General features: G+C 67.9%; 55 protein-coding genes (2 of these 55 running past the window's edge). 29 read left to right on the top strand and 26 right to left on the bottom strand.

Annotation, left to right across the window (positions count from 1 at the left end; all coding sequences use genetic code 11):
- The 7 genes from NU688_RS29610 to NU688_RS29580 form a co-directional block, all read left to right on the top strand.
- Positions 1-115: the final stretch of an ABC transporter permease gene (locus NU688_RS29610; RefSeq protein ID WP_257864405.1), read on the top strand. 947 nt of this gene lie to the left of the window's left edge; the window shows 115 of its 1,062 coding nt (coding positions 948-1,062); the start codon falls outside the window, past its left edge; the stop codon is at positions 113-115.
- A 148-nt stretch (positions 116-263) separates the two neighbouring features.
- Positions 264-1,187: an ABC transporter permease gene (locus tag NU688_RS29605; RefSeq protein WP_013538746.1), complete on the top strand. Its 924-nt coding sequence runs from the start codon at positions 264-266 to the stop codon at positions 1,185-1,187.
- A 5-nt stretch (positions 1,188-1,192) separates the two neighbouring features.
- Positions 1,193-2,185 carry a formamidase gene (locus NU688_RS29600; protein ID WP_257864404.1) on the top strand — a complete coding sequence of 331 codons (993 nt, stop codon included), beginning with the start codon at positions 1,193-1,195 and terminating at the stop codon, positions 2,183-2,185.
- Between the two features lie 8 nt (positions 2,186-2,193).
- Positions 2,194-2,904, top strand: coding sequence for a cysteine hydrolase family protein (locus NU688_RS29595; RefSeq protein WP_257864403.1), 711 nt, complete (start codon positions 2,194-2,196; stop codon positions 2,902-2,904).
- A gap of 7 nt (positions 2,905-2,911) precedes the next feature.
- Complete coding sequence (locus tag NU688_RS29590) at positions 2,912-4,486, top strand: ABC transporter ATP-binding protein (RefSeq protein WP_257864402.1); 1,575 nt, start codon at positions 2,912-2,914, stop codon at positions 4,484-4,486.
- Between the two features lie 11 nt (positions 4,487-4,497).
- A complete protein-coding gene (locus NU688_RS29585; protein WP_257864401.1) occupies positions 4,498-5,169 on the top strand; it encodes a cysteine hydrolase family protein in 672 nt (223 codons plus the stop codon).
- On the top strand, positions 5,166-5,936 hold the full coding sequence (locus NU688_RS29580; protein ID WP_374684706.1) for a GntR family transcriptional regulator: 771 nt from the start codon (positions 5,166-5,168) through the stop codon (positions 5,934-5,936). Before NU688_RS29585 ends, NU688_RS29580 begins: the two co-directional genes overlap by 4 nt.
- A 33-nt stretch (positions 5,937-5,969) precedes the next feature.
- Here the strand turns inward: NU688_RS29580 and NU688_RS29575 are convergent, their stop codons facing one another.
- The 3 genes from NU688_RS29575 to NU688_RS29565 form a co-directional block, all read right to left on the bottom strand.
- Positions 5,970-7,820 carry a hypothetical protein gene (locus tag NU688_RS29575; protein ID WP_257864399.1) on the bottom strand — a complete coding sequence of 617 codons (1,851 nt, stop codon included), beginning with the start codon at positions 7,818-7,820 and terminating at the stop codon, positions 5,970-5,972.
- A 201-nt stretch (positions 7,821-8,021) separates the two neighbouring features.
- A complete protein-coding gene (locus tag NU688_RS29570; protein WP_257864398.1) occupies positions 8,022-8,984 on the bottom strand; it encodes a tripartite tricarboxylate transporter substrate binding protein in 963 nt (320 codons plus the stop codon).
- 40 nt (positions 8,985-9,024) lie between these two features.
- Complete coding sequence (locus NU688_RS29565) at positions 9,025-10,266, bottom strand: flavin-dependent oxidoreductase (protein ID WP_257864397.1); 1,242 nt, start codon at positions 10,264-10,266, stop codon at positions 9,025-9,027.
- Between the two features lie 97 nt (positions 10,267-10,363).
- Here NU688_RS29565 and NU688_RS29560 point away from each other — a divergent pair, with 97 nt between their 5' ends.
- The gene (locus NU688_RS29560) at positions 10,364-11,272 is read left to right on the top strand and encodes a LysR family transcriptional regulator (RefSeq protein WP_257864396.1); all 909 of its coding nucleotides are present in this window, start codon (positions 10,364-10,366) and stop codon (positions 11,270-11,272) included.
- Here NU688_RS29560 and NU688_RS29555 read toward each other — a convergent pair.
- The gene (locus tag NU688_RS29555) at positions 11,269-12,171 is read right to left on the bottom strand and encodes a LysR family transcriptional regulator (RefSeq protein WP_257864395.1); all 903 of its coding nucleotides are present in this window, start codon (positions 12,169-12,171) and stop codon (positions 11,269-11,271) included. The two genes, NU688_RS29560 and NU688_RS29555, sit on opposite strands and share 4 nt — an antisense overlap.
- Before the next feature lie 128 nt (positions 12,172-12,299).
- Here NU688_RS29555 and NU688_RS29550 point away from each other — a divergent pair, with 128 nt between their 5' ends.
- The 10 genes from NU688_RS29550 to NU688_RS29505 are packed head-to-tail and all read left to right on the top strand — an operon-like array spanning position 12,300 to position 22,360.
- Complete coding sequence (locus NU688_RS29550; RefSeq protein ID WP_257864394.1) at positions 12,300-13,121, top strand: cysteine hydrolase family protein; 822 nt, start codon at positions 12,300-12,302, stop codon at positions 13,119-13,121.
- An 11-nt stretch (positions 13,122-13,132) separates the two neighbouring features.
- The gene (locus tag NU688_RS29545; RefSeq protein ID WP_257864393.1) at positions 13,133-14,197 is read left to right on the top strand and encodes an ABC transporter substrate-binding protein; all 1,065 of its coding nucleotides are present in this window, start codon (positions 13,133-13,135) and stop codon (positions 14,195-14,197) included.
- A 14-nt stretch (positions 14,198-14,211) separates the two neighbouring features.
- Positions 14,212-15,003, top strand: a complete 792-nt coding sequence (locus NU688_RS29540) for an SDR family NAD(P)-dependent oxidoreductase (protein ID WP_257864392.1) — start codon at positions 14,212-14,214, stop codon at positions 15,001-15,003.
- Positions 15,004-15,013: 10 nt separating this feature from the next.
- On the top strand, positions 15,014-16,486 hold the full coding sequence (gene allB / locus NU688_RS29535) for an allantoinase AllB (RefSeq protein ID WP_257864391.1): 1,473 nt from the start codon (positions 15,014-15,016) through the stop codon (positions 16,484-16,486).
- The gene (locus NU688_RS29530; RefSeq protein WP_308340342.1) at positions 16,483-17,640 is read left to right on the top strand and encodes a ring-opening amidohydrolase; all 1,158 of its coding nucleotides are present in this window, start codon (positions 16,483-16,485) and stop codon (positions 17,638-17,640) included. Before allB ends, NU688_RS29530 begins: the two co-directional genes overlap by 4 nt.
- An 8-nt stretch (positions 17,641-17,648) precedes the next feature.
- Complete coding sequence (locus NU688_RS29525) at positions 17,649-18,539, top strand: ABC transporter ATP-binding protein (RefSeq protein WP_257864390.1); 891 nt, start codon at positions 17,649-17,651, stop codon at positions 18,537-18,539.
- Positions 18,536-19,312 carry an ABC transporter permease gene (locus tag NU688_RS29520; RefSeq protein ID WP_257864389.1) on the top strand — a complete coding sequence of 259 codons (777 nt, stop codon included), beginning with the start codon at positions 18,536-18,538 and terminating at the stop codon, positions 19,310-19,312. The genes NU688_RS29525 and NU688_RS29520 overlap by 4 nt, the downstream gene beginning before the upstream one ends.
- Positions 19,309-19,725 (top strand): DUF3830 family protein, encoded by a 417-nt coding sequence (locus NU688_RS29515; RefSeq protein ID WP_257864388.1) that lies wholly within the window; start codon positions 19,309-19,311, stop codon positions 19,723-19,725. Before NU688_RS29520 ends, NU688_RS29515 begins: the two co-directional genes overlap by 4 nt.
- A 21-nt stretch (positions 19,726-19,746) precedes the next feature.
- Positions 19,747-20,802, top strand: a complete 1,056-nt coding sequence (locus tag NU688_RS29510; protein WP_257864387.1) for an ABC transporter substrate-binding protein — start codon at positions 19,747-19,749, stop codon at positions 20,800-20,802.
- A gap of 43 nt (positions 20,803-20,845) precedes the next feature.
- Positions 20,846-22,360, top strand: a complete 1,515-nt coding sequence (locus NU688_RS29505) for an amidohydrolase family protein (protein WP_257864386.1) — start codon at positions 20,846-20,848, stop codon at positions 22,358-22,360.
- Positions 22,361-22,378: 18 nt separating this feature from the next.
- Here NU688_RS29505 and NU688_RS29500 read toward each other — a convergent pair whose 3' ends face one another.
- Entirely contained in the window at positions 22,379-23,182 is an 804-nt protein-coding gene (locus tag NU688_RS29500) for an exodeoxyribonuclease III (RefSeq protein ID WP_257864385.1), read from the bottom strand.
- Positions 23,183-23,194: 12 nt separating this feature from the next.
- On the opposite strand from NU688_RS29500, the gene pyrE reads away from it, so the two are divergent.
- The gene (gene pyrE, locus NU688_RS29495; RefSeq protein ID WP_257864384.1) at positions 23,195-23,878 is read left to right on the top strand and encodes an orotate phosphoribosyltransferase; all 684 of its coding nucleotides are present in this window, start codon (positions 23,195-23,197) and stop codon (positions 23,876-23,878) included.
- A 13-nt stretch (positions 23,879-23,891) separates the two neighbouring features.
- Positions 23,892-24,587 (top strand): DUF4124 domain-containing protein, encoded by a 696-nt coding sequence (locus NU688_RS29490; RefSeq protein ID WP_257864383.1) that lies wholly within the window; start codon positions 23,892-23,894, stop codon positions 24,585-24,587.
- Between the two features lie 40 nt (positions 24,588-24,627).
- On the opposite strand, the gene gatB is transcribed toward NU688_RS29490, so the two are convergent.
- From gatB to gatC, 3 genes are read right to left on the bottom strand one after another with little or no spacing between them, the layout of a single operon-like run.
- Positions 24,628-26,118: an Asp-tRNA(Asn)/Glu-tRNA(Gln) amidotransferase subunit GatB gene (gene gatB / locus NU688_RS29485; RefSeq protein WP_257864382.1), complete on the bottom strand. Its 1,491-nt coding sequence runs from the start codon at positions 26,116-26,118 to the stop codon at positions 24,628-24,630.
- A gap of 1 nt (position 26,119) precedes the next feature.
- Positions 26,120-27,640 carry an Asp-tRNA(Asn)/Glu-tRNA(Gln) amidotransferase subunit GatA gene (gene gatA / locus NU688_RS29480; protein ID WP_257864381.1) on the bottom strand — a complete coding sequence of 507 codons (1,521 nt, stop codon included), beginning with the start codon at positions 27,638-27,640 and terminating at the stop codon, positions 26,120-26,122.
- Positions 27,640-27,939 carry an Asp-tRNA(Asn)/Glu-tRNA(Gln) amidotransferase subunit GatC gene (gene gatC, locus NU688_RS29475; protein ID WP_257864380.1) on the bottom strand — a complete coding sequence of 100 codons (300 nt, stop codon included), beginning with the start codon at positions 27,937-27,939 and terminating at the stop codon, positions 27,640-27,642. Before gatC ends, gatA begins: the two co-directional genes overlap by 1 nt.
- Positions 27,940-28,151: 212 nt before the next feature.
- Here gatC and NU688_RS29470 point away from each other — a divergent pair, with 212 nt between their 5' ends.
- The 4 genes from NU688_RS29470 (at position 28,152) to mrdA (ending at position 32,808) form a co-directional block, all read left to right on the top strand.
- The gene (locus NU688_RS29470) at positions 28,152-29,195 is read left to right on the top strand and encodes a rod shape-determining protein (RefSeq protein ID WP_013538761.1); all 1,044 of its coding nucleotides are present in this window, start codon (positions 28,152-28,154) and stop codon (positions 29,193-29,195) included.
- A gap of 86 nt (positions 29,196-29,281) precedes the next feature.
- Positions 29,282-30,253: a rod shape-determining protein MreC gene (mreC, locus tag NU688_RS29465; protein WP_257864379.1), complete on the top strand. Its 972-nt coding sequence runs from the start codon at positions 29,282-29,284 to the stop codon at positions 30,251-30,253.
- Positions 30,250-30,771, top strand: coding sequence for a rod shape-determining protein MreD (gene mreD / locus NU688_RS29460; protein ID WP_257864378.1), 522 nt, complete (start codon positions 30,250-30,252; stop codon positions 30,769-30,771). The genes mreC and mreD overlap by 4 nt, the downstream gene beginning before the upstream one ends.
- Before the next feature lie 66 nt (positions 30,772-30,837).
- Positions 30,838-32,808 carry a penicillin-binding protein 2 gene (gene mrdA / locus NU688_RS29455; protein ID WP_257864377.1) on the top strand — a complete coding sequence of 657 codons (1,971 nt, stop codon included), beginning with the start codon at positions 30,838-30,840 and terminating at the stop codon, positions 32,806-32,808.
- 122 nt (positions 32,809-32,930) lie between these two features.
- On the opposite strand, the gene fahA is transcribed toward mrdA, so the two are convergent.
- The 6 genes from fahA to NU688_RS29425 all read right to left on the bottom strand — a co-directional run bounded on the left by fahA (position 32,931) and on the right by NU688_RS29425 (position 39,497).
- Positions 32,931-34,202: a fumarylacetoacetase gene (gene fahA / locus NU688_RS29450; protein ID WP_257864376.1), complete on the bottom strand. Its 1,272-nt coding sequence runs from the start codon at positions 34,200-34,202 to the stop codon at positions 32,931-32,933.
- A 22-nt stretch (positions 34,203-34,224) separates the two neighbouring features.
- A complete protein-coding gene (locus tag NU688_RS29445; protein WP_257864375.1) occupies positions 34,225-35,202 on the bottom strand; it encodes a tripartite tricarboxylate transporter substrate binding protein in 978 nt (325 codons plus the stop codon).
- Complete coding sequence (gene hmgA, locus NU688_RS29440; protein WP_257864374.1) at positions 35,199-36,509, bottom strand: homogentisate 1,2-dioxygenase; 1,311 nt, start codon at positions 36,507-36,509, stop codon at positions 35,199-35,201. The genes NU688_RS29445 and hmgA overlap by 4 nt, the downstream gene beginning before the upstream one ends.
- A 51-nt stretch (positions 36,510-36,560) precedes the next feature.
- Positions 36,561-36,758 (bottom strand): DUF2783 domain-containing protein, encoded by a 198-nt coding sequence (locus NU688_RS29435; protein WP_257864373.1) that lies wholly within the window; start codon positions 36,756-36,758, stop codon positions 36,561-36,563.
- Positions 36,755-38,392 carry an FAD-dependent oxidoreductase gene (locus NU688_RS29430; protein ID WP_257864372.1) on the bottom strand — a complete coding sequence of 546 codons (1,638 nt, stop codon included), beginning with the start codon at positions 38,390-38,392 and terminating at the stop codon, positions 36,755-36,757. Before NU688_RS29430 ends, NU688_RS29435 begins: the two co-directional genes overlap by 4 nt.
- A 145-nt stretch (positions 38,393-38,537) precedes the next feature.
- Positions 38,538-39,497, bottom strand: a complete 960-nt coding sequence (locus NU688_RS29425; protein ID WP_257864371.1) for an MBL fold metallo-hydrolase — start codon at positions 39,495-39,497, stop codon at positions 38,538-38,540.
- A gap of 158 nt (positions 39,498-39,655) precedes the next feature.
- Between NU688_RS29425 and NU688_RS29420 the strand changes: the two genes are divergently transcribed.
- Positions 39,656-40,546, top strand: coding sequence for an IclR family transcriptional regulator (locus tag NU688_RS29420; RefSeq protein WP_257864370.1), 891 nt, complete (start codon positions 39,656-39,658; stop codon positions 40,544-40,546).
- Positions 40,543-41,295 carry a Sir2 family NAD-dependent protein deacetylase gene (locus NU688_RS29415; protein WP_257864369.1) on the top strand — a complete coding sequence of 251 codons (753 nt, stop codon included), beginning with the start codon at positions 40,543-40,545 and terminating at the stop codon, positions 41,293-41,295. The genes NU688_RS29420 and NU688_RS29415 overlap by 4 nt, the downstream gene beginning before the upstream one ends.
- A gap of 18 nt (positions 41,296-41,313) precedes the next feature.
- On the opposite strand, the gene NU688_RS29410 is transcribed toward NU688_RS29415, so the two are convergent.
- From NU688_RS29410 to NU688_RS29375, 8 genes are all read right to left on the bottom strand, one after another.
- Positions 41,314-41,808 carry a pentapeptide repeat-containing protein gene (locus tag NU688_RS29410; RefSeq protein ID WP_257864368.1) on the bottom strand — a complete coding sequence of 165 codons (495 nt, stop codon included), beginning with the start codon at positions 41,806-41,808 and terminating at the stop codon, positions 41,314-41,316.
- 151 nt (positions 41,809-41,959) lie between these two features.
- The gene (locus NU688_RS29405; protein ID WP_257864367.1) at positions 41,960-42,460 is read right to left on the bottom strand and encodes a GFA family protein; all 501 of its coding nucleotides are present in this window, start codon (positions 42,458-42,460) and stop codon (positions 41,960-41,962) included.
- A 20-nt stretch (positions 42,461-42,480) separates the two neighbouring features.
- Positions 42,481-42,702, bottom strand: a complete 222-nt coding sequence (locus NU688_RS29400) for a hypothetical protein (protein WP_257864366.1) — start codon at positions 42,700-42,702, stop codon at positions 42,481-42,483.
- Positions 42,703-42,749: 47 nt separating this feature from the next.
- On the bottom strand, positions 42,750-43,430 hold the full coding sequence (locus NU688_RS29395) for a PqiC family protein (RefSeq protein WP_257864365.1): 681 nt from the start codon (positions 43,428-43,430) through the stop codon (positions 42,750-42,752).
- Between the two features lie 15 nt (positions 43,431-43,445).
- Positions 43,446-44,402 carry an MlaD family protein gene (locus NU688_RS29390; RefSeq protein ID WP_257864364.1) on the bottom strand — a complete coding sequence of 319 codons (957 nt, stop codon included), beginning with the start codon at positions 44,400-44,402 and terminating at the stop codon, positions 43,446-43,448.
- Positions 44,403-44,418: 16 nt separating this feature from the next.
- The gene (locus NU688_RS29385) at positions 44,419-45,261 is read right to left on the bottom strand and encodes an ABC transporter ATP-binding protein (RefSeq protein WP_257864363.1); all 843 of its coding nucleotides are present in this window, start codon (positions 45,259-45,261) and stop codon (positions 44,419-44,421) included.
- Complete coding sequence (locus NU688_RS29380) at positions 45,258-46,424, bottom strand: ABC transporter permease (protein WP_257864362.1); 1,167 nt, start codon at positions 46,422-46,424, stop codon at positions 45,258-45,260. The genes NU688_RS29385 and NU688_RS29380 overlap by 4 nt, the downstream gene beginning before the upstream one ends.
- 133 nt (positions 46,425-46,557) lie before the next feature.
- On the bottom strand, positions 46,558-47,466 hold the full coding sequence (locus tag NU688_RS29375; RefSeq protein ID WP_257864361.1) for a LysR family transcriptional regulator: 909 nt from the start codon (positions 47,464-47,466) through the stop codon (positions 46,558-46,560).
- Between the two features lie 87 nt (positions 47,467-47,553).
- Between NU688_RS29375 and NU688_RS29370 the strand changes: the two genes are divergently transcribed.
- Complete coding sequence (locus NU688_RS29370) at positions 47,554-49,071, top strand: CoA-acylating methylmalonate-semialdehyde dehydrogenase (protein ID WP_308340341.1); 1,518 nt, start codon at positions 47,554-47,556, stop codon at positions 49,069-49,071.
- A 160-nt stretch (positions 49,072-49,231) separates the two neighbouring features.
- Positions 49,232-50,860, top strand: coding sequence for a GMC family oxidoreductase (locus NU688_RS29365; protein WP_257864360.1), 1,629 nt, complete (start codon positions 49,232-49,234; stop codon positions 50,858-50,860).
- Between the two features lie 3 nt (positions 50,861-50,863).
- On the opposite strand, the gene tetR is transcribed toward NU688_RS29365, so the two are convergent.
- The gene (tetR, locus tag NU688_RS29360; RefSeq protein WP_257864359.1) at positions 50,864-51,529 is read right to left on the bottom strand and encodes a tetracycline resistance transcriptional repressor TetR; all 666 of its coding nucleotides are present in this window, start codon (positions 51,527-51,529) and stop codon (positions 50,864-50,866) included.
- Positions 51,530-51,621: 92 nt separating this feature from the next.
- On the opposite strand from tetR, the gene tet reads away from it, so the two are divergent.
- Complete coding sequence (gene tet, locus NU688_RS29355) at positions 51,622-52,821, top strand: Tet(A)/Tet(B)/Tet(C) family tetracycline efflux MFS transporter (RefSeq protein WP_257864358.1); 1,200 nt, start codon at positions 51,622-51,624, stop codon at positions 52,819-52,821.
- 4 nt (positions 52,822-52,825) lie between these two features.
- Here the strand turns inward: tet and NU688_RS29350 are convergent, their stop codons facing one another.
- The 3 genes in view from NU688_RS29350 to NU688_RS29340 are tightly spaced (at most 12 nt apart) and all read right to left on the bottom strand, a layout consistent with a single transcriptional unit that may run on beyond the window.
- On the bottom strand, positions 52,826-53,896 hold the full coding sequence (locus tag NU688_RS29350; protein ID WP_257864357.1) for an ABC transporter substrate-binding protein: 1,071 nt from the start codon (positions 53,894-53,896) through the stop codon (positions 52,826-52,828).
- Positions 53,897-53,908: 12 nt separating this feature from the next.
- Entirely contained in the window at positions 53,909-55,096 is a 1,188-nt protein-coding gene (locus NU688_RS29345; RefSeq protein ID WP_257864356.1) for an FAD-binding oxidoreductase, read from the bottom strand.
- Positions 55,093-55,221, bottom strand: the end of a protein-coding gene (locus NU688_RS29340) for an NAD(P)/FAD-dependent oxidoreductase (RefSeq protein ID WP_257864355.1). The gene runs 1,284 nt beyond the window's last position; the window shows 129 of its 1,413 coding nt (coding positions 1,285-1,413); its start codon lies off the right edge, out of view; its stop codon occupies positions 55,093-55,095. Before NU688_RS29340 ends, NU688_RS29345 begins: the two co-directional genes overlap by 4 nt.

The following is a 55,221-nucleotide window of genomic DNA, read 5'->3' as shown; positions in this document are numbered from 1 at the left end:
GCTGGTGCTGCAGGGCATCGCGTTCGTGCTGATCCTCGCGAGCGAGGGCTTGCGCATGGTCGATTGGAGGGCGCTGCGCGCGCGCCTGTTCCGCGCTTCGGGGAGCCCGGCATGAGCGCCCCTTTCTTGCTCCCTCCCCTTCCGAGGGAGGGCTGGGGTGGGGGCACGACGGCGCTCACTCAACCACGGCGCTTGATCAAGGGCCTGCCCCCATCCCAGCCTTCCCCCGGAAGGGGAAGGAGCAAGAACGGGGAGGTTGCCGCATGACCGCCGATCAATGGATTGCGCTTGTGGCCGGCATCGTCGGCGGCGCGCTGCGCGTGGGCGCGCCCTTTCTTTTCGTGAGCCTCGGCGAATGCCTCACCGAGAAATCGGGCCGCATCAACCTCGGGCTCGAAGGCGTGCTGGTGCTGTCGGCGATGGCGGCCTTCGGCGGTGCGTATCTCACCGACTCGGCCTGGCTCGGCGTGCTGATCGGCGCGATGGCGGGGGCTGTGCTCGCGCTGCTGCATGGTCTGCTGTGCTCGCTAGATCGCGTCAACGACGTGGCGACCGGCATCGCGCTGATGCTGCTCGGCACGGGCCTCGCGTTCTATCTCGGCAAGCCGCTGATTCAGCCGCAGGCGCCACAGATTCCCGCGATACCGTTGGGCTTCTGGAGCGACAACACGGTGGTGCGCTCGGCGCTGCAACTCAATGCGCTCGTGCCCATCGGCGTGGCGCTCGCGGTGCTGCTCTGGTGGGGCTTCGCACGCACACGCGCGGGCTTGTTGGTGCGCATGGCGGGCGACTCGGCGCAGGCCACGCGCGCGCTCGGCTATTCGGTCTCGGGCCTGCGCATCGCGGCGACCACGGCGGGCGGCTTCATCGCCGGGCTCGGCGGCGCATCGCTCACGCTGTTCTATCCGGGCAGTTGGAACGAAGGCATCTCCAGCGGCCAGGGCCTGATCGCCGTCGCGCTCGTGATCTTCGCGCGCTGGAGTCCGCTGCGCTGCGTGGGCGCGGCCTTTCTCTTCGGCGGTGCGGGCGCCATCGGTCCCGCGCTGCAGTCCATCGGCATCGGCTGGGGCTATCACCTCTTCAACACCGTGCCCTATGTGCTCACGCTGGTGATCCTGGTGCTCACCTGCAAGCCGGGCAGCGCGGCCATCGGCAGCCCCGGCGAACTGTCTTCGACAAGGAACTGAACACCATGAGCGGTCTGGGTGGCCTCAACAAATCGGCGCACGGCGTCGTCGTCGGGCTGGTGCAGTTGCAATTGCCGAACGTGAAGACGCCGGCCGACCTCGCCGCGCAGACGCGGCGCATCTGCGAGATGGTGGGAAAGGCGCGCCGCAACCAGTCGACCATGGACCTCGTTGTGTTCCCGGAGTACGCGCTGCACGGCCTCTCGATGGACACCAACCCCGCGATCATGTGCACGCTCGACGGTCCCGAGGTTGCGGCCTTCAAGAGCGCCTGCATCGAACACCGCATCTGGGGCTGCTTCTCGATCATGGAAGCCAACCCCGGCGGCAACCCGTACAACAGCGGGCTCATCATCGACGACCAGGGCGAGATCAAGCTCTATTACCGCAAGCTGCACCCGTGGGTGCCGGTCGAACCCTGGGAGCCCGGCAACCTCGGCATTCCCGTGTGCGACGGCCCCAACGGCAGCAAGCTCGCGCTCATCATCTGCCACGACGGCATGTTCCCCGAGATGGCGCGCGAGGCCGCGTACAAGGGCGCCGACATCATCCTGCGCACAGCGGGCTACACCGCGCCGATCCGCCATGCCTGGCGCATCACCAACCAGTCGAACGCCTTCTGCAACCTCGCCTACACCGCGAGCGTGTGCCTGTGCGGCAGCGACGGCAGCTTCGACTCGATGGGCGAGGGCATGTTCTGCAACTTCGACGGCACGGTGCTGGTCGAGGGCGGCGGGCGCGTCGACGAGATCATCACCGCCGAACTGCGGCCCGACCTCGTGCGCGAGGCACGCACCGGCTGGGGCGTGGAAAACAACATCTACCAGCTCTACCACCGCGGCTACGTCGCGGTGAAGGGCGGCGCGCAGGACTGCCCCTACACCTACATGCACGACATGGCCGCCGGCACCTACAGGCTGCCGTGGAGCGCTGACGTGAAGGTGACCGACGGCACCTCCTGCGGCTTCGCGCCGCCGGAACGCAACTACCAAGGATGAGCATCGACATGACCACCACAGCAACCACCGCCGAGCGCCATGTGGCCGCCGAGCCCTACGCCTGGCCCTACAACGGCGACGTGCGCCCCGAGAACACCGCGCTGATCGTGATCGACATGCAGACCGACTTCTGCGGCAAGGGCGGCTACGTCGACGTGATGGGCTACGACCTCGCGCTGGTGCAGGCACCCATCCAGCCGATCGCGCGCACGCTCGCGGCGCTGCGGCCGCTGGGCTTTCACATCATCCACACGCGAGAAGGCCACCGCCCCGACCTCGCGGACCTGCCGGCCAACAAGCGCTGGCGCTCGCGGCAGATCGGTGCCAACGGCGTGGGCATCGGCGACGACGGCCCGTGCGGGCGCATCCTCGTGCGCGGCGAGCCGGGCTGGGAGCTCATTCCCGAACTCGCGCCGCTGCCCGGCGAGGTGGTGATCGACAAGCCCGGCAAGGGCTCGTTCTATGCCACCGACCTGGAGCTGATCCTGCGCACGCGCGGCATCGAGAACCTGATCCTCGCGGGCATCACCACCGACGTGTGCGTGCACACAACCATGCGCGATGCGAACGACCGCGGCTTCGAATGCCTGCTGCTGTCGGACTGCACAGCCGCCACCGACCACGGCAACCATCTCGCCGCGCTGAAGATGATCACGATGCAGGGCGGCGTGTTCGGCGCGCACACCACCTCGCAGGCCTTGCTGGCCACGCTTGGCTGATGCACGCATGAGCGCCGCCGCCCACGCCATCGGTGCGCTGCCTGCAGGCAGCGGCGCACTCGCGCTCGATACCTACGAGCTGACCAAGCGATTCGGCGCTTTCACTGCAATGGACCGCGTGACGATGCGCGTCGAACCCGGCACGGTGCACGCATTGCTCGGCGAAAACGGCGCGGGCAAGAGCACGCTGGTAAAGTGCGTGGCCGGCTTCCAGCGCGCGGAGGAGGGCAGCATCCTGATCGACGGGCGCGAGCAGGACATCGCCAACCCGATCGTCGCGCGCGCGCTGGGCATCGGCATGGTCTACCAGCACTTCACGTTGGCGCCGGGCATGACGGTGGCCGAGAACCTGCTGCTGGCCGGCGGCAAGACGCCCGCACTGATCGACTGGAAGACCAAGCGCGCGGAGTTGAAGGCGTTTCTCGCGACCACGCCTTTCAGCCTCGACCTCGATGTGCGGCCGTCGGAGCTTGCGGCGGGCGAAAAGCAGAAGCTTGAACTGCTCAAGCAGCTCTACCTGAAGCCGCGCCTCTTGATCCTCGACGAGCCCACCTCGGTGCTCACGCCGCAGGAGGCCGACGAGGTGCTGGGCCATGTGCGCGAGTTCGCGCGCAGCGGTCTGTGCACCGTGCTCATCATCACGCACAAGTTCCGCGAGGTGATGGCGTACGCGGACAGCGTGACCGTGTTGCGCAGGGGCAAGGCGGTGCATCACTGCCGTGTGGCGGACACGAGCCCGGCGCAGTTGGCGCAGGCCATGATGGGCGGCGAGGACACGGCCGTTTCCGCGCCGGCTTCATCGCCCGCTGTCAGGAAGCCCGTGGCCGATGCGGCACCCGTCGCGCTGAAGGTCGAAGGCCTCAAGGCCCAGGGCGACCGCGGCACGCTCGCGCTGCATGACCTGAGCTTGTCTGTGCGCGCGGGAGAAATCCTCGGCGTGGCGGGCGTCTCCGGCAACGGACAGCGCGAACTGGTCGAGGCCCTGGTCGGGCAACGCCCGCGGCTGGCCGGCCGCGTGAGCGTGATGGGTCAGCCCTACAACGCACGCCGCGCCGAGAACCGCAGCCTCAAGGTGCGCAGCCTTCCCGAGGAGCCGCTGCGCAACGCCTGCGTAGGCGACCTCAGCGTGGCCGAGAACATGGCGCTGCGCGATTTCGACCGGCCGCCGCTGTCGCGCGGCGGCGTGCTGAACTTTCCGTACTGGCGCAGCCGCGCACGCGAATGGATCGCCGAGTACGGCGTCAAGACGCAGGGCGAGGGCGCGCCGATCCGCAGCCTCTCGGGCGGCAACGTGCAGCGCGCGGTGCTCGCGCGCGAGCTGGCCGGCGACATCAACGTGCTGATCGCGGCGAACCCGGTGTTCGGTCTCGACTTCGCCGCCGTCGCGGAGATCCACGCGCGCATCGTGCAGGTGCGCGAGAAGGGCGGTGCGGTGCTGCTGGTCAGCGAAGACCTCGACGAACTGCTGGAGCTGGCCGACCGCATCGTCGTGATGAGCGAAGGGCAGATCGTGTTCGAGACTTCGGCTGCAGGCGCGGAGCGACATGTGATCGGCGCGCACATGGGCGGTGGACACCACTAACCGGAGCCAGCATGCGCATAGAACAAGCCAACCCCTTCGCCTACGAGTTCGAAGTTCAGAACACTGCGCTGGTCCTCATCGACATGCAGCGGGACTTCATCGAGCCCGGTGGCTTCGGCGAAACGCTGGGCAACGACGTGTCGCTGCTCGAAGCGATCGTTCCCGCGACGCAAGCCGCCCTGGCGGCGTGGCGCAAGGCCGGCGGCCTGGTGGTCCACACGCGCGAGGCGCACAAGGCAGACCTCTCCGATTGCCCGCCCGCCAAGCGCAACCGCGGCAACCCGAGCTTGCGCATCGGCGACGAAGGCCCGATGGGTCGCATCCTCGTGGCGGGCGAGCCCGGCAACCAGATCATCGATGCGCTCGCGCCGGTCGACGGCGAACTCGTCATCGACAAGCCCGGCAAGGGCATGTTTCACGCCACCGGCCTGCATGAACTGCTGCAGCAGCGCGGCATCACGCACCTGCTGTTCGGCGGCGTCACCACCGAGGTCTGCGTGCAGACCAGCATGCGCGAGGCCAACGACCGCGGCTACGACGGCCTGCTGCTCGAGGACTGCACCGAGAGCTACTTCCCGGCTTTCAAGGCGGCGACGCTCGACATGATCCGCGCGCAGGGCGCCATCGTCGGCTGGACCGCGCCGAGTGCGGCGTTGCTGGCTGCGCTGAACAACGCGACATGAAGCCGGTGCCAGCGGCTACCATCCCCCACGTGTCTACCGTCCGACCCCGCCCAGCTTCCCCCGCGCCCGCCGCCGATACGGCCGTTTTTCGTACACGCGCCGACGAGGTCTATGCGCAGCTCAAGCGCGACGTGGCCGAGTTCATCCTCGTGCCCGGCGACCGATTCACCGAGAACGAGATCAGCGACCGCCTCGGCGTGTCGCGCACGCCGGTGCGGCAGGCGCTGTTCCGGTTGCAGCAGGAGGGTTTCGTCGAGGTGCTGTTCCGCAGCGGCTGGCGCGTGCTGCCCTTCGACTTCGACCAGTTCGAGCAGCTCTACGACCTGCGCATGGTGCTGGAGACCACCGCGGTGCATCGAATTTGCGAAGCCGATCATCGTGTCGACCGCAGCCTGCTCGACACGCTGGCCGGCATCTGGCTCGTGCCGGTGGCCGAGCGCAGCACCGACACCGCTCAGGTCGCGCAGTGGGACGAAGCCTTTCACTGCGCGCTCGTGTCCGCTGCGGGCAACGCCGAGATGGCGCGCGTGCACAGCGACGTGACCGACCGCATCCGCATCATCCGCCGGCTCGACTTCACCAAGCAGCCGCGCATCGAAGCCACCTACGACGAGCACGCGAAGATCCTCAAGGCGATCCGCGCGAACCGGGGCGATCAGGCGGCGATGCTGCTGCGCGCGCACATCGAGACCAGCCAGGCGGAGGTGCGCAAGATCACGTTGCACCAGGTGCATCTGGCGCGGCACGCGGGGCGCGCGCCGCGCTGAGGCATCGCACCCGAAGGCGCGGTGCCGGTGCCGTTACGGTGCGCCGAGAGGAATGAACGAAATCTGGGGATCGTTCGTCAGGCCGATCGCCGACATTCCGTCCGGCGTGACTGCCAACTGGCGGTCGAGAAGGTTCTTCGTGTAGCTCGCGAACCTGAAGGACTTCAGCACACGTCCATCTGGTGAGTGGAGCCAGATATCGGTGTCTCCATACATGCCGTTGATGCCGCATATCACGCGACCATCCCTGGTGACTTCCACGTTGTTGGGATAAGCGGCTCCTCCCGGAAGGTAGTCAATGAAGGCCAAGGTGGCGGGATTCACCGAGGAGCAAAGATAGGGCGCGCCCGTTGCGGTGTAGAGCGCAGTTCCCTCTGCATCGACGGCGATGTCGACGACGGTGCCGGACGGAAAGACGGGCTGTCCTTCCGCGATGGACTTCACCATCAGAATCCCGTTTGCCATTGCCGAGTAGTCGACATCGAAGACATGGAGAGTGCTGAAGGGGCCGTGTGCAAAAACCTTGCGTCCATCGGAAGAGGCGGCAAAGAGCACATTGCCGATCGAGCTCGGGAACGTGCCAATGCTTTGACCCTTGGCATAGGCGGTGCCGTCACTTGCAAGAACGATGTCCTGGCCATTGGTGCGGATAGCTTGCAAGGTCAGAGGCGAATACTTCTCGGTTTTCAGTGGCCAGGCTTCGCGCTTGGACGCGGTTGCCAGATCGACGACGACGATGGTCTTGCTGCTCGTATCCAGGACGTAGAGCTTGCTCCCATCAGCTGCAACCGTCATCTCGTTCAGCACCGTGCCAACGTTCGGAATGGTGCCGACCTTGGTGCCGAGATGCGCGTTGTAGATGTCGATGGAGGTTCCGCTGTTGTGCGCGTAGACATAGGGCCGGATCTTGTCGGCAACGAGGTTCGTATAGATCGCGGGCAAGGAGGTCGGCGTCGTCAGCTCGCTGCCGGAACGCCACAGGCCGACTTGAACGACCGCGGAGGCCACGTCTGGATTGGAGCTGTTCAGCGTGACGGTCGCATAGCTGATCGCGCCCAGCGGTGCCAGCTTGGGATCCGCGGTGAGCACCAGGCCTGCGCCGGAGCCCGTCGTGCCGCTGCTCGTTACTGACAGCCAAGAGGCGCTGGAGGTGGCGGTCCAGGGCAGAGCGGCGCCGAAGTTGTCAGTGACCTTCAGGGTTCTAGTGAGTACCGATCCGCTGGGCAGGCTCGCGAAACCGATGCCCCATTCGGAGACAAGCAGTAGCCGCTTGTCCCGGTTCAACACCAGGTTCAGGGGCAGCGTGGCGGTGTCGCCGTTGACCTGCGCCGTCACCGTCGCAATGCCGGAATGGGTGCCGGGCGCGGCGGCATTGAAAACCGGCGAGAAGCTCAACGAAGTTCCACTCGCGTCGACGGTGCCGGAGGTGGGGGAGGCGGTGACCCAACTGGGCAATGGTGCCGAGAGGGTCCAGGGCCACTTGTTGTCCCTGTTCAGGCCCATGAAGATCGACTGGGGGATCTCGTCGCGCCCTTTGGGGCCACCCAGCGTGACGGTTGTGGACGGCGTCGACAGCTGCGGTTTGGGGGGCGGGACCGGGAGTGCGGCCCGGGCAGCCAGAGAGCCTGGATCGACAGGCAGTCGTGACGAAGCGGTGCTCGCCGTCAGGCCGCCGATCGACTCGACGTTAGACGCTTGCAGCGGGACGGCCTCACCCTTCATTTCTGTGAAGGAGAGTGTCTTCGTGTTGTTCGTATCAGCAGGGCTGGAGGCAAGGGCCGTTGGCGCTGCACCAGCAAGGCCGGGAGAATCTCCGCCACCACCACCACCACATGCAGCGAGCGCCAGACAAAAGCCAACGATGGCTGTGAATTTCAGCGTCATGTCCCTCTTCCCTCGTCATCTCAATCGCTAGGAGCCGCACAGCGTTGCGATGCAAGGTGCATGCACGGCGGTTAATACTTATTGCCGAAAGTATCGCAGCTTCGTGTGACGCGTGTCTTGACCGTTGTGTGACGAGCGATGCTCAGGCGCCGCGCGACCCGCCGCGGCGCAGTGGTCAAGGAGGAACAAGGGCCGGTGCGTTCAGTCCGCAGTGATGTTTCCCCGCTTGACCACCGTCGCCCACCGGTCCGCATCCTTCTTCACCAACGCCCCGAACTCCGCTGGCGTCGAGCTCGCCGGCACCATGCCCTGCGACTCGAAGGACTTCGCCACCTCGGGTTGCTTCAGCACCGCTGCGATCTCCTTGTTGAGCCGCGCCACCACCTCGGGCGGCGTGCCCTTGGGGGCGAGTACGCCGTACCACATGTCCACGTTGTCGGCGGTCACGCCGGCCTCGGCGAGCGTCGGCACGTCGGGCAACTGCGGCAGCCGCTTGCTGCTGCCGGTGGCGATGGCCCTGAGCTTGCCGACCTGGATGTGCTGCAGCGCCACATGCACCGGCAGGAACATGTAGTCGATGCGCCCGCCGAGCAGGTCGGTTACCGCGCCGGCTGTGCCCTTGTACGGCACGTGCAGCAGGTCAGTGCCGGTGCCTTGCATCAGCAGTGCCATCGAGAGGTGATGCGGCGTGCCCACACCCGGCGTGGCGTAGGTCAGCTTGGCCGGCTCCGCCTTGGCTGCGCTCACCATCTGCGCGACCGATGTCGCTTTCTGCACATTGGGGTTGGTCACCAGCAGCAGCGTGCCCCACGAGGTGAGCGACACCGGCGCGAAGTCGGCCACGGGGTCGTAGCTCAGCGACTTGCAGAGGCTGCGGTTCATCACCAGCGTGTTGACCTGCACCATCAGCGTGTAGCCGTCGGGCTTGGCACGCGCGACTTTCTCGCTGCCGATGTTGCCACTCGCGCCCGCGACGTTTTCCACGATCACGGGCTGGCCCAGCAGCGCGGGCAGGCGGGCCGAGAGCTGGCGCGCGACCAGATCGATGCCGGTGCCCGGCGTGTAGGGCACGACGAGCGTGATCGGCTGGTCGGGCCAGGCATGGGCCGCGGCGGCGCTCGCCGCAACGAGCAGGGTGGTCAGGGTCTTGGCAATCAATCGCATGGTCTGTCTCCGTCTTGTTCTGTGAGGGAAGTGCCGGCGCTCAGAGGTAGGAGGCGCGCGCCTTCAGCGCGACCGGGTCGTAGCCCGCCACGCGCTTGTAGTTGTCCGAGATGGCCTGCAGCTCGGCATGGCTCACCACGTCCTCGATCTGCCCGAAGCGCTTGCCGCCCGAGCGCTCGAACACTTCGCGCAGGATCGCGTCAGGCGGGTTGCTGCGGTTGGTCAGCACCACGTTGGTGGTGGCCTTCACGCGCACGCGGTCGTAGTCTTCGAGCGCCGCAGTGCCGACACCCAGGTCCTTGAGCGCGCCTGCGAGGAAGCGCGCGTCGATGATCGCCTGCCCCGCGCCGTTGGAGCCGCGCGGCACCATCGGATGCGCGGCGTCGCCCAAGAGCGTGAGGCGGCCATGCGTCCAGCGCGGCAGCGGGTCCTGGTCGACCATCGGGTACTCCAGGATGGTGTCCGACGCGCGGATCAGCGCGGGCACGTCGAGCCAGTCGAAGTGCCAGTCGGCAAAAGCGGGGAGAAAGTCCTCGAGCCGGCCGGTGCGGCTCCAGTCGCGCATCGCGGGCTGCGGCGCGTGGATCTCGGCGACCCAGTTCACGAGCTGGTGGCCTTCGGCATCGATGTCGTTGCGGATCGGGTAGATCACCATCTTGCCGACCGCGAGCCAGCCCGCGCGCACCATGCTCGCGCCCGAGAGAAAGGGCTTCCATCGCGCGGTGCCGCGCCACATGTTCACGCCCGAATAGCGCGGCGCGCCTTCGCTGGGATAAAGCTGCTTGCGCAGCGCCGAGTGGATGCCGTCGCAGCCGATGGCCACTGCGCCGCGGACGGCGGGCGCATCGGCGAAGTGCACGGTGACGCCGCCCGCGTCCTGCGTCACGCCGGTGCAGCGGTGGTTGCAGACCACGCTGTCGGGCCCCAGGCGCTTGAGCGTTTCTCCCAGCAGCACCGTCTGCAGATCGCCGCGGTGGATCGAGAACTGCGGCCAGTCGTAGCCCGCATGCTCGCCCGCGGCTTCCTGAAAGATCAGCTGGCCGTGCTCGGTGAAGAAGATCGACTCCTTCGTGCGCACGCCCACCGCATCGAGTTGCGGCAAGAGGCCGAGCTCGGTCAGCTCGCGCACCGCGTGGGGCAGCAGGTTCACACCCACGCCGAGCGGCTTGAGCTCAGGCACGGCCTCGTACACGCGGCAGGCAATGCCGGCCTGGTGCAGGCTCAGCGCGAGGGTCAGGCCGCCGATGCCGGCGCCCAGGATGATCACTTGCTTGTCGTTCATGGCTCTAGAAAGTCTTCCGTTTGTCTCGGGTCGTATTGGGAACGGAAGTCAGCCATTTGTGAAATTTAGATGTGCTATGGATTTATCATGAATCCTTATGAACCTCTCGACCCGCCAGATGCGCGCCTTCCTGCAGGTGGCGCGCCTGGGCAACTTCACGCGCGCGGCCGAGCAGGCGCACATCACGCAGGCGGGGCTGAGCATCCTGATCCGCGAGATGGAAAAGCAATTGGGCTGCCGGCTCTTCGACCGCACGACGCGCGTGGTGAGCCTCACGCCAGCCGGGCGACGCCTGCTGCCGGTGGTGGAACGCCTGGTCACCGACCTCGACGACGTGGCCGCGCAGCTCGGTGCCGAGGGCGACGAGGCGCGCCAGACCTTGCGCATCGCAGCCACGCCGCTGGTGTCCTCGCACCTGCTGCCGCAAGTCTTCAACACCTTCCGCCAGGCGCATCCGCAGGTGAACCTGCGCCTCTTCGATGCCGACCTGCGCGATGTGGAAGCGATGGTCACCGCCGGTGATGCCGACATGGGCCTCGGCTTCTTCTTCAAGGCCGCGGTAGGGCTGGAGCGCACGCCGGTCGGGCGCTTTCACCTGATGCGTGTGGCGTCTTCAGAGGAGGCCGATGAAGCGCCGGCCATCGGCACCGCGCCGTGGTCCGCACTGCGCACCGCCGAACTCATCGGCCTGCCATCGGGCAACCCGATCCAGAAGGTGATCGACCAGCACCTGCTGGCCACCATCGGCCGCGCCGATGCACAGCGGCCCACCTTCAATTTCTTCGGCACGCTGATCTCGATGGTCGAGGCCGGCTTCGGCACCGCCGTGATGCCGACCTTCGCGCTCGCGGCCTGCCGCCGCCACCGCGTGCGCACCGACGTGCTGGTCAAGCCGAAGGTGGGGCTCGACTTCTATCGCATCGCCAAGCGCGGCGCACACGAGACCGAAGCGATGCAGGCTTTTGTCGCGACGCTGGAGAAGGCGCTGCCCGCGCTCTCGCGTTAATCCGCCTCTGGGGTTTCGGTAAGCCGCTTGCGCAGGAACTCCGCGAAGGCATAAGCGATCACCGGCAGCTGCCGTCCGCGCAGGCTGGCCAGCACCAGTTCGCCGCGCGGAAAGCCGCGGTCCTCGATGTCCCGGGCCACGATGTTGGGGTCTTCTGTCCGGGTGCCGATGGCCATCTGGAACGAGATCGACTGGCCGTCGTACAGGCAGCCGCGCAGGAACTCGAAGCTGTTGCTCTCCACCATGGCCCGGATCGAGGTGGAACTGCGCGCGAGAAAGCGCTCGAGCAGCTGGCGCCCGCCCGTGTCGCGGTTCGGCAGCACCACCGGGTAGTCGGCGCAGTCGCGCAGGCGCAAGGCCTTGGCTTTCGCCAGCGGATGGCGCCTGTGCATGATCGCCATGAGCTTCTGCTCGACCGCGCACACGCGCTCGATGTCGGCTTCGGGCGAGAGGTTGAACACCAGCGCCAGGTCGGTCTCGAAACTGCGCAACGCGCCGGCCGCCTGCACGTGGTCGCCGATGCGCGCGTCGAAACCCACCAGCGGATGCGTCTTGCCGAAGTCGTTGATGGCGGCCGGCAGGAAGCGCGGCGCGAGCGCCTGGCTCGCCACCAGCCGCACCGATCCGCGGCGCAAACCCTGCAGCTCCTCGATCTCGGAGCGCACGCGGTCCAACTCCGATGCGCGCCCGCGGATGTAGCGCACGAACAGCTCGCCCGCCGCGGTGAGCCGCATGCCGCGCGGTAATCGCTCGAAGAGCGGCGTGCCCAGTTCTTCCTCGAGGTCCTGGATGCGGCGGTTGACGGCGGAGGGCGCAACGTGCAGCCGCTCGGCCGCCTGGCGGATCGAGCCGGCCCGGGCGACCTCGTCGGCGTAGCGCAGAAAGCGAAGGTGGTTCATGCCCGCGGCAGTTGCACGAAGTGCGCCAGAACCGTTGCGGTCACCGTTGCCGCAACGGCAATGCACAGTACGTGAATCGGTACGGATCAGGAGCACCTTCTGGCACGTCGGCTGCGTGCCCGCATCGCATGACACGCCGATCCGCGCCTTCGCGCACCAACACAGAGCAACCGTCCGTTCGCTTCGGCCCGGCGCCCCACAACGCGTGGACGCTGGCCGGCGGCCGCGTCAGCCTGGTGCGCGCACCGAAGCGGCCGCTGCCGGTGCAGATGTCCGCCGAGCCGCAGCCCATCGAGTTCGATCTCGCGCGCAGCGCGCTGGTCGTGGTCGACATGCAGAACGACTTCTGCCACCCCGAGGGCTGGTTCGCGCAGAAGGGCATCGGCATCCGCGCGGCGCGCAAGCCGATCGCGGCCATCGCCCAGCTGCTGCCGGCGTGGCGCGCGGCCGGCGGTGCCGTGGTGTGGCTCAACTGGGGCATTCGCGCGGACCGCCTCAACCTCTCGCCCACGGTGCAGTTCAAGGGCAAGCGCAGCGCCGATGGCGTCGGCTATGCGGAGCATTCGCCCATCGACCACGGTCCTTCGCTGGTGCAGGGCGAATGGGGCGCGCAGGTGATCGACGAGCTGGCCGTCGAGCCCAGCGACATCACCGTCCACAAGCACCGCCTGAGCGGCTTCTGGGACAACGAGCTCGACAGCATCCTGCGCCAGCAGGGCATCACCACGCTGCTGTTCGCGGGCATCAACACCGACCGCTGCGTGTTCTCGACGCTGCAGGACGCGAACTTCCTCGGCTACGACTGCGTGTTGCTGAAGGACGCGTGCGGCACCCCGTCGCCCGCCTATGTCACGCGCGGCATTCATTTCATCGTGCAGCAGCTGCACGGGTTCGTGGCGACCGCCGAGTCCCTGCTTGATTCGCTGTCCTCTCTTTCCAAGAAACGCTAGGAGTCCTTCGCATGTCGCCGTCTCTCTTCTCTAACTTGCGCCCGGTGCGCGCGCTCGCTGCGCTGGCCACCGCCGCCGGCCTTGCCCTGGCAGCCACTGGCGCCGCCGCGCAGGTGCCGGTCAAGCTCGTGCTCAACTGGAAGTACGAAGGCCCGCAGGCTTGGTTCTTCGTGGCCCAGGACAAGGGCTACTTCAAGGCCGAGGGCCTGGACGTCCAGATCGACCAGGGCGAGGGCTCCGCCGCCTCGATCCCCAAGGTGGCGGCCGGCGCCTACCAGGCCGGCTTCGGCGATCTCAACGCGCTGATCGACCTCGCATCGAAGCGCCCGGCCGACGCGCCGGTGGCGGTCTACATGCTCTACAACACGCCGCCCTTCACGATCGTGGTGAAGCAGGACAGCCCGATCAAATCGCCCAAAGACCTGGAAGGAAAAACCATTGGCGGCCCTGCCAACGACGGCGCGCTGAAGCTGTTCCCGGCCTTCGCCAAGCTCGCGAAGGTCGATGCCGCCAAGGTGACCATCACCAACATGGCGCCCAACCTGCGCGAGCAGATGCTCACGCGCGGGCAGATCGACGCCGCCTTCGGTTACGTGACCACCGTGAGCTTCAGCGCCAAGGCGATGGGGCTCGATCCGGCGAAGGACCTGCGCTTCATCCGCTACGGCGACAACGGCATGGACCTGTACTCCAACGCCGTGTTCTTCTCGCGCACCTTCGTGCGCGACAACCCCAAGGCGGTGCAAGGTTTCGTGAAGGCGCTGAACCGCGCGGTGAAGGAAGTCATCGCCGACCCGGACATGGGCATCGACTACGTCATGAAGCGCGAGCCGCTGCTCAAGCGCGAGGTTGAAAAAGAAAAGCTGTTCGCCACGCTGCGCAACGACATGAGCCACCCCGAGGTGGCCCGCATCGGCCTGGGCGACGTGGACGACGCGCGCCTGAAGAAATCCATCGACATCGTGGTGGACGCCAACCAGCTGCCGCGCACGCCGGCAACGGCCGAGGTGTTCGACCGCAGCTTCCTGCCCGCGCGCGCCGAGCGCCCCTCCAAGACATTGAACGCATCGAACTGAAAGCGAGTAACGACATGGACCTGCAACTCAAAGACAAGGTGGCGCTCATCACCGGCCCGGCCAAGGGCATGGGACGCGCCGTCACGCTGGCCTTCGCGCGCGAAGGCACGAAGCTGGTGCTGGCCGGGCGCGACACCGGCGCCATCGAACCCGTGGCCGCGGAAGCCCGCGCGCTCGGCGTCGCGGCGATCGTCGTGCCCTGCGACCTGACCGTGGGTGCACAGACCGAGGCGCTGGCGGCGCATGCGCTGGAAGCCTTCGGTCGCATCGACGTGCTGGTGAACGTGGCCGGCGGCTCGGGGCCCATCGGCAAGACCGGCTGGGAAACCACCACCGAGGAGTTCGACGAGATCGTGCGGCTCAACATGACCGGCTGCTTCAACACCATGCGCGCCGTGCTGCCCGGCATGGTCGCGCGCAAGAGCGGCAAGGTGGTCAACGTGGGCGGCACCTTCGGCATGCGCGGGCGCGCCGGCCGCATGGCGTATTCGGCCTCCAAATGGGGCCTGCGCGGCATCACCAAGAGCTTTGCGCTGGAGGCCGGGCCGCATGGCATCAACGTGAATTGCGTGGCGCCCGGCATGGTCGACGGGCCGCGCTTTCGCGAGAAGGTCTGCGCCAACATGGCCGGGAAACTGGGCATCACGCTGGAAGAGGCGATGACGCGGCACGCGGCCGACTACGCGCTGCGCCGCGTCTCCACCGACGCGGACGTGGCCAACGCCTGCCTCTTCATGGCGAGCGAGGTGTCGCGCCAGATCACCGGTGTCGACCTGCCCGTCGATGGCGGCTGGGCGATGCTCTGAGGAGGCCGCGATGCAAAAAGAAGTCGACCTCGTCATCCGCGGCGCCCGCGTGGTCTCTGCGGACCAGATCATCGAAGCCAGCGTGGCCATTGCCGGCGAGCGCATCGTGGCCGTCGGCCATGACGACACCATGCCGCCCGCGCGCGAGGAGATGCGCGCCGACGGCCTCTACCTGCTGCCCGGTGCCATCGACAGCCACGTGCATTTCCGCGACCCCGGCTATCCGAACAAGGAAACCTGGAAGACCGGCTCGGCCGCTGCCGCGATGGGCGGCGTGACCACGGTGTTCGAGATGCCCAACACCAACCCGTCGACCGGCACCGTCGAGGCGCTGCGCATCAAGCAGAAGGCGGCCGAGTCCTCGTACTGCGACTTCGGCATCCACGGCCTGTTGGGCGACGACACGGTCGACCGGCTCGAGGAACTGCTCGACGCCGGCGTCACGAGCTTCAAGGCCTTCGTCGGCAACACCTTCGGCAACCTGCCCGCGCCCACCGACGGTGCGCTGCTCGAAGGCTTCGAGAAGCTCGCGCCGCTGGGCATCCGCACGGTGGTGCATGCGGAAAACTCGTCGATCCTGCAGCGCCGCCAGAAGAAGATGCAGGCGGCCGGCCGCATCGATGCCATGGCCCACCTGGCCGCGCGGCCCGCCGTGGCCGAGATCGAGGCCATCGGCCGCGTGCTCACGCTGGCCGAATGGACCGGCGCGCGCGTGCACATCGCGCACCACAGCGCGGCCGATTCGCTCTTCCTGCTGCGCGAAGCCAAGCGCCGCGGCGTGGACGTGACGGCCGAGACCTGCCCGCAGTACCTGTTGCTGAACACCGGCCACATGCTGAAGCTGGGCGGCGTGATGCGGCTCAACCCGCCGATCCGAGAGGCGCGCCACAACCAGCCGCTGTGGGACGCGCTGCTCGACGGCACGCTGGACATGATCGCCACCGACCACGCGCCGCACACGCCGGAAGAGAAAACCCGCGAGAGCATCTGGGACTGCGACTGCGGTTTTCCGGGCGTCGAGACGCAGATGCCGCTGATGCTGACCGAAGTGAACCGCGAGCGCGCGACGCTGATGGACTACGTGCGCTGGAGCGCGGTGAACCCGGCCAAGGCCTGGGGCCTGTACGGCACCAAGGGCGTGATCGCACCGGGCGCGCACGCGGACATCGCCATCGTCGACATGCAGCGCGCCGGCACGCTGTCGCAGAACAAGCTGCAGAGCATCAGCAAGATCTCGCCGTGGAACGGCCGCGCGGTGCAGGGCTACCCGCTGCACACGCTGCTGCGCGGGCGCTTCGTGATGCGCGAAGGCAAGCTGGTGACCGATGCGGTCGGCTGGGGGCGTTCGGTGAAGGGCGTGCAGAAGATGCCCACGCCCGCGCCGCGCAACACCGAGCACTACAGCAGCGCGATCCTGAAGACGCCGCCCGGCGTGCCTGCGACCGCCGTGCCGGTGGGCGCGGTGGACTGGAACGAGGCATGAGCACCACGCGTGTGCAGCAGGTGCAGGTCTGGCGCATTCCGTGCAGCGGGCCGGGCGACCTGCGCGGCGTGAAGGCGCTGATCGATGCGGGCGAGATCGTCGCGTCCGACATCGTGGCCGTGATGGGCAAGACCGAAGGCAACGGCTGCGTCAACGATTTCACGCGCGAGTACGCATCCGCGGCGTGGTGCCACCTGCTCGCACCCGCGCTCGGCTGCACGCCCGAAGCGGTGCATGGGCGCGTCGCGCTGGTGATGTCGGGCGGCACCGAGGGCGTGCTGTCGCCGCACTTCACCGTGTTCGCGCGGCGCTGGGTGTCCGGTGCTTCTGCAGTCAAGGGCAAGCGCCTGGTGGTCGGCATTGCACAGACGCGCGACTTCCTGCCGGAGGAAATGGGTCGTGCCGCGCAGATCGATGCCACGGCCGAAGCCGTCGCCGAGGCCATGCGCGATGCCGGCATCCGGAGCGCGGACGACGTGCACTTCGTGCAGGTCAAGTGCCCGCTGCTCACCTCGGCGAAGGTATCGGCGGCGCTGGCGCGCGGCGCCTCGCCGGCCACCCACGACAGCTACGAGTCGATGGGCTATTCGCGCGGTGCGTCGGCGCTCGGCGTGGCGGTGGCGCTGGGCGAGGTCGTGCGCGAAGAGATCGGCGACGCGAGCGTGATGAGCGACTGGCGGCTGTTCTCCGCGCGCGCCTCGGCATCGGCCGGCATCGAGCTGGAAGGCAACGTTGTCATCGTGCTCGGCGAGACGGAAGGCAGCGCATCCGCGTTCCGCATCGCCCATGCGGTGATGCGCGATGCGATCGACGCCGCGAGCGTGCGCGCGCTGCTGCGCGATGCCTTCGGCCTCGACGCGGAACGGGATGCACAGGCCCTGTCCGCGCGCCTCGTGAACCTGCTCGCGAAGGCCGAGGCCAGCCCGGACGGCCGCGTGCGCGATGCCCGCCACACCATGCTCAACGACTCCGACATCCACTCGACCCGTCATGCGCGCGCCGTGGTGGGCGGCGTGCTGGCTTCGGTGGCCGGCCACACGGCGCTGTATGTGTCGGGCGGCGCCGAGCATCAGGGCCCCGCGGGCGGCGGACCCGTCGCCGCGATCCTGCGGATGGACGACGACACGGCCTTTTCTTCTTCTGTCTTTTCCTGAAGGACCTCATGGGCAACGCATTCATCCAACTGTCCGACGTGATGCTGCGCTACGGCGGCGGCACCATCGCCCTGGACCACACGACGCTGGACATCGAGAAGGGCGACTTCGTCGCGCTCGTGGGCCCGAGCGGATGCGGCAAGTCGACCATCCTGAAACTGGTGGCGGGCCTGCTGCGGCCGAGCGCGGGCGCGGTGATCGCCGGCGGGCGCGAGGTGGGCGCGGCCGGCACCGTGGTTGCGGCCGGCGCGCATGCGTCGCCCGCGCCGCGCCTTCGCATCGGCCTCGCCTTCCAGAACCCGACCATGCTGCCGTGGCTTACGATCCGCGAGAACGTGATGATCCCGCTGAAGATCGTCGAGCCCTTCCGCCAGCACTACCGCAGCAAGAAGCGCGGCGAATACGCCGAGCGCGCCGACGCGCTGCTCGCGCAGGTGGGGCTCAAGGGCTTCGGCGACAAGCGGCCGTGGCAGCTGTCGGGCGGCATGCTGCAGCGCGCCTCGCTGTGCCGCGCGCTGGTGCACGAGCCCGAGCTGCTGCTGCTCGACGAGCCCTTCGGCGCGCTCGACCAGTTTACGCGCGAGGAGCTATGGGACATCATGCAGACGCTGTGGATCGCCAGGCGGCCGACCGTGCTGCTGGTGACGCACGACCTGCGCGAATCGGCCTACCTGGCCAACCGCATCTGCGTGATGAGCGCGCGGCCGGGGCGCATTCTCGAAACGCGCGAGGTGGACTTCGCGCGGCCGCGCACGCTGGAGAGCAGCTACGCGCCCGAGTTCGCGGCGCTGGTGCAGCAGCTGCGCATGCGCATCGCCCAGGCGCGCCGCGAGAGCGATGCCGTGCCGGCGGCGCCGGCATTGGCAGAGGCGCACGCGCTCGAAGAGGTGGCCGCATGATTGCGCCGCTCGCACGGCAGCGCCTGCTTTCCGCGGGCGCGCTCATCGGCTTCTTCGTGCTGTGGGAGGTGGTCTGCCTGGCCTTCGGTGTGTCCGACCTGATCCTGCCGCGCCCGAGCCAGATCGCGCTGGTGCTGGTCCAGAAGATGCCGCTCTTGTGGCCGCACACCGTGCAGACGCTCTACACCACGCTCGCGGGATTCGTGCTGGGCGTGGGCGCGGGCATCGCCATCGGCGTGGTGATCGGCTCGTCGAAGCTGGCCTACGACGTGACCTATCCGCTGCTGGTGGGTTTCTCCAGCATTCCGAAGGTGGCGGTGGTGCCGCTCTTCGTGGTGTGGTTCGGCGCGGGCACCGTGCCGGCGATCCTGACCTCGATGGTGATCAGCGTCTTCCCGGTGGTGGTGAACGTGGCCACCGGCCTCGCGAGCACCGAGCCCGAGCTGGAAGACGTGCTGCGCGTGCTCGGCGCGAGAAAGCGCGACATCCTGTGGAACGTGGGCCTGCCGCGCGCGCTGCCCTATCTCTTCGCCTCGCTCAAGATCGCGATCACGCTGGCTTTCGTGGGCACGGTGCTGAGCGAAACGGTTGCGGCCAACCAGGGCATCGGCACGGTGATGATGATCGCCAGCGGCAATTTCGATGTGCCGATGGTGTTCGCCGGACTCTTCCTGCTCGCGGCGATGGGCGTGGCACTGTATGCCGTCTCCTCGCTGGTCGAGCGGCGGATGACCGGCTGGGCGCAACGCAAGACCGACATGGCGATGGCATGAAGAACGACCTCATCCGGATCACCGCCGGTGGCCTCTGCTTCGTGGCAGAGACGCACCCCGACGCACCGCTCACCGTGGCGGCCTTTCGCCAGCGGCTGCCTTATCGCCAGAAATTGATCCACGTGCGCTGGAGCGGCGAAGGCTGCTGGGTGCCGCTGGGTGACTTCCAGCTGGGCGTGGGTTTCGAGAACCACACCAGCCACCCCTCGATGGGCGACATCCTGTTCTACCCCGGCGGCTACAGCGAGACCGAGATCATCCTGGCCTACGGCGCCTGCAGCTTCGCCAGCAAGATGGGCACGCTCGCAGGCAACCACTTCCTCACCATCGTCGAAGGGCGGGAGCAGTTGCGCGCGCTCGGCACCAAGGTGTTGTGGGAAGGCGCGCAGGACGTTCTCTTCGAAGCCATCTGATTCAACCAACGAAAGCCTCCCATGTCCTCTCCAGTGTCCCGTCGCGCAGCGGTCGTCGCTGTGTCCGCCGCATTGGGCGCATCGCTCGCAGCGCTTCCGATGCGCGAATCGCGCGCCCAGTCGCTCACACCCATCAAGTTCGTCCTCGACTGGAAGTTGCAGGGCATCCATGCCTGGTACTACCTGGCGGAAGACCGGGGCTACTTTGCCGCTGAAAAGCTCGCGGTGGCGATCGACCAGGGCGACGGCTCCGCGGCGGCCGTGACCAAGGTGATGGCCGGTGCCTACGACGCGGGCTTCGGCGATGTCAACGCGATCGTGCAGAACGCGGCCGCCAGGCCCGGCGCCGCGCCCGTGATGGTCTACATGATCTACAACCGCGCGCCCTTCGCCCTCATCGTCAAATCGGGCAGTCCCATCAGGACGCTGAAGGACCTGGAGGGCCGCACGCTGGGCTCGCCGGCCGGCGGCGCTGCACTGCGCATGTTCCCGCTGATGGCGGCCAGGAACGGCGTGGACGCGAGCAAGGTCAAGTGGACGAACATGGCGCCCAATCTGCAGGAGCAGATGATGCTCAAGGACCATGTCGAAGGCTCGGCCGTGTTCTCGGTGACGAGCTACATGAACCTGGTGGCGCAGGGCGTGGACCCGGACAAGGACATCCGCTGGTTCCACTACGGCGACCACGGCGTCGACCTGTACGGCAACGGCGTGCTGGTGTCCCGCCAGTTCCTGAAGGACAAGCCGCAGGCCGTGGCCGGGCTCGTGCGCGCCATCCACAAGGGACTGCGCGACACCGTGGCCGATCCCGATGCGGCGATTGCCGCGCTGATGAAGCGCGAGCCGCTGCTCAACGCGGCGCTGGAGAAGCGGCGCCTGCTGTACACGCTTCGCACCGTGATGCTGACGCCCGAGGTCGCGGCCAACGGCATGGGCGATGTGAACGATGCGCGCATGGCGCGCGCCATCGGGCAGGTCAGGGAGGCGTTCGAACTCGCGAGCGCACCCGCGGCCGGTGAGGTCTTCGACCGGCGCTTTCTGCCTCCGCTGGCGGAGCGCAAAATCGCCGCGCCGTAGGTCCAAGGACACGCACACGCAACCCGACGACAAAAGAAACGCCATGCCCGCTCCGATGCACGAAGGCCCGCTCGACTGCGCATGGCTGCTGGCCGATCCTGGCGCGCAGCCTGCGCAGTCCGATGTGCGCATCGAACTGGCGGGCGATCGCATCCGGTCGATCGTTCCGCTGGCGGACGAAGCCGGCACCGGCGGGCCGCGCCTGCTCGCGCTGCCCGCGCTGGCCAACGCGCACGACCATGCGCGCACCTTTCGCAGCGCCACGCTCGGCGCCTTCGGCCAGCCGCTCGAAGGCTGGCTGCCGTTCCTCGGCGTGGTGCCGGGCATGGACCCTTACCTTTGCGCCGCGACCTCGTTCGCGCGTTCGGTGCGGCACGGTGTCGCGAACCTGATGGTTCACTACACGCGCGTGCAGGGCGGCATGGCCTATGTCGACGAAGCCGAGGCGGTGGCGCGCGCGGCGCGCGATGTCGGCGTGCGCATCGGTTTCGCCATCGCGATGCGCGACCGCCACGGCATCGCCTACTGCGACGACGCGACCGTGCTGGCGGCGTTGCGGCCCGGCATCCGCGATGCGGTTGCCGGGCGGCTCGCGGTGAAGCCGGTGGCGCCGGCCCAGCAGCTTGCGCTGGTCGATGAGGTTGCGCGCATGGTGGAGGAGGGCGGCCACGGCGAGCATGTGACCGTGCAGTACGGACCGACCGCGGTGCAGTGGTGCAGCACGCCGCTGCTCGAGGCGATCGCACAGGCGTCGGCCGACACGGGCCGTCCGGTTCACATGCACCTGCTCGAAACGCGCTACCAGCGCGACTGGGCCGATGCGAATCACCCCGGCGGCATCGTCCGCTTTCTCGACGACATCGGCCTGCTGACGCCGCGCCTCACGCTCGCGCATTGCTCCTGGGCGCGGCCCGAGGACCTGGCGCTGATCGCCGAACGTGGCGCGACCATCGCGGTCAACACCAGTTCCAACCTCGGGCTCAAGTCGGGCATCGCGCCGGTGCCTGAAATGCTGAAGCACGGCTGCCGCGTCGCGATGGGCCTGGACGGCATGGCCTTCGATGAAGACGACGATGCATTGCGCGAGATGCGGCTGGCGTATTCGCTGCACCGCGGCTGGGGCTACGACACCATGATGACGCGCGAGGAACTCTGGGCCTTCGCGTCGCGCAACGGCCCGCGCAGCGTGCGCGGTGGCCTGGCCTCGGGCGGCCGCATTGCGCCCGGCACCGCGGCCGACCTTGTGCTGCTGGATTGGGACGCGCTCGACGACGATGCGCTCTTCGCCGATACCGACCCGCTCGATCTGCTGCTCGCGCGTGCCAACGGCAGCCACATCGCCAAGGTGCTGGTCGGCGGGCGCGTGGTGGTCGATGCGGGGCGCGTGCAGGGAATCGACGAGCCCGCATTGCGCGCCGAGCTGCTGGCGCGCATGCGCAGCGCACTGGCCGCGGGCCATGCCGGGGCCACGTCGTGGCGCGACACCGTCAGGGCGCTGGCGGACGACCTCGGGCCGTTCTATCGCCGCGGGCAGATGATGGGCGGCGGCTGCTGCTAGGCAGTTCGCCTCGCAGGCTCAGAGCGTGAAGTCGTACTCCACCGTGATCGGCGCGTGGTCGCTGAACTTCACGGTCTTGTAGATCTGCTCGGTGCGCGCCAGCGCGCCGATGGCCGGCGTGGCCAGGTGGTAGTCGAGCCGCCACCCCACGTTGTTCGCGTAGGCCTGGCCGCGGTTGCTCCACCAGGTGTAGGCCTCGTCGGTGGTCTCGGGCTTGAGCATGCGGTAGACGTCCACCAGGCCCGCGCCCTCGGCGCCGGCGTCCAGCAGCCGGGTCATCCAGGCGCGTTCCTCGGGCAGGAAGCCGCTGTTCTTCTGGTTGCTGCGCCAGTTCTTCAGGTCGATCTGCTGGTGCGCGATGTTGATGTCGCCGCACAGTACGAACTCGCGCTCTTTCTTGAGCGCCAGCAGATGCGGGAAGAAGCCCTTGAGAAAACGGAACTTGGCCAGTTGCCGCTCCTCGCCCGAGCTGCCGCTCGGGAAGTAGCAGCTGATGACCGAGAACTTTCGTTTTGGCGTGTCGAAACGCAGTTCCAGATAACGGCCTTCGGCATCGAACTCGGTGTCGCCCCAACCCACCACTATCTCGCTCGGAATGTGTTTTGTGTAAACAGCTGTTCCTGCATAGCCCTTTTTCTCGGCAAAATGGAAGTGTCCCTTGAGCCCCGCCATTTCCTCGAAGCGGCCCTCGATGTCGCTCGCCTGAACTCGGATCTCCTGCATGCAAATACAATCCGGCGCCGATTCGGCAACCCAGTCGGCAACGCCCTTGGTGGCGGCCGAACGCAGGCCATTGAGATTGAGACTGGTCAGTTTGAACACAAGGAATTTCCAATGGCTGTAGATGGTGAGAAAAGCAGCGCGGTCGCGCAGGACTTCGTTCAGTTCGCGCTCGATGCCGGCGTGCTTCGCTTCGGCGAGTTCAAGACCAAGGCCGGCCGGATGAGTCCTTACTTCTTCAATTCGGGCCTCTTCGACGACGGCGCCAAGATCGCGCGGCTCGCGGGATTCTATGCAGACCGGCTCGTCGAGAGCGGCCTCGAATTCGACATGATCTTCGGCCCCGCCTACAAGGGCATCCCGCTGGGCGCCACGGTGGCCGCCGAGCTGGCCCGGCGCGGCCGCAACTACCCCTTTGCCTACAACCGCAAGGAAGCCAAGGCGCACGGCGAGGGCGGCAACTTGGTGGGCGCGCCGCTCAAGGGCCGCGTGCTGATCGTCGATGACGTGATGTCCGCCGGCACCGCGGTGCGCGAATCGATTGCCGCGATCGAGGCCGCGGGCGCCACGCCGCATGCCGTGGCCATTGCGCTCGACCGGCAGGAAAAAGCCACCGAGAACGGCGTCGACGTGGACCACAGCGCCGTGCAGTACGTGCGCAACCAACTGGGCCTCACGGTGATCGCCATCGCCACGCTGGACGACCTGCTGAGCTACCTCTCGGGCGACGCCGCGGCCGACCTCAGCGCGCACCGCGAGCGCGTGCTGGCCTACCGCACGCGCTACGGCGCCCACTGAGGGTCGGACAGCGATGCGCACACGCGATCACGGCAAGCCCCATCGCCTGCTGGCGGTGGCATCGTTTTTCCTGGTGGCCTTTTCCTCTGTTGGCGTTGCGCATGCGCAGGGCAAGGACGCTCCCGCCGGCAGCATCTACACCTGCACCGACGCGCAGGGCCGCACGCTCACGGCGGACCGTCCGATCCCTGCTTGCAACGACCGCGAACAGCGCGAACTGAGCCCGAGCGGCCTCACGCGCCGCAAGATCGAACCCACGTACTCGGCGCGCGAGATGGCCGAGCGCGAGGACCGCGCCCGCGAAGCCGCCGTGCAGGCAGCCAAGGCGACCGACGAGCGCCGCCGCGAGCGCGCGCTGCTGGTGCGCTACCCCAGCGCCGCCTCGCACGACCGCGAGCGCAAGGAGGCGCTCTCGCAGGTCGATGCGGTGATCCAGGCGGCGCAGAAGCGCATTGCCGAACTGGGCGAAGACCGCCAGAAGATCGACGAGGAGCTCGAGTTCTACAAGAAGGACACGAGCAAGGCGCCGGGCGCGATGCGCCGCAAGCTCGAGGACAACACGCAGAGCGTGGCGGTGCAGAACCGCTTCATCGCCGAACAGGAAGATGAGAAGAAGCGGGTGAATGCGCGCTTCGATGAAGAGCGCGCGCGGTTGAAGCCACTCTGGGGACCTGCCCCAAGCGCAGCCGCCGCAGCGGCACCGCGCTGAATCTGCCGGGGCCGCGATGGCCCCGGGATTCGCCGATTGATCAGCCCAGCTTGGCTTTCAGCAGCTCGGTGACCTGCGCGGGGTTGGCCTTGCCGCCGCTGGCTTTCATCACCTGACCCACGAGACCGTTCAGCGCCTTCTCCTTGCCGCCACGGTATTCCTCGACGTTCTTCGCGTTCTTGGCGATGACTTCGTCGAGGATCGCATCGAGCGCGCCGGTGTCGGCCATCGGCTTCAGGTCCTTGGCCTCGATGATCGCGTCGACGTCGCTGCCTTCGCCGGTCCAGAGGGCATCGAACACCTGGCGCGCCGCATTGTTCGGCAGCGTGCCGTCGGCAATGCGCTTGACCAGCTGGCCGAGCTGCAGCGCGCTGACCGGTGCCGCCTCGATGCCGATCTCCTGTGCGTTCAGGCGGCGCGCCATCTCGCCGGTGATCCAGTTGCTCGCGAGCTTGGGCGTGGCGCCGGCTTTCACCGCTTCGTCGAAGTAGTGCGCGAGCGCGAGGCTCTGCGTGAGCTGCGCCGCGTCGTATTCCGACAGGCCATGGTCGCGCACATAGCGCTCGGCCATCGCACGCGGCAGCTCGGGCATCTCGCTGCGCACGCGCTCGATCCAGTCGGCCGCGATCACCAGCGGCGGCAGGTCCGGATCGGGGAAGTAGCGGTAGTCGGCCGAATCTTCCTTGGCGCGCATCGCACGCGTCTCGCCGGTGTCGGGGTTGAACAGCACGGTGGCCTGCTCGATCTTGCGGCCGTCTTCGATCTCCTCGATCTGCCAGCGGATCTCGTAGTCGATTGCCTGCTGCATGAACTTGAAGCTGTTCAGGTTCTTGATCTCGCGCCGTGTGCCCAGCTTGTCGCCGGGCTTGCGCACCGACACGTTGGCATCGCAACGGAAACTGCCTTCCTGCATGTTGCCGTCGCAGATGCCGATCCACGTCACGATCTTGTGCAGCTCCTTCGCGTAGGCCACGGCCTCGGCAGTGGAGCGCATGTCGGGCTCGGTCACGATTTCCAGCAGCGGCGTGCCGGCGCGGTTCAGGTCGATGCCGCTCTGGCCGATGAAGTCCTCGTGCAGCGACTTGCCCGCGTCTTCCTCGAGGTGGGCGCGCACGAGGCGCACGGTCTTCTTTTCTTCGCCGAGGAAGAACGACACCGAGCCGCCCTGCACCACCGGAATCTCGAACTGGCTGATCTGGTAGCCCTTGGGCAGGTCGGGATAGAAGTAGTTCTTGCGCGCGAACACGCTGCGCGGCGCGACATGCGAGCAGAGCGCCAGGCCCAGCTTGATGGCGCGTTCGACCGCGCCCTTGTTCATTACCGGCAGCGTGCCGGGGAGCGCGAGGTCCACTGCGCAGGCCTGCGTGTTCGGCTCGGCACCGAAGGCGGTGGAGGCGCGGCTGAAGATCTTGCTCGCGGTCGACAGTTGCGCGTGCGTCTCGAAGCCGATGATGACTTCATAGCCGCGCACGAGCGGGCCGGTCGGGCGGCCTTGTTGCTGTGCTTCGAAGGTGTTCACGGTCTCGCTCATTTCAGAAACCCTCCGGCGTGCGGGTGTGCCAATCGGTGACTTGCTGGAAGCGGTGGGCTGCGTTCAGCAGCTTGGCTTCGCCGAAGTAGTTGCCGATCAGCTGCAGGCCTACGGGCATCGGCTTGCCGATGCCCTCTTTCGAGCCTTGCATGCCGGCGTCGAAGCCCGCGGGCACGCTCATGCCCGGAAGGCCTGCGAGCGATGCGGGCAGCGTGAAGATGTCAGCGAGGTAGTCGGCCACCGGGTCGTCGCCGTGCTCGCCGATCTTCCATGCGGTGATCGGCGCGGCGGGGCCGGCGATCACGTCGCACTGCTTGAAGGCCTGCTGGAAGTCGTCGGCGATCATGCGGCGCACCTTTTGCGCCTGCAGGTAGTACGCGTCGTAGTAGCCGTGCGAGAGCACGTAGGTGCCGATCATGATGCGGCGCTTCACTTCGTCGCCGAAGCCTTCGGCGCGCGTGCGTTCGTACATGTCGGACAGGTCCTTGTACTGCTTCGCGCGATGGCCGAACTTCACGCCGTCGAAGCGGCTCAGGTTGCTCGACGCTTCGGCCGCGGCGAGGATGTAGTACACGGGAATCGACAACTCGGTGCGAGGCAGCGACACCTCGACGCGCTTGGCGCCTAGCTTCTCGTATTGCACAAGCGCTGCGTCGATGGCGGCGCGCACGCCGGGCGCCACGCCTTCGCCGAAGAACTCCTTCGGCACGCCGATGCGCAGGCCCTCGAGCGAGTCGTTCAGCGAGCGGCCGAAGTCTTCGGCGGGCTTGTCGATCGAGGTCGAATCGCGGTCGAGATCGGGACCGCAGAAGGCCGACAGCAGCAGCGCGCAGTCTTCGGCCGAGCGCGCCATCGGGCCGGCCTGGTCCAGGCTCGATGCGAAGGCCACCATGCCGTAGCGCGAGGCGCGGCCGTAGGTTGGCTTGATGCCGGTCACGCCGCAAAAAGATGCGGGCTGGCGGATCGAGCCGCCGGTGTCGGTGCCGGTGGCTGCGGGCGCGAGGCGTGCCGCCACGGCCGCCGCGCTGGCGCCCGAGGAGCCGCCCGGAATGCGCTCGCGGTTCCACGGGTTCTGCACCGGCACGGCCTTGTCGTGGCCCACGGCGGGCACGGCGATGTTTTCGTTGGCCGAACCCATCGCGAACTCGTCGCAGCTCAGTTTGCCGAGCGTGACCGCACCGGCCTCGGCCAGGCGACGCACCACGGTGGCGTCGAAGGGCGAGCGGTAGCCCGCGAGCATCTTCGAGCCGGCGGTGGTGGCGAAATCGGTGGTGACGAAGATGTCCTTGTGCGCGATCGGCACGCCGGCCAGCGCCGGTGCGTTGCCCGCGGCGAGGAGCGCATCGGCCTTGCGGGCCTGGGCCAGCGTGACTTCTTCATTGACGTCGACAAAGGTGCCGAGCGATTCGTGGGCCTTCATGCGGCCGAGGAATGCCTGCGAGGCTTCGACGGCCGAGACCTTGCGCTCGGCCAGGGCCTTGGCCAGGGCGACCACGCCCATTTGGTGCAGTTCGCCGCTCATTATTCGATCACCTTGGGCACGAGGAAAAGGCCCGCCTCGACGGCGGGGGCGCTCTTCTGGTTGGCTTCGCGGTTGTTGGGTTCGCTCACGACATCGTTGCGCAGGCGCAGCGTGATGTCCTCGATCGCGGCCACCGGATGGGCCAGGGGCTCGATGCCGGTGGTGTCGACCGAACGCATGCGTTCGACCAGGTCAAAGAAGCCATTGATCTGACTGAGCATGCGCTCGCTTTCGTCGGAGGCAAGCTGCAGCCGCGCCAGGGAGGCGATGCGTGCGATATCTGAAGCGTCAAGGGACATGGGTCGAACCGGTCAAAAACCGAAGGTAATCGCACGCCGAAGAGGGTGCTAACACGGGAATCAGAGGGGATTCAGGTATTATCCCGCCTTTGCCGCAACCCCCGCGAACGCGCCGGCTTTTGCGCCAAAAACGATCAATTCACCCCGTCAAACGACCCAAAAATAGAGCGACGACCTGCCGATGCGCAGGCCGTGCTCAGAGGATTCCGCACATGTTTGGAGCTTTCCGTCGGTACTTTTCCACCGACCTTGCGATCGACCTCGGCACCGCCAACACCCTGATATTCGCCCGCAACAAGGGCATCGTGCTGGACGAGCCCTCCGTCGTCGCGATCCGCCACGAAGGCGGTCCGCACGGCAAGAAGGTGATCCAGGCCGTCGGCCGCGAGGCCAAGGCCATGCTGGGCAAGGTGCCCGGCAACATCGAGGCGATCCGCCCGATGAAGGACGGCGTGATCGCCGACTTCGTGATCACCGAGCAGATGATCAAGCAGTTCATCAAGATGGTGCATCCGCGCACGCTGCTCACGCCGAGCCCGCGCATCATCATCTGCGTGCCCTGCGGTTCGACCCAGGTCGAGCGCCGCGCCATCAAGGACGCGGCCGAAGCGGCAGGCGCCACCTCCGTCTACCTCATCGAAGAACCCATGGCCGCGGCCATCGGCGCGGGCCTCCCCGTCAGCGAAGCCTCGGGCTCGATGGTGGTGGACATCGGCGGTGGCACCACCGAAGTGGGCGTCATCTCGCTGGGCGGCATGGTCTACAAGGGCTCGGTCCGCGTGGGCGGCGACCGCTTCGACGAAGCCATCATCAACTACATCCGCCGCAACTACGGCATGTTGATCGGCGAGCCGACGGCCGAAGTCATCAAGAAGACCATCGGCTCGGCCTTCCCGGGCTCCGAAGTCAAGGAAATGGAAGTCAAGGGCCGCAACCTCTCCGAAGGCGTGCCGCGCAGCTTCACCATCAGCAGCAACGAAGTGCTGGAAGCCCTGACCGATCCGCTCAACAACATCGTCTCGGCCGTGAAGAACGCGCTGGAGCAGACGCCGCCCGAACTGGGCGCCGACATTGCCGACCGCGGCATGATGCTCACCGGCGGCGGCGCCCTGCTGCGCGACCTCGACCGCCTGCTGGCCGAGGAAACGGGCCTCCCGGTGCTCGTGGCCGAAGACCCGCTGACTTGCGTGGTGCGCGGCTGCGGCATCGCCCTCGAGCGCATGGACCGTCTGGGCAGCATCTTCACGAGCGAGTAAAAGGCGAAAGCCATCATCGGCCGGCCTCTGCTTGCATAGGCCGGCTTTTTGTTATTTGATTCCGCACCACCGCCGGGTCTGAATTCATGCCTCTGGGCACGCTCGATCGCACAGCGCCACCCCTGTTCAACCAGGGACAGTCGGCACTCAGCAAGCTGATCTTCTTCGGCGCGCTCTCCCTGTTCCTCATGGTGGCCGATGCACGCTTTCATATCGTGCAGCCGATCCGCGCGACCCTCGGCGCGGTGCTCTACCCGGTGCAATGGGTGGCGCTCAAGCCGGTGCAGATCATGATGGGCGGCGGCCGCTACCTCGAAGACCTGCAGACCGCCCAGCGCAACGAGACCGACGCCCGCAAGGCGCTGATGATGCAGGCCGAGCGCGCAAGCCAGGCCGATACGCTGGCGCAGGACAACGCCCGTCTGCGCGAGCTGCTCGAACTGCGCCAGACCACCACCACGCCGGGCCGCGCGGCCGAGGTGCTCTACGACGCCGCCGACCCCTACACCCGCAAGATCGTCATCGACCAGGGCCTCACGCAGGGCGTGGTGGCGGGTTCGCCGGTGATCGATGCGCGCGGCGTGCTCGGCCAGGTCACGCAGGTGCTGCCCTTCACGAGCGAGGTCACGCTGGTGATCGACCGCGACCTCGCGATTCCCGTGCAGAACACCCGCACCGGCGTGCGCAGCGTGGCCTTCGGCGACGCCTCGGCGCACGGCGGCGGTCTGGAGCTGCGATTCATGGCCGCCAACGCCGATCTGCAGGAGGGCGACCTGCTCTCCACCAGCGGCGTCGACGGCATCTACCCGTCCGGCCTGCCGGTCGCGAAGATCGAGCGCATCGAGCGCCGCGCCGATTCGGCCTTTGCCCGCATCTACTGCCTGCCGCTCGCCAGCGTGACCGCCGCGCGCTACGTGCTGGTGCTCGAGCCCACCGGTGCCCCGACTGCGCCGCCGCCCGCCGCCACTTCCAGCACCCAACGCAAGCGCCCCGAAGGCAGGCCGGGCGCCGGCAAGAACGAGAAGAAACCCGCAGCATCCGCAGGAGGAGGCCGATGATCAAGCGCCCAGGCCAGCAGCAGCTTCTGTTGCCCGTCAGCCCGCTCTTCATGTGGACCAGCCTCATCGTGGCGCTGCTGGTCAACATGATCCCCATCGGACGTGCCGCCTGGATGCCCGACCTGCTGGCGCTGGTGATCGTGTTCTGGGGCGTGCACCAGCCCTCGCGCGTGGGCATCGGCGCGGCCTTCGTGTTCGGCCTGTGCATGGACGTGCACCAGGCCTCCATGCTGGGCCAGCATGCGCTGTCCTACACGACGCTGGGCTTCTTCGCGATCACGATCCACCGGCGGCTGCTCTGGTATCCGGTGCTGTCGCAGGCGCTGCAGGTGCTGCCGCTCTTTGCGCTGTCGCAGCTGATCGAGGTCATCACCCGGATGATCGGCGGCGGCGTGTTCCCGGGCTGGATGGTGCTGATCTCGCCGGCCGTCGAGGCTGCGCTGTGGCCGTTGGCAAGCGCCCTCTTGCTTGCCCCCCAACGCCGCACCCCGGAACCCGACGAGAACCGCCCCCTCTAAGCCTCGCCCGCGGCATCTGCCATTGCACTTGACTTGCACTAGCACGCGCCTAAGCTCGCCACCGCCATGACCGAAATCCGCAACGTCGCCGCCGACCTCGCGCGCTTCAAGCGCCGCGTGATCGTGATCGGCCTGGTGGTGCTTTTCGCGTTCGGCCTGCTGAGTGCACGGCTGGTCTACCTGCAGGTCACGCGGCATGAAGACCTGGCCGAGCAGGCCGAGAGCAACCGCACGGCCATCGTGCCGGTGGTGCCCAACCGGGGCTTGATCCTCGATCGCAACGGCATCGTGCTGGCCTCGAACTACTCGGCCTACACGCTGGAGATCACGCCCTCGAAGGTGAACGATGTCGAGGAGACCATCGACAACCTCACGCAGGTGCTCGAAGTCTCGCCGCGCGACCGCCGCCGCTTCAAGCGCCTGCGCGAGGACTCGCGCAGCTTCGACTCCATCCCGATCCGCACCCGCCTGAGCGACGAAGAGGTCGCACGCTTCGCCGCGCAGCGCTACCGCTTCCCGGGCGTGGAGATCAAGGCGCGGCTCTTCCGCAACTACCCGAACGGCGAGACCGGCTCTCACGTGCTCGGCTATATCGGCCGCATCAACCAGCGCGAGAAGACCGCGATGGAAGACTGGGAAGAAGAAGAACAAGCCAACTACAAGGGCACCGACTACATCGGCAAGCTCGGCATCGAGCAGAGCTACGAGAAGACGCTGCATGGCCAGACCGGCGTCGAGCAGATGGAAACCTCGGCCGGTGGCCGCGCGGTGCGCCGGCTTGCGAGCCATCCGGCCACGCCGGGCAACACGGTGATGCTGTCGCTCGACATCAAGCTGCAGAAGCTGGTGGAAGACATGTTCGGCGACCGCCGCGGCGCGCTGGTGGCCATCGACCCCAAGACCGGCGAGGTGCTGGCCTTCGTGAGCAAGCCCACGTTCGATCCGAACCTGTTCGTCGAAGGCATCGACACAGAGAGCTGGAAAGAGCTGAGCGAATCGCTCGACAAGCCGCTTTTGAACCGTGCGCTGCGTGGCACCTACCCTCCCGGCTCGACCTACAAGCCCTTCATGGCCATGGCTGCGCTGCAGACCGGCAAGCGCGGCGCCAGCGTGGTGGTGAACGACCCCGGCTACTTCAATTTCGGCGGCCACCGCTTCGGCAGCCCCGAAGGCAACCTGGGCGGTGTCGACATGCGGCGCTCGATCCAGCTGTCGAGCAACATCTACTACTACTCGCTGGCCAACGAGATGGGCGTGGACCTGATCCACGACTTCATGAAGCCGCTGGGCTTCGGCCAGATCACCGGCATCGACCTGGGCGGCGAGGTGCGCGGCGTGCTGCCCAGCACCGAGTGGAAGCGCAATGCCTACAAGCGGCCCGAGGCGAAGAAGTGGTATGCGGGCGAGACCATTTCGCTGGGCATCGGCCAGGGCTACAACGCCTTCACGATGCTGCAGCTCGCGCAGGCCACGGCCATCGTGGCCGACGGCGGCATCAAGCACAAGCCGCACCTCGTGCTGGCCACGCGCAACACGGTCAGCGGGCAGGTCGTGCCGCTGCCGCAGCCGCCGGCGGAAAACCTCGGTTTCACCGCAGCCAACGTGGCGGTGATCCGCGAGGGCCTGACCAGCGTGGTCACCAGCGGCACCGCGCGCGGCGTGTTCGCGGGCGCGGGCTACCAGGCGGCCGGCAAGACCGGTACGGCGCAGGCGGTGACGCAGGCGCAGAACACCAAGTACAACGCCCGCGCGCTCGAGGAGCACCAGCGCGACCACGCCCTCTTCATGGCCTTCGCGCCGGTCAACAACCCGAAGATCGCCGTCGCGGTGATCGTGGAGAACGCGGGCTGGGGCGCCGGCGCCGCGGCACCCATCGCGCGCCGGGTGTTCGACTACTGGCTGATGGACCAGTACCCGAGCGAGGCGGACATGGCCGCCATCAAGACCGGCAAGGCAGGCGCGCCGATGGGCAAGCCGCGCGTGGCGAGCGAAGTGGCGTGGCCGGTGGCCGCGACGACTGCTGCACCGGCGCCCTGATCGTCTTGCTCCCTCTCCCCCTGGGGAGAGGGTGAGCGGCGATCAAGGCCGCGTGATGTGGTGAGGCCCACTGCCCTCACCCTGGCCCTCTCCCCGAGGGGAGAGGGGACAACACGGGAGCCTCAACCAGCCACCGTGCCGCTGACTTCACCCAGCCCGATACGCACCGCCCCTGCGCGCTCGCAGTAGCCGCGCATGACCAGCGTGTCGCCGTCTTCCAGGAAGGTGCGCTTCTCGCCGTTCGGCAGCGTGATCTGCTGCTTTCCGCCCAGCGTCAATTCCATCAGTGAACCGGCCGCGTCGGGCGTCGGGCCCGAGAGCGTGCCCGAGCCCAGCAGGTCGCCGGGTTGCAGGTTGCAGCCGTTCACCGTGTGGTGCGTGATGAGCTGCGCGGCGGTCCAGTAAGCGGCCTCGGTGGTGTTGCCGCGCGTGAGGCGCGCGGGCGCGATGCCTTCGGCGCGCATCTTCGCGGTCTGCAGCAGCACTTCGAGCGTGATGTCGAGCGCGCCGGCCTCGCGGTTCGACGGCGCATCCAGGTACGGCAGCGGCTGCGGATCTTCGGCTGGCCGTTCGAACTTCGCGCGGAACGGCGCCAGCGCCTCCATCGTCACGATCCACGGCGACAGCGTGCTCGCGAAGTTCTTCGCGAGGAACGGGCCTAGCGGCTGGTATTCCCAGGCCTGCAGGTCGCGCGCCGACCAGTCGTTGAGCAGCGTCACGCCGAACAGATGGTCTTCGGCGTCGCCGATGGCGATCGGTTCGCCGAGCGCATTGCCGCGACCGACGAGAAAGCCCAGCTCCAGTTCGTAGTCGAGCCGCTTCGATGGGCCGAAGCTCGGCTCGACCGCATCGGGCGCCTTGGTCTGGCCCTGCGGGCGCTTGAAGACCTGGCCGCTCACGCCGATGGACGAGGCGCGGCCGTGATAGCCGATGGGCACCCACTTGTAGTTGGGCATCAGCGGCTGGTCGGGGCGGAAGAGCTTGCCGATGGTGGTCGCGTGGTGGATGCCCGTGTAGAAGTCGGTGTAGTCGCCGATGCGGCAAGGCACCGTCATTTCAGCCTTGAATTGCGCCAGCAGCGCCTTCGACCACGCGGCCTGCTTGTCGCTGCCTTCGGCAAGGCCCGCGGAAATCGCGGCGCGCAGGGCCTGGCGGTCCTTCACGCTCGCGCTCATCAGCGCGTTCATGTCGTCGGTATCGACGAGGCCCGCGGCCTTCAGGTCGAGCACCTGGTCGCCGATGGCGACGCCGATGCGGAAAGCCTCGTTGCTGCCGGCCGTGCGGAAGCGGCCGAAGGGCAGGTTCTGGATCGGGAAGTCGGTGCCGGCTTCATTGGCCGAGGCGACCCAGCTGCGCAGCTTGGGGTCATGGGTGGCGTTCAGTGCGATGGTCATGGATGTCTTTCTGTGGATCTGTTCAGTCTGCGGTCATGCCGGCCTTCTTGGCCACATCGCCGAGGCGCTGGTATTCGGTCTGCGTGAGCGTCGCCAGCTCCTGCGCGGTCGAACTGCGCGGCGAGAAGCCGGCTTGCTGCAGCTTGGCCTTCACATCGGGCATCGCGAGCGCTTCGACAAAAGCTTCGTTCAGCGCCTTCACGACGGGCGCCGGCAGGTTCGCCGGCCCGTACACGCCGAACCACGGATCGAGCGCGTAGCCCTTCAGCCCCGCCTCGGCCATCGTCGGCACCTCGGGCAGCGACGGCGAGCGCGCCGGCCCGGCGACCGCCAGCGCGCGCAGCTTGCCTGCCTGGATGTGCGGCAGCGACGCCGGCAGGTTGTCGAACATCAGGCCGATGTTGTTGCCCAGCATGTCGGTGATCGCCGGGCCGCTGCCCTTGTAGGCCACGTGCACGAGCTCGGTGCCGGTCATCTGCGCGAACATCACGCCGGCCAGGTTCATCGAGGTGCCGGCGCCGGCCGTGGCGTAGGGCAGGCCCGGGTTCTTCTTCGCGGCGGCGATCAGGTCGGGCACCGACTTGATCGGCGACACCGCCGGCACTTCCAGCACGATCGTCGAGGTGCCCAGCAGGCTGATCGCGGTGAAGTCACGGCGCGGATCGAAGGCCATCGACTTGTAGATGTGCGGGTTCAGCGCATTGGTCGAGATCGCGCCGAAGCCGATGGTGTAGCCGTCGGGCGCGGCCTTGGCCACCGCGTCCATGCCGATGTTGCCGCCCGCACCGCCGCGGTTGTCGATGAGCACCGGCTGGCCGAGCTTTTCCGAGACCTTCTGACCCACGGTGCGCGCCACCAGGTCGGTGGTGCCGCCGGGCGTGTAGGGCACGATGAAGCGGATCGGCTTCGAAGGGAAGTCCGCCGCGTGCGCGAGCAAGGGCGCAGCGAGCAGGGCGATGGCGGCCGCGCGGCGCGTGATAGGAGCGAAGGTGTTCTTCATGGCTTGAACTGATCCTTCAGGCCGGCCCAGCAGTCGGCGTAATCCGTGTCGAGCGCCGGGCTCTTCAGCGCGAAGTTCGTCGGAATGAAGCGGTAGCGGCTCTCGAACATGAAGGCCAGCGTGTTGTCCAGCTTGTGGGGCTTGAGGTCCGCATGCGTCGCCTTGTCGAAGGCTTCCTCGTCCGGCCCGTGCGGCACCATGCAGTTGTGCAGGCTCGCGCCGCCGGGCTTGAAGCCGCCCGGCTTGGCGTCGTATTCGCCCAGCACCAGGCCCATGAACTCGCTCATGAGGTTGCGGTGGAACCAGGGCGGACGGAAGGTGTTCTCCATCACCATCCAGCGCGGCGGGAAGATCACGAAGTCGCAGTTCGCGGTGCCGGGCGTGTCGCTCGGCGAAGTCAGCACGGTGAAGATCGACGGATCGGGATGGTCGAAGCTGATCGAGCCGATCGCCATGAAGTGCGCCGTGTCGTACTTCACCGGCGCGAGGTTGCCGTGCCAGGCGACCACGTTGAAGGGCGATTGTCTGGTCGGCGCCTTCCAGAAGCGGCCGGCGAATTTCTTGACCAGTTCGTAGGCGCCGCCGTCTTCTTCGAAGGCTGCCACGGGCGCCTGGAAATCGCGCGCGTTCGCCAGGCCGTTCGAGCCGATCGGGCCCAGTTCGGGCAGGCGGAAATGCGCGCCGTAGTTCTCGCAGACGTAGCCGCGCGAAAGACCATCGGGCAGCGCCACCTTGAAGACCATGCCGCGCGGCAGCACCGCGATTTCGCCGGGTTTGACGTCGAGCACGCCGAGCTCCGTTGTGATGACCAAGCGGCCCTGCTGCGGCACGACCAGCATCTCGCCGTCGGCGTTGACGAAGGCGCGCTTCTCCATCGAGCGGCCTGCGAGGTACATGAGCGAGGCCACGCCGACCTGCGAATCGGCATCGCCGTTGGCCGCGACCGTGTGCATACCGTCGACGAAGTCGGCTTCGGCCGCGCCATCGAGCGGCATCGGGTGCCAGCGCATCGGCTCGGGCGGCAGCGCGATCTCGCGGTCGCCGCCGGTGGTCCAGTGCGGCTGCGCATACGGCTGGTAGCGGCCCGACACCACCGAGGGCTGGCGGCGGTACAGCCAGGTGCGGCGGTTCTCATGGCGCGGCGCGGTGAAGGCGGTGCCCGAGAGCAACTCGGTGTAGAGATCGAAAGGCCCGCGCTGCGGGTTGTTGCGGCCCTGCGGCAGGGCGCCCGGTACGGCCTCGGAGGCGTATTCGTTGCCGAAGCCGCCGAGGTAGCGCCGGTCGTCGTTGGCGGAAGCTGGGGTCATGGTGTTCTCTTTCGAAAATCGCGATGAGGTTGGAAGGCGTGGGGCGTTCGCCTAGTGGCTGCGCGCGGCTTCGAAGGCCTCGCGCAGCACGGCGAGCGAGCCGATGTGGTTGGCCAGCACGAGCACGAGGCGCGCGTTGAAGGCGTGGCTTTCTTCGGTGGAAAGCCCCTGGTGCGCCTCGATGAGCGCTTCGTAGAAATCGTCGGGCGCCTCGAGGTTCGGCGTGGTGTTCAGGTGTTGCATGCTCATGCCTTTGCCAGTGCGCGATCGATGGCTGCGCGGATGGTCGCCGCCGTGGGTTGCCGCCAGCGTGCGCACACATGCTGGTCGGGCCGCAGGAGGTAGACGGTACCGGGTTCCGCGTCGTAGCGCACGGTGGCGAGTGCGCCTTCGGGTGTCGTGCCTTGCACGCGCACGATGTGCAGCGGAGCGTCACTGGCCTTCAGCACCTGCGCACTGCGCTCGGCGGCTTCGCCCGCGCCGAAGACCAGTGCGGTGAACTGCTGCCCATGGCATTCGCGCAGCAACCAGCCCGCGCTGCCATCGGCCCGCACGGTCGGCGCATCCGCGGCCGCCGCGCCCGGCACCATCGCGCCCTTGAAGGCATCGGCATCGGCCGTGTTGAGCGGAGAATCGCGCAGCACCGCCGGCACCGAGAGCCGGCCGCTGTTGACCAGCGTGCGCGCGAAGGCGTGGCGCTTGGTCAGCGCCAGCACCGCGTCGCGGAACAGACGGCTCACCTCGCTCTTGGGCGTGATGAAGTCGGTCGCGCGCGTGGAGTGGCGGATGTTCTCGTCGGCTGCGAACTCGCGCTCGCTCGCATAGCTGTCGAGCAGCCCATCGGGCGCTTCGCCCTGCACCACAGCGGCGAGCTTCCACGCGAGGTTGTCCGCGTCCTGCACGCCCGAGTTGGCGCCGCGCGCGCCGAAGGGCGACACGCCATGCGCCGAGTCGCCCGCGAACAGCACGCGGCCGTGGCGAAAGCGCTCCATGCGCTGGCAGGCGAAGGTGTAGACGCTGGCCCAGCCGATCTGGAACTGCACGTCGGCAAAACCGATGCTGTCGAGCAGCGCGCGCACGCGCGGCGTGATGTTCTCGGGCTTGCGCTCTTCCACCGGGTCGGCGTCCCAGCCGAGCTGGAAGTCGACGCGCCACATGCCGTCGGCCTGCTTGTGCAGCAGCACGCTCTGGCCGGGATGGAAGGACGGGTCGAACCAGAAGCGGCGCTCGGTCGGGAGCGGCGCGTCCATCGTGATGTCGGCGATCAGGAAGCGGTCGCGGAAGGTGCGGCCCTTGGCCTCCTGGCCGAGCAGCTGCCGCAGATTGGAACGCGAGCCGTCGCAGGCGGCGACGTAGCTGGCCGCCAGTTGATAGTTGCCGTCGGGCGTCTCGACCGTGAGCACCGCACCGTCGTCGCGCTGCTCGATGCCCGTCACCTTGTTGTTCCAGCGCAGGTCGATCAGCGGCAGCGCGGCGGCACGTTCGACGAGGTAGCCCTCGACGTAGTACTGCTGCAGGTTGATGAAGGCGGGCCGCTCGTGGCCGGGCTCGGGCAGCAGGTCGAAGCGGTAGACCTGCTCGTCGTGGAAGAACACCTTGCCCACGCTCCACGACACGCCCTTGTCGACCATGCGGTCGCCGCAGCCCAGGCGGTCGAACACTTCGAGCGAGCGCTTGGCAAAGCAGATCGCGCGCGAGCCGCTGGAGAGGGTGTTGTCGTTGTCCAGCAGCACGACAGGCACCTGGCGCAGCGCGAGGTCGATGGCCAGCGTGAGGCCGACCGGGCCGGCACCGACGATCACCACGGCGTGACGGGCTGGGGGCGCTGCGTCCTGGTCGGCGTGGCGTTGGTAGTCGAAGCGCAGACTTTGATAGTCGATCACGTTTGTCTCCGTGTCTTTTGTCTTTGTCTTGCTCCTTCCCCTTCCGGGGGAAGGTTGGGATGGGGGCAAGCGGCGCTCGAAACTGGCGCTCTGCCTGCCCCCACCCCAGCACTCCCCCAGAGGGGAGGGAGCAAGGCAATACCGGTCAGCCTTCCAGCGCCTTCCACATCTCGACGTCCCGCTCGGCCGTCCACACGCGCGGATCGGCATGGCCCGAAGCTTCGTCATACGCCCGGCTCACGTCGAACGGCATGCAGTGGTCGAAGATCACCCACTGGCTGTACTTGGGCTTGAGCTTCGCGTAGGTGTCCTTGTAGACCGTGTTCAGGTCGCGCCCGGCCTTCACGCCTTCCTGCACGCTGGCATACACGTCGGAGATGAAGTTGCGCGTGCCCGTCAGGCCCTCCGCCACCTCGGCCGGCGTGGTGAGCGCGGCGCCACGGCCCGGCACCAGCGCGGCGGGCTTCAGGGCGGCGATGTTGTCCAGCGTCTGCGGCCAGTCCTGGAAATAGGCGTCGCCGGCATACGGCGTGGCGCCGAACTCGACCAGGTCGCCCGACAGCAGCGTGCGCTCCTGTGGCAGCCAGACGACCGTGTCGCCCTTGGTGTGGCCGCGGCCCAGCTGGATCAGCTGCACCTCGAGCTTGCCGAGCCACAGCGTCATCTTGCCGGTGAAGGTCAGGGTGGGCCAGGTGAGGCCCGGGGGCACGGTCTCCACGTTCTGGAACAGGCGCGGGAAGCGGCCGATTTCGCTGGCCTTGTCGGCTTCGCCGCGCTCCACGATCAGGTCGCGCGTGTCCTGGCTGGCCAGGATGTGCTCGGCCCCGTAGCCTGCCGCGCCGAGTACGCGCACCGCGTGGTAATGGGTGAGCACCACGTACTTGATGGGCTTGTCGGTCACTTCGCGGATGCGGCGCACCACGTCGGCGGCCATGGCGGGGGTGGCCTGGGTGTCGGCGACCAGCACGCAGTCGTCGCCGATCACGATGCCGGTGTTCGGGTCGCCCTCGGCGGTGTAGGCCCAGGCGTGCTCGGAGATCTGGCTGAAGGTGATCTTCTTCTCTTCCATGTCGGCCTGGCTGGCGAACTTCTTGGCTTGGCTCATCGTGTTGTCTCCGGTCTGTGTGGGGTGGAAAGCGACTTGTTGGAATTCGTTTAGGGCGAACGAATTCGCGGATAACGAATTTCCGCAGTGTAAGCCGCAGATCAGTTAATGTCTAATCCCTTCTTCATGAACGAACCAGCGGCTGGCCCGCGACCCAGGTGACCAAGGACTCCAGCGACACCCCCGAGACCGACCGCGCCGCCCAGCGCGGCATCCAGAGCATCGAGGTCGGCGGCCAGCTGTTGCGTGCGCTGGTGCACCACGGCCGGCCGATGGCGCTGAAAGACCTGGCGCGCGAGGCCGACATGACGCCCGCCAAGGCCCACCCCTACATGGTGAGCTTCGGGCGGCTCGGGCTGATCGAGCAGGACCGCGCCAGCGGCCACTATCTGCTCGGTCCGCTGGCCTTGCAACTGGGGCTCATCAGCCTGCAGCAGGCCGACCCGGTGCACATCGCCACCCCGCTGCTCAGCCCGCTGGCGCAGCAGATCGGCCACACGGTGGCGCTGGCGGTGTGGGGGGCGCGCGGCGCGACCATCGTGCGCACGGCCGAATCGCCGTCGCCGGTGCACGTGAACATGCGGCACGGCACGGTGTTCTCGCTGACCAACACGGCCTCGGGCCGCATCTTCGCGGCCTACCTCGATGCCGACGCGGTGCGGCAACTGCTCGAGGAAGAGCGCCAGCGCCAGCGCCAGAAGCCGCGCAAGGGCGCAGCCGCCGAGTCCGCCGCCCCCGCCGGCATGCCGCCGGTGCAGCCGCTGCCCTCGTGGAGCGACTTCGAGCGCCAGTTGAAAGAAGTGCGCGAACACGGCATCAGCCGCTCCGACGGCGAGGTGATCGTGGGCGTGAGCGCCATGGCCGCGCCGGTGTTCGACCACACCGGCGCCATCGTGCTGGCCGTGACCGCCATCGGCCCGGCCGGCATCTTCAACACCGCGTGGGACGGCGAACTCTCGCGTGCACTCAAGGCCTGCGCGGGCACCGTGTCGCAGCGACTTGGCGCGCCCGTCGCGGGACCTTCCGATATCCGAAAAACAGAGCGATGACGCGACCCGACGCCACAGACACAGCCTCTTCTTCCCCGCTAGCATCCGCCATCGCGCTGCTGCGCGACGCCCGGCGCATCGTCGTCTTCTCGGGCGCTGGTTTGTCCCGCGCCTCGGGCATCCCGACCTACCGCGATGCGGACGGGCTCTGGAAAAGCCAGAACGCCCTGCAGTTCTCCCACGCCGAAGACCTCAAGCGCGACCCCTCGGGCTTCACGAAGTTCTGGGGCCAGCGCATGTCGGTCGTCGAATCGGCCCTGCCCAACCCGGGCCACCGGGCGCTCGCGCAGTTGCAGCGGCTGCGCCCGGCGACGCGGCTGGTCACGCAGAACGTCGACGGCTTGCTGACCCAGGCGGGCGGACTCGACGTGCTCGAACTGCATGGGTCGCTGCGCCGCTGGCGCTGCGACCACTGCGGCAACCGCAGCGGCCCCTGGCCCTTTCACCGGTGCCTGCGCTGCGGCTCGCACGCACGGCCCGACGTGGTGATGTTCGGCGAGATGCTCAACCCCGGCGTGCTGCTCGAGGCGCAGGTGGCGGCGCAGGAATCGGACCTCTTCATGGTGGTCGGCAGCACGACCATCGTCTATCCGGCGGCCGAACTGCCCGAGCTCGCGATGGCGCACGGCAGCCGACTCATCACGCTGAACCTGGAGCCGCTGCCGCACCTGGACGATTCGGCGGCAGTGGTGTTGCGCGGGACTTCTGAAGACCTGTTGCCGCGTCTGCTGGCGGGGCTGGGCAGTTAGGGCTGCACCACTTCTCTGTCAGTTGATGCGCGCGTTGGTGAACTGCATGTCTTCGAATCGGCTGCCCGTGAAATCAACCTGCTCGCCGACCAGGTCGACGGCGTTCACCTGCTGGCCCCGGCAATCCAGCAGCTTGACCTGCGACCAGTGGCTCGCATCGAAATTCAGCGAGATCAGGTTGCAGTGACTGAGCGTGCAGTCGCTGAAGGTGCTGGCCTTGAGTTGCGATGCGGCGAAGGTGCAGCCCACGAATGAACAGCCGCTGATCCTGATGCGCTGCATGTCGCACTGGCTGAACGAGCAGCCGGTGAAGCGGCACGCCGTCCAGGCGGCGTCCACGAAGCTGGTGGAGCCGAAGCGGCTGCCGTTGAAGGTGCTGGACGTGAAGGTGATCAGGCCGAGATCGAGGCCCACGTAGACATTGCCGTCGCTTTCGCCCGCCAGCCCCGCGGGCGCGCCGCCGGTGCCTTTGCGCCATTTGTCGTGGTCTTGGATGATCTGAAGAGAGCTCATGGAAGTGCGCCAGAAATGAAGGAGGGCGCATTGTGCGAAGGCCTCCGTGGCGCAGGAACGAGGAGAAATGTTCCGGCCACCATTGCAGCGCAGGCACCGTGACGGATTGCATGGAGGCTGGCCTGGCGCCGCCCCAGCCTCCTTCTTATTGCTAACCCCGCAATGCACGCCAGCGCGCAAGACTCGCCGCTGGCCAGTGGTCCTTCCGCTCGTAGTACTCGTGCACCGCCGGCGTGCCGGGCGGCAGCACCACCCACGGCTGCTTGGACATCGTGAAGATGTGCAGGTCCGGCGGCAGGCGGTCGGGCGTGTCGAGCGTGCCCACGCGCACGAAGCACACGGCGTCGCCGGCGCCTGCGTAGTGGCTCCACAGGGCGACGTGACAGCGCGGGCAGCGTGCGTATTTCTGGCCGCGTCCGCTGGCCGAGGGCGTCAGCACGAAGTCGACCGTGCCTTGCGGCATCTGCAGCTGCGCGGGTTCGATCAGTGCATTGAGCGCGAAGGACGATCCCGTTTCCCGCTGGCACCAGCGGCAGTGGCAGCAATGCACGAACAGCGGCGGGGCCGTCATGCGGTAGCGCACTTCCCCGCAGGTGCAGCCGCCATCCAGCGGCGTGAAGACGTTGTCGTTGCTGTCGCCGGCGTCGGCCATGGCGATGCGCGGGCGGGCGCTCAGCCCTTCTTGCCGCCCAACAACACCAGTGCCCCGCCCACCACGATGGCGGCCACGCTGGCCCAGGCGGGGAAGTTGACGGTCTGCTTCTCCTTCACCGAGAACTCCAGCGGGCCGAGCTTGGCCTGGTGGGTTTCCTTGGTGAAGCTGAAGCCGCCCAAGCCCAGCGCGGCGATGCCCGCCACGATCAACAGGATGCCGACGATGCGTGTGACGTTCATGGGGCGGGTCTCCTCTCGGTGGTTGGGCTGTGCGAACGGCCCCGAGCTTACTGCCGGGGCTGTTGCTGCTGCAGCTGATCCATCCATTGCGCGACCTCGGCCACGGCCGCGTCGCTGGCGGCCGCGAGCGCCTTCACGCCGCCGGGCGCGTCGGCGCTGGGCGCGGGGCGGCGCACCGTGAAGGTCTTCTGGCCCAGCACGCGGTCGCCGCCGGTGGTGCCGCGAATCAGCGTGGCGCGCAGCCGCACGAGGCCCGCGCTGCTGCTGGCCGAATCGAAGTAATGGCTGAACTCGTCCAGCGAGATGCGCAGCGTGTCGGGCACCTCGCCCTTGCTGCGGGCGATGGTGGCGCTCTCTTCCGGGCCGAGCACGGTGCGGCGCTCGGCGAGCGTGTCGCGCAGCCGCTGGCGCAGCAACTGCGCGGGCGCCTGGCTCCAGCGCGACTGGCCATAGGGGCGCAGTTCGTTGGCGTCCGCGTAGCCGAGGCGGTAGAGGATCTGCGTGCCGTCGAGGCGCGTGTTGGCATCGATCTCGGCCAGCGCGAGCGTCGGCAGCGCCGCCGGTGCGGGCGCGCCGGCGGCCGGCGTCGTGGCTGCAAGGCCGGGGCCGAAGTCATACAGCGTCGTGCGCGCCGGCTTGTCGGGCAGCGCGCCGCAGCCGGCGACCAGTGCCGCAAGGCCGATGCCGGCGAGAACCGTGGCAATGGAATGGGGGGTGGTTGTCTTCATGCTCGTCACCTTCGATCAAGGGCGCGCGGCCGGCGCGGAGAAACCCGGCTCGCCCGGCCCCGCCGCGGCGCCGCCGTTGCCGAACAGCAGCGACTGCGGGTTGTCGTTGATGCTGTCCGCCGCGCGGCCCAGCCGGCGCACCGCGTGCGAGGTGTCGTCGGCCACGCGGTTCACGCGCGGCAGCGTGGCGGCATTGAACGAATCGACCGCCTGCGCGAGCGCCTTCGTTCCATCGCTCAGCCGCTCGACCGGCCCGTCGGGTGCGTTCAGCCGGCCCACGGTGGTGTTGAAGTTGTTGGCCACGCGCGAGACGTCGCCGGCCGCCTTCTTCACCGTGCCCAGCGTCTCGGGCATCGCGGCCAGCGTCGGGTTCAGGCCGGTCTTCACCGTGGTGTCGAGCGTCTTGAGCAGCGTGTTGGCGCTGGCCGAGGCGGCGGCGATGTTCTCCAGCGCATCGGCCGCGCGCTTCTGGTTCGGATCGCTCAGCAACTGGTTGGCGCGCTTGGTCACTTCCTCGACCTGGTTGATGATGGCCTCGCCGCGGTCCTGCAGCTGCGCAAGCATCGAGGGCTTGAGCGGAATGCGCGGCGGATCGTCGTCGTTGGGCTTGAGCGAGACGTTCGATTCGCCCTTGTCGTCCAGCGCGATGAAGGCCAGGCCCGTCACGCCCTGGTAGCTCAGCGTGGCAAAGCTGGAGGTGGTGAGCGGCACGCGCTGATCGACCGTGATGCGCACGCGCACGTTGCCCTTGACCTTGGGATCGAAGTCGATCGACGCCACCTTGCCGACCGCGATGCCGCGGTAGCGCACCATCGCCTGCGGCTGCAGGCCGCTGACCGCGTCGCGGGTGGAGAGCTCGTAGACGTTGCGCACGGTGTTGTCGCGCGTGAACCAGATCACCAGCCCGACGAGCACGGCCAGGAGGCCGAGCACGAAGGCGCCGGCGGCGAGGGCATGGGCCTTGTTTTCCATGGTGGCTACCTACCTTTCAGCGCGGTGCGGCTTCGGGCCGCGGCGCGTGTTGTTCTGTGGCTGGCTGGTCATGCAGCGCCTCCAGGGCGCGCTGACCGCGCCCTCCCAGAAAGTATTCGTGGATGAACGGATGCGGGTAGGCGATGACCTCGCGCGCCGTGCCGCTCACGATGACTTTCTGGTCGGCCAGCACCGCGATGCGGGTGCTCAGGTCGAACAGCGTGTCCAGGTCGTGCGTGACCATCACCACCGTCAGGCCCAGCTCGCGGTGCAGGCCGCGCAGCAAATTGCAGAAGCTGTCGGAGGCCTCGGGGTCCAGTCCCGCCGTGGGTTCGTCGAGCAGCAGCAGCGGCGGGTCCATGATGAGCGCGCGCGCCAGCGCCACGCGCTTGATCATGCCGCCCGACAGGTCCGACGGGCTCATGTTGGCGTGCCGCGGTTCGAGGCCCACCATCTGCAGCTTCACGAGCGCCGCGTGGCGGATCAGCTCGTCGGGCAGCAGCTTCAATTCACGCAGCGGAAACGCAATGTTCTCCAGCACGCTGAAGGCGGAGAACAGCGCCCCGTGCTGGAACAGCATGCCGACGTTGGCCGCGCCCGAGGCGCTGAGCTCGCCCGGCTGCTGGCCCAGCACCTCGACCACGCCCTGCGTCGGCTTCTCCAGCCCGAGGATCTGGCGCAGCAGCACCGTCTTGCCGGTGCCCGAGCCGCCCACCAGCGAGAGCACCTCGCCGCGGTCGATGTGCATGTCCAGGTTGCGGTGCACCACCTGCTCGCCGTCGGCGCTCTTGAACACCGTCCAGAGCTTGCGGATGTCGACCACGGTGGGGTCGTCGCGGGTGGTGGTTGCGGCGTTCATCCGCGGAACCCTATGCCCTTGAACAGCACCGCGAACAACGCGTCCACCAGGATCACTGCGGTGATCGAGGTCACCACCGACGAGGTGGTGCCGCGCCCCAGGCTCTCGGTGTTGGGCTTGACCTTCATGCCGAAGTAGCAGCCGATCAGCGCGATCAGGATGCCGAACACCGCCGACTTGGCCATCGCGAGCCAGAGGTTCGCGATCGGCACCGCGCGCGGCAATGCAGACAGGAAGTAGGCCGGCGAAATGTCGAGCGCCGCGTCGGCCGCGAGCATGCCGCCCAGCAGCGCCGCCATCGAGGTCCAGAGGCTGATGAGCGGCATCGCGATCGCCAGCGCCAGCACGCGCGGCATCACCAGGCGAAAGCCGTGCGGGATGCCCATGACGCGCATCGCGTCGAGCTCTTCGGTCACCCGCATCACGCCGATCTGCGCGGTGATGGCCGAGCCCGAGCGCCCGGCGATCAGCACCGCGGCCAGCACCGGCCCGAGCTCGCGCACCAGCGAGAGCCCGAGGATGTTGACCACGAAGGCCTCGGCGCCGTAGTTGCGCAACTGCTGCGAGATCAGGTAGGCCAGCACCACACCGATCAGCAGCCCGACCAGCGCCGTGATGTGCAGCGCCGTTGCGCCGAACTGGTAGAGATGCCCCGAGAAATCGCGCCACGGCCCGCGGTGCGGTGCGCGGATCAGCCGGCCGACGTCGAGCGCGAGCTGGCCGATGAGGCCGACGAAGTCGCGCGCCACGACCATCGCGCGCGGCCCGTTGTGCGAGAAGGTGCGGATTCGGTCGGCCAGCGTCTTGGGCGGCTCGTCCGGCGTGGCGACGGTGTATTGCGCCACCTGGTCGAGCACCGCCTTGTGCTGCGCTTCCATCTCCAGCGTGGCGGGCCATTCGTGGCGCCAGTGCTCCCACAGGAGCTGCGCGCCGATGTGGTCGAGTTGTTCGATGGGGCGCAGGTCCCAGGCACGGTCGTTCGCGGTCGGCGCCGCTTCCAGGCTTTTGGAGAGCGCCTGCCAGGCGGGAAACGACGACATGCCCAGCGCGGTCCAGCGGCCGGTGGCCACCGTCCATTGGCGGCCTTCCTGCTCCTGCTGCGCGACACGCGGCCACACGCTGTCGGCGGCTTGGGCGTCGGCAGTCGGGGTGGCGGAAGGCATGGGACGGATGAGCAGAAAGTAAACAAATAGCCGGTTTTGGGGGACGCGCGCATCGTAACCGGGTGCATCCCGCACCCATGTGCTCCAGACCCCTCATTGGCGTAGGGCGGAGCGCCGTTTTTTCAGCTTTTCTTCAGTTCCAGGCCTTGGCCAGCGCGTCCCAGGCGCTCGCGATCACCGGTTCGTCGCGCCGTGATGCGAGCGAGACGAAACGCAGGGCGCAATCGAGCTGCACCCGGTCGGCCATGGCAAGGCCGTGGGCCTGGCATTCGCGGATCGCAATCGAGTCGCGCACGAGGCTGAGGCCAATGCCCGACTTCAGCAGGTCGAGCATCGACGCCTCCTGGTCGACCATGGCCACCCGCCGCGGCGCGAGGCCGAGCGGCGCGAACACGCGCTCCAGCAGCCGGTGGTGCGCCGACTCGGGCGGCGTCGCGAGCCAGGGCAACGCGGCCAGCGCTTTCCAGTCGCGGCCCTGCACCTGCGGGCCCCAGCCGGCGGGCGCGACCACGCGGTAGGTGAAGCGGGTGAGGGTGCGGACCGAGAGCGCAGGCGTTGTCGCGGTCTGGTCGTCGTCGCCGGGGTCGAGGTGAAACCCCACATCCAGGTCGCCGCGCAGCACCTGTGCCAGCACGCTGCCGCTCATGCCGTGGCGCAGCTCGGTCTCGATCTGCGGCGCGGCCTCGACCAGCTCGCGCAGGAACACGCCCAGGCGCGTGAACTCCGGATCGAGGATGGTGCCGATGCGCAGCGCCCCGCGCACCGTGCCCTGCAGCTTGCGCGCCGCCTGCTGCAGGTCGCCCACGGCGGCCAGCACCCGCTCGGCCTGCGGCAGCATCGCCGCGCCGTCGGCCGTGAGCGCCAGCCCGTGCGGCGTGCGCGTGAAGAGCACGAGCCCGGTTTCCTCGGCAAAGCGCTTGAGCTGCAGGCTCACCGCGGGCTGCGTGAGGTGCAGCCGCTCGGCGGCGCGGGAGACGTTGCCTTCCTTCGCTGCGAGAACGAAGGCGCGCAAAATCTGGAGGTCCATGGCGGCGGTAGTCATATAAGTCCGATTTATAAGCCCGTGGCGCCGAATTCATTGGCCTTTCCTTCGAGGAACAGGCCAAATTGCCCCCAAGGAGACCCCAACATGTCCATGAATATCAGAAATATCGATCACCACATCGCCGGCCTGCCGGCCGCCAACACCTCGGGCCGCACGCAGGACGTGACGAACCCCGCCACCGGCGCCGTCACCGGCAAGGTCGGCCTCGCCGACGCCGCGCAGGTCTCGGCCGCCGTGGCCGCCGCGCAAGCCGCCTTCCCGGCCTGGGCCGACACCCCGCCGATCCGCCGGGCGCGCGTGATGTTCAAGTTCCTGCAGCTGCTCAACGAGCACAAGGACGAGCTCGCCCACCTCATCACCGCCGAGCACGGCAAGGTCTTCACCGACGCGCAGGGCGAGGTCAGCCGCGGCATCGACATCGTCGAATTCGCCTGCGGCATCCCGCAACTGCTCAAGGGCGACTTCACCGACCAGGTGAGCACCGGCATCGACAACTGGACGCTGCGCCAGCCCCTGGGCGTGGTCGCCGGCATCACGCCCTTCAACTTCCCGGTGATGGTGCCGATGTGGATGTTCCCGGTGGCCATTGCCGCGGGCAACACCTTCGTGCTCAAGCCCAGCCCGACCGACCCGAGCCCGTCGCTGCTGATCGCCGAACTGTTCAAGCAGGCCGGCCTGCCCGACGGCGTGTTCAACGTCGTGCAGGGCGACAAGGCGGCGGTCGATGCGCTGCTGGAACATCCCGACGTCAAGGCCATCAGCTTCGTGGGCTCCACGCCCATTGCCAACTACATCTACGAAACCGGCGCCCACCACGGCAAGCGCGTGCAAGCCTTGGGCGGTGCGAAGAACCACATGGTGGTCATGCCCGACGCCGACATCGACCAGACGGTGGATGCGTTGATCGGCGCGGGCTACGGCTCGGCCGGCGAGCGCTGCATGGCGATCAGCGTCGCGGTGCTGGTGGGCGATGTGGCGGACAAGGTGATTCCGAAGCTCATCGAGCGCACGAAGACGCTGAAGGTCTTGAACGGCACCAACCTCGCGGCCGAGATGGGCCCGATCGTCACGCGCGCGGCGCACGAGCGCATCACCGGCTACATCGCGCAAGGCGAGAAGGAAGGCGCGAAGCTCCTGGTCGATGGTCGCTCGTTCGACGGCAGCGTGGCGGGCGAAGGCTGCGGCGACGGTTTCTGGATGGGCGGCACGCTGTTCGACCACGTCACGCCCGAGATGCGCATCTACAAGGAAGAAATCTTCGGCCCGGTGCTCAGCTGCGTGCGCGTCGAGAACTTCAAGGACGCGGTGGACCTCATCAACGCCCACGAGTTCGGCAATGGCGTGAGCTGCTTCACCCGCGACGGCAACGTGGCGCGCGAGTTCAGCCGGCGCATCCAGGTGGGCATGGTGGGCATCAACGTGCCGATTCCGGTGCCGATGGCGTGGCACGGTTTCGGCGGCTGGAAGAAGAGCCTGTTCGGCGACATGCACGCGTATGGCGAAGAGGGCGTGCGCTTCTATACCAAGCAGAAGTCGATCATGCAGCGCTGGCCCGAGAGCATCGGCAAGGGTGCCGAGTTCGTCATGCCGACGGCAAAGTAGGCCCACCCCCGACTCTCGCGCACTTCGTGTCGCTCGCATCCCCCCTCGAGGGGGCGCTCCCGGCGGCCCGGCAAAGCCGGTTCCTCGGGAGCACTGGCAAGACATGGGTGCGGGGGAACATCGCGCGCCCCAGAAAAGAACAACCAGATTGGAGACACCGTTGAGCGACACCACCTTCGACTACATCATCATTGGCGCAGGCACTGCCGGTTCGCTGATCGCCAACCGCCTCTGCGCCGACAAGACCAAGCGCGTGCTGCTCATCGAGGCCGGCCGCAAGGACGACTACCACTGGATTCACATTCCAGTCGGGTATCTCTACTGCATCGGCAACCCGCGCACCGACTGGCTCTACAACACCGAGCCCGATGCGGGCCTCAACGGCCGCACGCTGCGCTATCCGCGCGGCAAGACGCTGGGCGGGTGCTCGAGCATCAACGGGATGATCTACATGCGCGGCCAGTCGCGCGACTACGACCAGTGGGCCCAGCTCACCGGCGACGACGACTGGCGCTGGCAGAACGTGCTGCCGGCGTTCAAGAAGCATGAAGATTTCTACCTCGGCGCCGACGAGATGCACGGCGCGGGCGGCGAATGGCGCGTCGAGAAACAGCGCCTGCGCTGGGACATCCTCGATGCGTTCGCCGAAGCGGCGGTGCAGGCCGGCGTGCCGCACACCACCGACTTCAACCGCGGCAGCAACGAAGGCGTGGGCTACTTCCAGGTCAACCAGAAGAACGGCTGGCGCTGGAACACGGCCAAGGCGTTCCTGCGGCCCACCTGCTACGGCCGCCCCAACTTCGAGCTGTGGACCGGCGCACAGGTCTCGCGCCTTCTTTTCGAGACGCAGCCCGACGGCACGAAGCGCTGCACCGGCGCCGAGGTGTGGAACGGCAGCGAGATGAGCACCGCGCATGCCGAGCGCGAAGTGATCCTCTGCGCGGGCGCCATCGGCTCGCCGCAGATCCTGCAGCTCTCGGGCGTCGGCCCGGCCGAGTTGCTGCGCCAGCACGGCATCGACGTGGTGCTCGATGCGCCCGGCGTCGGCGCCAACCTGCAAGACCATCTGCAGATCCGCGCGGTCTACAAGATCGATGGCGCGCCTACGCTCAACGTGCTCGCATCGTCGATGCTTGGCAAGGCGAAGATCGGTCTCGAATACCTGTGGAAGCGCAGCGGCCCGATGAGCATGGCGCCGTCGCAGCTGGGCGCCTTCACGCGCAGCTCCGACGCCTACGAATGGCCGAACCTCGAATACCACGTGCAGCCGCTCTCGCTCGATGCCTTCGGCGATCCGCTCCACAGCTTTCCGGCTTTCACCGCGAGCGTGTGCAACCTCAACCCGACGAGTCGGGGCTCGGTGCGCATCAAGAGCAAGCGCTTCGAAGATGCGCCGGCCATCGCGCCCAACTACCTGAGCACGGATGAAGACCGCAAGGTGGCCGCCGATTCGCTGCGCGTGACGCGCCGCATCGCCGCGCAGCCCGCGCTCGCCAAGTACAAGCCCGAGGAGTGGAAGCCCGGCGTGCAGTACCAGAGCGACGAAGATCTCGCGCGCCTGGCCGGCGACATCGCGACCACCATCTTCCATCCGGTGGGCACCACGAAGATGGGCGCCGACGGCGACCCGATGGCAGTGCTCGATGCGAAGCTGCGCGTGCGCGGCATCCAGGGCCTGCGCGTGGTGGATGCGGGCGCGATGCCCACCATCACGAGCGGCAACACGAACAGCCCGACCTTGATGATGGCCGAGAAGGCCGCGGGCTGGATCGTCGAAGCCAACCGCTGAGCTTCAGCGGCGCGCTGCGGGCTTGCGCCGCGCGGCCTTGGGCTCGTCGCTTTCCATGTTCGCAAGGCGCGCCTTCGCGCCTTCGATCATGAGGTCCACGCCGATGTCGAACATCGCATCGGGACCGGCCTTGCGGTAGCTGGCGAACGCCTCGGCCAGCAGGGGCCGCGATGCCGCGGCGGCATCGAGCGTCTGCTGGCGCGCTGGCGCGTCGTCGGGCGCCGCCTGTTCCTCCAGCACGCAGCCCACGGTGTAGCGGCCCAGCGCGATCATCAACGCCATCGCATCTGTTGCCGGCAAGCCCCGGTTGACCACGGCTGCAAGCTGGGCCTCCACCATTTCCAGGTCGCCCGGGTCGGGCTCGGTGCCCGCATGCAGGCGCGCACCGTCGCGCCGTGCCAGCAGCGCACGGCGGAAGCTGCGCGCGTTCTCGCGCAGGAACTCTCCCCACGACTCGCCCTCCAGCGGCAGCCGGCGCTCGTGCGCGCGGCGCAGGATTTCGCCGCTCATCGCATCGAGCAGCGCGCGCTTGTTCTTGAAATGCCAATACAGCGCGGGCTGCTGCACGCCGAGGCGCTCGGCCAGCAGCCGGGTGCTGAGCTTGTCGATGCCGACCTCGTCGAGCAGCGCGAGCGCCGCCTCGAGGATCACTTCACTGTCCAGTTTCATGCCGTTCTCTGTGCCCGTGTCAGGGCCAATGGGTGGGGGTTCACAGCCCAGAATTTATCGCTGATAATTCCTTATCAACGATAAATTTCAACATGTCTTCTTCCTTTCTCCCAAGCGGCCGCCCGGCGCAGGCCGTGATCCTCGCGATCGCCACGCTCGATGCCATCGGCATCAGCCTGGTCATGCCGATCGTGCCGAGCCTGCTGCGCGAGGTCGGCCACACCGGCGATCTCGGCTGGCACTTCGGCGCCTTTCTCTCGCTGTATGCGCTGATGCAGTTCCTCTGCGCGCCCGTGCTCGGCGCGCTCAGCGACCGCTTCGGCCGCCGGCCGGTGCTGCTGGTGTCGGTGGCGGGCGCTGCGATCGATGCGCTCTTCATGGCCTTCGCGCCCTCGCTGTGGATGCTGTTCGTGGGCCGCGCAATCGCGGGCATGACCGGTGCGAGCACGGCGGTGGCTTCCGCAGCCATCGCCGACCTCACGCCCGCGGACCAGCGCGCGCGCTGGTTCGGCCGAATGGGCGCCTGCTTCGGCCTGGGCTTCATCGCCGGGCCGGCGATCGGCGGCGTGCTCGGCGACCACGGCGTGCGGCTGCCTTTCATTGCGGCCGCGGTGCTCAACGGGCTGACCTTCCTCGTGGGCCTGCTGGTGTTGCGCGAGTCGCGCCCGCCGGCGCTCGCGTCCAAGCCCTTTGATCGCAACGTGCTGCATCCGCTCGCGTCGCTGCGCTGGGCCACAGGCTTTCCCGCACTGCTGCCGATCCTCGGTGTCTTCCTGGTGCTCGTGCTGGTGGGCGAGGTCGCCGGCACGACCTGGGTGATTCACGGCGAAGACCGCTACGCCTGGAACGGCACCACGGTCGGCCTTTCGCTCGCGGGCTTCGGTCTGATCCATGCGCTGGTGCAAGGCATCCTGGCGGGTCCGCTGGTCGAGCGCTGGGGCGAACGCGTGGCGATCGCGGTCGGCACCCTCTCCGACTGCACGGCCTACGCGCTGATCGCCTTCGCCTCGCAGGGCTGGATGGCGCTCGCGCTGCTGCCGTTCCTGTGCATGGGTGGCGTCGGCCAGCCCGCGCTGCAGGCGATGCTCTCGCGCCGCGTGGGCGAGGCCGACCAGGGCCGGCTGCAAGGCGTACTCGCGAGCATCTCCAGCCTGGCCTCGGTGGTCGGCCCTCTGCTGATCAGCTCGCTCTACTTCGCGTTCCGCATGCGCTTCCCGGGCATCGTGTGGCTGGCCGGCGCCGTGCTCTATCTGCTGTGCCTGCCGGTGCTGATGCGCAAGACCGCGACCTGATCATTTACTTCTCGATGGTCTTGTTCCAGCGCGAATTCCATGCAGGGCGGTTCGCGTTGATGCTTTCCCAATCGATGGTGATCGCCGTCTTCATCCACTTGTTGATGTCCGCCACCTGCGTCGCGCCTTCGCCCACGGCCGGCGCCTTGGGGTTGGTCGGGATCTGCGCGCCGTACTGAAGCACGTTGGCCTGCGCGAGCGGGCTCAGCAAGAACTCGGCGAGCTTTTGCGACAGCTCGGGCTCGCTGTTGTTGGCGATCACGCACTGGCCCACCATCAGCACCACCGCGCCTTCCTTGGGCGGCGCGTACTCGACCGGAATGCCCTTGACCTTGAGCGCGGCCACCGCAGTGGGCGTGAGCGGGAAGATCGCCGCCTCGCCCGTCTGCACCATCTCCGAGAGCTTGGCCGAGCTCGGGATGTACTCCAGCACGTTCGGTCCGATGGTGTTCGGCCAGGCCTTGAAGCCGGGCTCCACGTTCTTGTCGTTGCCGCCCTGGATGCGGTTGAACATCAGGAAGCCGTGCAGTCCGAACGAGGACGACGACATCGACTGGAACACCACCTTGCCCTTGAACTTCGGGTCGGCCAGGTCCATCCACGAGGTGGGCGCGGCCCAGCCCTTTTCCTTGAACATCTTCGCGTTGTAGGCCAGGCCCGTCATGCCCAGGCTCACGCCGCTGGCCATGTCGTCCTTGAAGCGCGCGGCCGGGTAGATCTCGGCGAGCGACGGGTTGGGCTTCTGCTTCTGGCACAGGCCCATGCCGATGGCGCGCACCATGATTCCGTCGTCCAGAAACATCACATGCATCTGCGGGCGGTCCTTGTTGGCCTGTGCCTTCGCGAGGATGTCCGACGAAGTGCCCGGCACCACCACCACCTTCGCGCCGTACAGCTTCTCGAAGGCCGGGAACACGTACTGCGTGTACGCCTTCTCCATGGTGCCGCCGTTCATGCCGATGTAGAGCGTCTTGGTCTGCGCGCTCGCCGCGCCGCTTGCCGCGAGCAGCGAAACCGCCGCTGCCCCGAGCAGGGTCCGGCGAAGGGAAAAGGTCTTCTTCTGGATACGGGACATGGTGGTTGCCTTTCAGGGAAGGGTGGGGACGGAAGTGGGGGAGGAGTGGGTCTGTTCTTCATCCGCGGCTTCCCCTTCTTCATCGGGGAAGGAGCGGTCGACCGCGAATGCGTCGATCGGCGTGCTGCTGTGGCCATCGCGCACCAGCTCGGCCAGCACTTCGCCGGCGGCCGGGCCGATCTGGAAGCCCGCGCCCGAGAAGCCGAAGCCGTGGAACAGGCCCGGCGTGGTGCGGCTGGGGCCGAGCACCGGCTGGCGGTCGGGCATGTTGCCCTCGGTGCCGCTCCAGGTGCGGATGAAGTGCGCATGGCGCAGCGCGGGCAGCAGCTCGATGGCCTGCATCGCGAGCGTGGCGATGGCGTCGCGGTCGACGCGCGCGCGGTCGGCATCGAGCGCATAGCCCCGGCCGCCGCCGAGCACGAGGTTGCCGCGCGCCACCTGCCGGCCGTAGATGCCGCCGCCCTCGACGCCCAGGCTCCAGACCATGAAGTGCGGCAGCGGCTCGGTCACCACCATCACCGGATGGCTCGCACGCAGCGGCACCGCCTCGCCGAACTGGGCGGCGAGCGGGCCGGCCCATGCGCCCGCGCAGTTGAGCAGCACCGGCGCATGCACCTCGAGCACATTGCCCGAGCGCAGCATGAACATCGCGCCGTCGTGCGCCACCTCGTCGACCGGGTGGCGCTCGAAGATCTGCGCGCCCGCGCGTTGCGCCGCAAGCGCGAAGGCGGGCGACACCAGCCGCGGGTTGGCCTGCCCGTCTTCCACGCACAGCGAGCCGCCGACCGCGCGCGGGCCGAGCCAGGGGCAGCGCTCGCGCAGGCGCGCGGCGGAGATCAGCTCCAGCCCGAGGTCGAAGTCCAGGCTCTGCGCGCGGTAGCGCTCGAGCGAGGCCATGTCGGATTCGCTGCGCGCGATCTTGAAGTGGCCCGAACGCAGGTACTCGCCATCGGTGCCGAGCAGCGACGGCAGGCGGCCCCAGATCTGATGCGCGCGTTGTGCGAGCGGCAACTGGCTCATCGGCCGTCCCTGGCGCCGCACGCCGCCGAAGTTCACGCCGCTGGAGCGCGAGCCGCAGAGGTCGCGCTCCAGCAGCGCGACGCCAATGCCCATCTGCCGCAGCGCGAGCGCGGCCGACGAGCCGACGATGCCGCCGCCGACGATGGCCACGTCGGTGCGAAGGGTGCGGATCGAACTCATGCGTCGACTCCTTCGGTCGATGCGTGCGCGGCAAGGTGGATCGGGATCGGCTTGATCGGCGCCTGCCCGCGCAGACGGCCCACCTGCTGCAGCGGCTGACCCGTCGCGTGCGCGAGGATTTCGGC

Origin of the sequence: Variovorax sp. ZS18.2.2, assembly GCF_024701975.1 — a bacterium.
In the GTDB taxonomy this organism is placed as follows: Bacteria; Pseudomonadota; Gammaproteobacteria; order Burkholderiales; family Burkholderiaceae_C; genus Variovorax.
Note: the sequence above shows the minus strand (reverse complement) of the source record. Positions and strands in the feature narration are given on the sequence as shown.

Bases quoted from the DNA above. Each gene is read 5' to 3' on its own strand.
- NU688_RS29350 (WP_257864357.1), bottom strand. From the start codon at position 53,896: ATGTCCCGTATCCAGAAGAAGACCTTTTCCCTTCGCCGGACCCTGCTC.
- NU688_RS29595 (WP_257864403.1), top strand. From the start codon at position 2,194: ATGACCACCACAGCAACCACCGCCGAGCGCCATGTGGCCGCCGAGCCC.
- NU688_RS29540 (WP_257864392.1), top strand. From the start codon at position 14,212: ATGGACCTGCAACTCAAAGACAAGGTGGCGCTCATCACCGGCCCGGCC.
- NU688_RS29545 (WP_257864393.1), top strand. From the start codon at position 13,133: ATGTCGCCGTCTCTCTTCTCTAACTTGCGCCCGGTGCGCGCGCTCGCT.
- hmgA (WP_257864374.1), bottom strand. From the start codon at position 36,509: ATGACCCCAGCTTCCGCCAACGACGACCGGCGCTACCTCGGCGGCTTC.
- NU688_RS29555 (WP_257864395.1), bottom strand. From the start codon at position 12,171: ATGAACCACCTTCGCTTTCTGCGCTACGCCGACGAGGTCGCCCGGGCC.
- NU688_RS29490 (WP_257864383.1), top strand. From the start codon at position 23,892: ATGCGCACACGCGATCACGGCAAGCCCCATCGCCTGCTGGCGGTGGCA.
- NU688_RS29445 (WP_257864375.1), bottom strand. From the start codon at position 35,202: ATGAAGAACACCTTCGCTCCTATCACGCGCCGCGCGGCCGCCATCGCC.
- NU688_RS29375 (WP_257864361.1), bottom strand. From the start codon at position 47,466: ATGACTACCGCCGCCATGGACCTCCAGATTTTGCGCGCCTTCGTTCTC.
- NU688_RS29560 (WP_257864396.1), top strand. From the start codon at position 10,364: ATGAACCTCTCGACCCGCCAGATGCGCGCCTTCCTGCAGGTGGCGCGC.
- NU688_RS29470 (WP_013538761.1), top strand. From the start codon at position 28,152: ATGTTTGGAGCTTTCCGTCGGTACTTTTCCACCGACCTTGCGATCGAC.
- NU688_RS29550 (WP_257864394.1), top strand. From the start codon at position 12,300: ATGACACGCCGATCCGCGCCTTCGCGCACCAACACAGAGCAACCGTCC.
- mreD (WP_257864378.1), top strand. From the start codon at position 30,250: ATGATCAAGCGCCCAGGCCAGCAGCAGCTTCTGTTGCCCGTCAGCCCG.
- NU688_RS29505 (WP_257864386.1), top strand. From the start codon at position 20,846: ATGCCCGCTCCGATGCACGAAGGCCCGCTCGACTGCGCATGGCTGCTG.
- NU688_RS29575 (WP_257864399.1), bottom strand. From the start codon at position 7,820: ATGACGCTGAAATTCACAGCCATCGTTGGCTTTTGTCTGGCGCTCGCT.
- tet (WP_257864358.1), top strand. From the start codon at position 51,622: ATGTCTTCTTCCTTTCTCCCAAGCGGCCGCCCGGCGCAGGCCGTGATC.
- mrdA (WP_257864377.1), top strand. From the start codon at position 30,838: ATGACCGAAATCCGCAACGTCGCCGCCGACCTCGCGCGCTTCAAGCGC.
- fahA (WP_257864376.1), bottom strand. From the start codon at position 34,202: ATGACCATCGCACTGAACGCCACCCATGACCCCAAGCTGCGCAGCTGG.
- NU688_RS29585 (WP_257864401.1), top strand. From the start codon at position 4,498: ATGCGCATAGAACAAGCCAACCCCTTCGCCTACGAGTTCGAAGTTCAG.
- NU688_RS29370 (WP_308340341.1), top strand. From the start codon at position 47,554: ATGTCCATGAATATCAGAAATATCGATCACCACATCGCCGGCCTGCCG.
- NU688_RS29390 (WP_257864364.1), bottom strand. From the start codon at position 44,402: ATGGAAAACAAGGCCCATGCCCTCGCCGCCGGCGCCTTCGTGCTCGGC.
- gatB (WP_257864382.1), bottom strand. From the start codon at position 26,118: ATGAGCGAGACCGTGAACACCTTCGAAGCACAGCAACAAGGCCGCCCG.
- NU688_RS29395 (WP_257864365.1), bottom strand. From the start codon at position 43,430: ATGAAGACAACCACCCCCCATTCCATTGCCACGGTTCTCGCCGGCATC.
- NU688_RS29435 (WP_257864373.1), bottom strand. From the start codon at position 36,758: ATGAGCATGCAACACCTGAACACCACGCCGAACCTCGAGGCGCCCGAC.
- gatA (WP_257864381.1), bottom strand. From the start codon at position 27,640: ATGAGCGGCGAACTGCACCAAATGGGCGTGGTCGCCCTGGCCAAGGCC.
- NU688_RS29405 (WP_257864367.1), bottom strand. From the start codon at position 42,460: ATGGCCGACGCCGGCGACAGCAACGACAACGTCTTCACGCCGCTGGAT.
- NU688_RS29600 (WP_257864404.1), top strand. From the start codon at position 1,193: ATGAGCGGTCTGGGTGGCCTCAACAAATCGGCGCACGGCGTCGTCGTC.
- NU688_RS29385 (WP_257864363.1), bottom strand. From the start codon at position 45,261: ATGAACGCCGCAACCACCACCCGCGACGACCCCACCGTGGTCGACATC.
- NU688_RS29415 (WP_257864369.1), top strand. From the start codon at position 40,543: ATGACGCGACCCGACGCCACAGACACAGCCTCTTCTTCCCCGCTAGCA.
- NU688_RS29530 (WP_308340342.1), top strand. From the start codon at position 16,483: ATGAGCACCACGCGTGTGCAGCAGGTGCAGGTCTGGCGCATTCCGTGC.
- pyrE (WP_257864384.1), top strand. From the start codon at position 23,195: ATGGCTGTAGATGGTGAGAAAAGCAGCGCGGTCGCGCAGGACTTCGTT.
- NU688_RS29605 (WP_013538746.1), top strand. From the start codon at position 264: ATGACCGCCGATCAATGGATTGCGCTTGTGGCCGGCATCGTCGGCGGC.
- NU688_RS29590 (WP_257864402.1), top strand. From the start codon at position 2,912: ATGAGCGCCGCCGCCCACGCCATCGGTGCGCTGCCTGCAGGCAGCGGC.
- NU688_RS29520 (WP_257864389.1), top strand. From the start codon at position 18,536: ATGATTGCGCCGCTCGCACGGCAGCGCCTGCTTTCCGCGGGCGCGCTC.
- gatC (WP_257864380.1), bottom strand. From the start codon at position 27,939: ATGTCCCTTGACGCTTCAGATATCGCACGCATCGCCTCCCTGGCGCGG.
- NU688_RS29580 (WP_374684706.1), top strand. From the start codon at position 5,166: ATGAAGCCGGTGCCAGCGGCTACCATCCCCCACGTGTCTACCGTCCGA.
- NU688_RS29525 (WP_257864390.1), top strand. From the start codon at position 17,649: ATGGGCAACGCATTCATCCAACTGTCCGACGTGATGCTGCGCTACGGC.
- NU688_RS29565 (WP_257864397.1), bottom strand. From the start codon at position 10,266: ATGAACGACAAGCAAGTGATCATCCTGGGCGCCGGCATCGGCGGCCTG.
- mreC (WP_257864379.1), top strand. From the start codon at position 29,282: ATGCCTCTGGGCACGCTCGATCGCACAGCGCCACCCCTGTTCAACCAG.
- NU688_RS29400 (WP_257864366.1), bottom strand. From the start codon at position 42,702: ATGAACGTCACACGCATCGTCGGCATCCTGTTGATCGTGGCGGGCATC.
- NU688_RS29515 (WP_257864388.1), top strand. From the start codon at position 19,309: ATGAAGAACGACCTCATCCGGATCACCGCCGGTGGCCTCTGCTTCGTG.
- NU688_RS29345 (WP_257864356.1), bottom strand. From the start codon at position 55,096: ATGAGTTCGATCCGCACCCTTCGCACCGACGTGGCCATCGTCGGCGGC.
- NU688_RS29410 (WP_257864368.1), bottom strand. From the start codon at position 41,808: ATGAGCTCTCTTCAGATCATCCAAGACCACGACAAATGGCGCAAAGGC.
- NU688_RS29425 (WP_257864371.1), bottom strand. From the start codon at position 39,497: ATGAGCCAAGCCAAGAAGTTCGCCAGCCAGGCCGACATGGAAGAGAAG.
- NU688_RS29570 (WP_257864398.1), bottom strand. From the start codon at position 8,984: ATGCGATTGATTGCCAAGACCCTGACCACCCTGCTCGTTGCGGCGAGC.
- allB (WP_257864391.1), top strand. From the start codon at position 15,014: ATGCAAAAAGAAGTCGACCTCGTCATCCGCGGCGCCCGCGTGGTCTCT.
- NU688_RS29380 (WP_257864362.1), bottom strand. From the start codon at position 46,424: ATGCCTTCCGCCACCCCGACTGCCGACGCCCAAGCCGCCGACAGCGTG.
- tetR (WP_257864359.1), bottom strand. From the start codon at position 51,529: ATGAAACTGGACAGTGAAGTGATCCTCGAGGCGGCGCTCGCGCTGCTC.
- NU688_RS29510 (WP_257864387.1), top strand. From the start codon at position 19,747: ATGTCCTCTCCAGTGTCCCGTCGCGCAGCGGTCGTCGCTGTGTCCGCC.